We start from the raw sequence: 57,468 nt of genomic DNA on the forward strand, positions 1-57,468 counted from the left end.
TTCCACAAGGCCACCGTGGATGCGCACTTCTACCGCAGCTACCTGGCCGACAACGAACAGATCTGCGCCGCGCTGGAAGCCGGCGAACCGGACCGCGCCGCGGACCTCCTGCTGGCCTACCTCGACCGCTCGGAACAGAAGCAGAGCGCCGTTCACGGGGAGTGAGCCGGCGGCCTGGTCCCCCGATGCGCCTTACGCCCTGCGACGCTCGAAATTCCCGGCGCCGCCGGATTCCCGCGTCGATCGGCATTTTCCGCATCGTCCGGAACACGCGGCGTCATGGCGGCTTCCGGCAGCCCTAGTACGCTGGATGGATGAAACGCACCCTCGCCGCCGCGTCCCTTGCCGTCCTTGCGATCACCCTGGCGGGCTGCGGCCAGCTGCAGCAGGCCACCGACAAGGCGGTCAGCGACGGCGCCTCCCAGGTTGCCAGCGCGGCCGGCAACGAGCTCAAGAAGCAGGCGTGTTCCCTGGTTGCCGACGGCCTGGTCAGCGCATCGGACAAGAAGGCTCTGGGCGGCCTCGTCGCGGGTGCCCAGGCGGCCGGACTACCCGCGGAGATCGCCGCCCCGCTCAAGCAGATCGCGGACTCGGGCGACCAGGCGCCGGCCGATTCGGTCAAGGCCCTTCAGGACGCCTGCGCAAAGTAGCTGACATTAGTTGTCGTTCTGAGCCCGCATAACGACAACAACTGCGAGCCAGTTGCGGAAAACGGCTAGCGCTTGCCCTTTTTCCGGGAGCCCTTGCCGCGGCCCTTGTCCGGGTTCGGCGCGTAGCGCTGCGCCACCTTGGGTTTCTTGACCGCGGGGCCGCGCCGGTCCGGTTTCGGTTCGCGTTTGGGCTTCTCCTGCTGCGCGGACGGCTGCCGGGAACTCGCCGCGGTGCGGCCGCGGACAATCCCGATGAACTCCTCGATCACCTCGTCGGTGGACTCGCTCGGCCAGGCCAGGGCAATTTCGGTGGTCGGCGCGCCGGTGAGCTTCCGGGCCACCGTGTCCTTGACGTTGAAGTGGCGCGCCACGGACATCGGCAGGACCACCAGGCCCGCGCCGCTGGCAACCACCTGCAGGGCCTGTTCCGGTCCGCCCAAGGCAGCAACATCCAGGAACGTCTCGGTAGCCAGGTCCGCCAGCGCCACCTCCTCGAACACAGAAATCTCGTGGCCCTTGGGCGCCACCACCACGGGCTGCTCCTCGTAGAGCGGGATGACGCTGAGGCCCTCTCGCTCCACCGGCAGCCGGACGAAGCTCAGGTCCGCGGAGCCGTCGCGCAGCACGGTGAGCTGGGCGCCGTCGTCGGACATAAAGGACCGCAGCGGAACGTCGGGCATCCGCTCTTCCCAGCGGCGGATCCACTTGCCGGGCGTCACTCCGGCCACGTAGGCGAAGCTCAGCTCCCGCGTCTCGGGGGCCGGTTCGTCGTGGGACTGGGCGATTTCTTCTTCTGCGGACACATGTTCACAGTACCGTCCGCACCGCAGGAGGGCTCCGGTCCGGCGGTTGGATGGTGCCCTGCGGCCTGGCCGCCCGATACCCTTGGAGCATGACCTCTGCAAACTCCCAGTCCATGAAGCCGGCCACCGTTGCCAAGAAGCTTGGCATCTACCTGCCCGCAACACCCCAGGAGTTCCAGGATTCGGTTATCACCCGCGCTGATTTCGCCGAGCTCCAGGCCAACCCGCCGGAGTGGCTCGCCGAGCTTCGCCGCACCGGCCCGCACCCGCGCCCCGTTGTCGCGCAGAAGCTCAACGTCTCCATCAGCGGCCTGGCCCGCGGCGGTGTCGAGGAGGCGCTGACGACGGCGGAAATCACCGCCCTGCTGCAGGCTCCCCCGGCGTGGCTGGTCGCCGAGCGCGCCACCCACGCCGCCGTCCGCGCCGAAGCCCAGCGCGTCAAGGACGAGGCCGCGAAGAAGGACGCCAAGAAGGCCCGCGCCAAAGCCGAGTAGCAGCCGGACGCCGTTTCGACGGTTACGCGCCCGCTCGACGCTGCGAACCGCCCTGTCGGCAGGGAATCATCGGAACGGCGGGGAACGCTAGCCCACGCGGGCGCTGCTTTCGATCGCTCTGAGCGTGCTGATGAGCCGGACCGCGCGCTCCTCGCCGAAGAGTTCGTCCGGCCCACTGGGGGCCAGCTCGCTGTAGGGCGATTTGAAGAGCGCATCGGGCTTGACCACGCCGTTCTCGGTGAGCTGGTTGACCAGGAGTTGGAGGAAGTCCAGCTGTGACGCGGTGAGAGCGGTGTCAGAAATGAACTCCGCGAGGGCCTCTTCCACGGCGTCGCGGTCAAGGCCCACGAGGGAGCGCACGAACAGTCCCAGCCCCTCCGTGCCCGCCCGCTCCAGGTCCACGGGGGTGCCCACGCCGCTTTCGGCCAAAATGCGGCCCAGCTCCTCAAGATCTTGGTCTGTCAGCTGCCTGTTCCGCCTCAGCCGCTGGATGGTGGTGTGGTCCTGATAGTCGGCCAGGTACAGCCGCGTCTTCTCCCGGTACCGGCTGAAGTCCATGAAGCCGGTGCTGGCCCCGGCGAGTTCGATCTCTTCAAGTTCTCCGAGCTCGTCCTGGAAGTTGGTGTACACGACGTTGCGCTTGCGCTTCTCGATCAGGTGCACGAGGTCCCGCAGCTGGGATCGGATGGACTCGAGCCATTCCGGCGACACGGACTCCCACTCGCCGTCGTCGAGAACGGTCTCAAGCAGGACCATCTTTGCGGCGATGGCCGGAACGTTGGGCTGGTCGTGGAGGGCTGCTGCCACGGACTGGATCTTCCGCCGGAAGCCGACAAGACCCGCAGGGTCCGTCAGTGCCGCCAGTTGCGCCTGGTACATGGTGCAGTCGAAGCGCTTTGCTTCCTCGGTGTCGGGAAGGGCGCCGATGCTGGCCAGCCGGGCCAGATCGTGTTCCAGGGCGTCAAAGTCTTCACCGGCGAGGGCGGTCCAGGTCTGGTCTTCGGCGAACCGGTCCACCCATTGCCGGGCCGGTTTCACCAGGAAGTTCTCACGCGGAAGCCTGTCAATGGTGTGCCGGAGCGCTGATCGCAGCCCTTCCACATAACCGTCGGCGGGAGCCCAGGACAGATCCGTGGCCGCGCGCAGAATTTTGGCCCTGGTAGCAAACGTAATTTCGGCCAGCGACTTTGCCACGGTGCCTTCGTTCCCGGGCATTCCGGCGTTGAAGTACTCGGCGTTGCGGCACAGGTCGAAGATCAGAAAGTCTTGCTTGTCCTGGCCCGGACCAAACAGGTCGGGGCACAATCGGGTGCCGCGGCCAACCATTTGCCAGAACTTGGTCTTGGACCGGACCATCTTGAAGAACACCAGGTTGACGGCCTCGGGGACGTCGACGCCCGTATCCAGCATGTCCACGGAGATCGCGACATGCGGGTTGCTGTCGCTCTTGGAGAAGTCGTCGATCAAGGTCTGGGCGTAGTTGACCTGGTAGGTGACCACGCGGGCAAAGTGGCCTTTGTACTGCGGATAGTGGTGGTCGAACCGCTTGGCGATGAACTCGGCGTGCCGGCTGTTTTTGGCGAAGATGATGGTCTTGCCCAGCCGGTCCCCGCCGGCCACCTTGTGTCCGTGTGTCATGAGCACTTCCAGTGCCTTGTCCACGGTATCGGTGTTGAACAGCCAGGAGTTCACGACGGCGGGATCAATTTCGTCGGGTATCTCGCCGTCCTCGTTCCACTCCAGTTCGTCCCATTGTTCCTTTTCGGCGTCGCTGAGGTCGTCGTAGCGGATGCCCTCGTAGGGGAACTTGAGCGGTACGGGCACCACGCGTGGCGGTACCAGGAATCCGGCGTCGATGGCGTCGTTCAGCCCGTAAGCGAAGGTGGGGACGTTGTCCTCGATGTCGAAGAGGCTGTAGGTGTTGCGGTCCACCTCCGACTGCGGCGTGGCGGTCAGGCCGATCAGCAGGGAGTCGAAGTACTCGAAGATCGCCCGGTACTTCTGGTAGACCGATCGGTGTGCCTCGTCGATGACGATCAGGTCGTAGTGGCCGATGCCGAACCGCCGCTGGCCCAGCGTTCCCGTGGTCTTGTTGATGAGGTTCATCATGGTCGGGTAGGTGGCCACGTGGATGCGGCTGTCAGCTTCCTCGCCCGATCCGAGGACGACGGGTCCGGAACCGGGCAGGTGCGTCTTGAACGCGTTGGCCGCCTGCCTGACGAGGGCGGTGCGGTCGGCCAGGAACAGCACCCGCTTGGCCCAGTTGGCTTCCTGCAGCAGTTTGGCCAGCGCGACGACGGTGCGCGTCTTGCCGGTACCGGTCGCCATCACAACCAAGGCTTTGCGCTGGTGCTGGCTTTCGTAGGCTTCCGTGACGGCGCGGATGGCGGTGTGCTGATAGGCGCGCTCGACGATCGTGTTGTCGATGGGCTGTTCCGCCAGAGGATTCCGGCTGGTCCGGCGGTCTACCAGAAGCTGGAGCTGGTCCTTCGTGTGGAATCCCTGGATCCTGCGTTCGGGATACATCGAGTCGTCCCAGATCCACGTCTCATAACCGGAGGTGTAGTAGATGACCGGGCGGCGTCCGTAGCGGCGTTCCAGACAGTCGGCGTACAGCTTGGCCTGCTGCTTGCCGACGTGCGGGTCCTTGGTGGTGCGCTTGGCCTCAACCACGGCTAGCGGCAAACCGTCGTCGCCCCACAGAACGTAGTCAATGAACCCCGTGCCGGTAAGTGTCCCCGAAGCGGTGGGCATAGTGTCCACCGGGAACTCGCGGTCTTCGGGGTTGCTGAGTGGCCAGCCGGCCTCGTTGAGATCCAGATCGATGAGGTGCTTGCGGGTCAGCGCTTCGTCGTAGTCGTGGTCGTCCGGGACGGCCTGGTTCTGCTTCTTGGCCGCGGCTATCTGGGCCTGGATCTGCTGCAGTTGTGCTGCGAGATCCTCGTTCGCCGCAGCAGCTTCCGCCAGGGCCTCATCCTTGGCCTTGAGGTCCGCTTCCAGTTGCTGCAACTGCGCCGGGGACTGCTGTGGGGCCGCCGCTTTGGGTGCCGGGGCCAGGAGGCCGGCGTCAAACGCTAACGACGGCGGCAGCTGGCTGCCGTTCTTGCCGTAGTTCCGGGCAAGCCAGTAGCAAACGTGGTGCAGCTCTTTGAGGACCAGCTCCGCGCCCATGATTGTGGGGTTGACCGGGTTGTGGACCGCGTTATTACCGGCCTTGCGGATGATGGTGAACTTGTTGCCAATCACCCCGCCGACGAGGTTTTTGAACGCCGGTTCGTTGAGGAGCGCGTTGAGATCCTCCTTGTACGGCAGGGCAAGGGACGGCTCCACCTTGTAGATCCATTCCACCAGGCGCTCGGCGGTGTACCGCGCGTAGAACATGGAGGCGCGGGGATCGATCCGGGCGAACTGCTCAGCGCGCCGGGGGTGCTGTGCCAGCTCCGGCCAGTCGGCCAGCATGAACCCGAAATTGCTGTTACCTGCCCCCATGCAGTGTTCTCCGCTCCTCCATCACGATCTTCTGTCAATCAGTCAACCATGCCGGCCGGACAGTTGCGGTCTAGTCCGCGCCCGTGGCCAGCACCAGGGGCAGCCTCCGGATGTTGGCCGCCGTATCCTCGGCGACCTTCGGCAAGGAATCCATCCAGCCGGAGAGATCGTCCCGGGCTGAGTCGAAGGCCTCCACCATGTGCTGCCTGAAATGGTTCACAATCGCGTCCGCGCGGTCCTCCGCGACGCCGAACGGAGCACCGGCGGCGACCAGCATCGTGCTGCTGATGCGCTGCAGCCGGTACTCACCCTTCACGCTCATTGCCAGGTCGATGCCGGATTCCCCGTCCCAATAGGGCGCATAGCTTGCGAGGTCGTACAGGGGGGCAAGCCGCGCCCGCCGGCCACTCAGCAGCAGGGAATAATTCTTGGCGTGGGCGTCGGTACCGGCCACCACGGTATTGAAGACCAACGCCCTGTAAAGGGCCTCCCCGGTGTCCCGTCGGTCGGCCTCTTCGGGCAGGGACCGCACCAGGGCCGCCATGTCCGACATGCCTGGCCCGCCGTCCCGGTGCTGGTACTTCTTGGCCGGCGACACACTCAATGACTGGCAGAGGTCTTCCTGGTGGAGCCGGCGCCATGTTCCGTCTCCGGCCACCTCGCGGTCATAACGCTCCGTGACGAACACGTCCCAGTCGCCGATCTTTGCGAGCTCGGATTTCGCCACATTGAGCCCCAGGAACTGAGCGGCGCGCATGGTCAGCTGTTCGACGACGTCGAGCCTGCTGAAGTTCCCCGCAGCCGGCTTCAGGATGTGGGTGGTGGGTAGGGCATCCGTGGGCACTCCCCAACTGCCGTCCGGAAGCCGGTGCAGGGCAATCTTGGGCTGCGCACCCGCAAGGCTGAAGCGTCCGGCCGCATCGTTGTACGGTGTTCCGTCCTCATACTCGGCGACAACGCGGTCCAACATCTCGGCAACTTCGGAAGTGGTGACGGGCCGGACGCCACGCCGGGAAATAGTCGCGTCGGAAGACTCATGGCCTGGCGCAGCAAATTGGAGGGCGCCGGCGACATCCGTACCGATGTGCTCGAGGATGGCAAACGGATTGGACGGCGATACGCCAAAGCGCCGCGCAATCGTGCGCATCGCCCCGTCGCTGTCCGGCAGGAGACCCTGCAGGAAAGGCAGGACTGCCCGCTTCTTGTGCAGGGCGGCGGCCAACGGCATCGACAGCGAGAGTGGGGTGGCATCCGGCATGGCCTGGTACTCGGGCCGGTAGCGGAACGTCAGATTGCCTGACGGCGTCTGCTCGACCCGCCCGCACAGGGTTCCGTCCATAAAGACGTCGAGGGCCCGGGTCACCATCGCACCTTCCCCGTCTCGCGGTCGCGGATGGCCATCTCGTAGCCCAGGGCCTGGAAGACATCCATAAATTTAGACGTCTCCACGGTGGACTTGCCCGACTCGAGGTCGATCACGAAGGTCCGCGAAACGTTCGCACGGCGCCCCAGTTCCGCCTGCGACCAGCCCCGCTCCTCGCGGAGTTCGCGGACCAGCGGCCCGGCCTCACGGACTGTGTACATTGCGGCTCCTGTCGGCGTACGGCGACTTTAGCATTTGTTGCCGTACGGCGACTTTAGCAGTTGTTGCCGTACGGCGACAAGAGTCCGCGCTATTAGAAGAAGTCTTCGTCGAGTTCCACCACGTCGTAGCTTTGTTTCACCTGAACGCCCACGCGGTACTTGATCATGAGGTTCACCAGCCGTGTGCCGTCGATCAGGATCGTCCGGGTGGGGATGTTGGCGGCATAGTCCTTGGCACCTTGCGAAAATCGGCTGGTGGTAATGAACACGCCCTTGGACGCGGAGACACCATGAAGAGCCCCAACGAAGGCCTGAATGGCTTCCCGGCCAACGGTGTTCTCCGCGCTGTACCGCTTGGCTTGGATGTAGACGCGGTCAAGGCCAAGCGCATCCTGGTCAATGACGCCGTCGATCCCGCCGTCGCCGGAACCGCCAATGCGGCGGCCTCGCTGCTCGGCTCCCCCGTAACCCATCTTCAGGAGAAGATCCACGACCGCATGCTCAAAAAAATCAGGGGAGCTTGCCAGGATCCGACTTAACAGCGACGATCCAGTTTCGGCGTGAATTCGATCGATGGCGGCTTCAATAACGTCGGTAGGATCTGCGTCTTCGTCCAGGATTTCGATCTCCGGCGACGGAGATGTCTCTCGACGCGCGGCGCGCACTTCTGCCTGATGCCGACGGTAGGCCTCCACTTCGCGCAACTGAGCCTGCGCCAGCCCTTCGGGGTATCTCGTGAGGAGTTGCTGCCCGACATCCGTAATGACATAGAGAGCGTTATCCGGCCGGGCCAGGGCGGTGGCGGCGATCAGGTGGGAGATTGCCCAGCCGACGCGCCCCTTTGCCTTGAGGTCTCCGGAACCCAGGCGAACGGCGCGCAGTTCCTCGGGCAGGCCAAGAACGTCCATCGCCTGTTTGGTGAGCTCCGTCCGGGTACGAGCTTGTCCGTCTGACAGGACCCGGAGGATGGGGGTCATGAACCCGTGCCACTTGGGGATGCCGCCCTGCTCTGTGGTTTGGGTCATCACAGCTCTCCTTTGAACGCGCGATCCTGGAGGGAAGCGAACAGCGCGTCCAGTTCGGCAAGGTGCTTCCGGTGGGTTTCCTTCAGGCGTTCGACGGCAGCGACGCGGGTCGCAAAGGCCTGCTGGAGTTCGAGGGGAGGAACGGCGATTTCGAGATTTCCCACGATCTTCGTATTCAGATTCAGCATTGTCGCGCCTTGAGCTGCTCCCGTAAGTCTATTTCTGGCCTCTCGACCGGACAGAACCGCGCATAGATAGGTGGAAACAAGGTGCTTCGCAGAGGGTCGGATGATGAGAGATCCCGTTCCACACAACATAGGTCCATGGCTCTCAAGGACTTCGGCGCAACGCCCGATCTCACCGCGCCTGCCGAGAACGACATCTCCGGCCAAGAGCCGAAAGCTTTCGAGGTCAGTGAACTTGGCGACCGATACGGAAAAGGACGAGTCCGCGACGATCTTGCCGTCTCGTATATGCATTGGATTCACAAGAGGAACACCGCCATCCACGTAGTCTCCCTTGTGGAGGAGTGACCCGAATGGGCCGGTTTGGATACGGATGCAGACCTCAGCCAACTTCATGCGGGGAACCGAGCTGACTTCGCTTTCCATTCGCTGGAAGATCGACTGGGTGAGGGTGTCGAGGTGGGCGAGGGCTTGGCGGCGCTTGGTGCGGAGTTCGTCGGCATTGTCCAGGATCGCCGCGATCCGCCGCTGCTCGTCGAGAGGTGGAAGTGGAACCCGCCATGCCTTCAGCATTGAAAGATTGATATTGTTCTGAGCAATACCCCGACCGCTAGCCGACAACAAACCAACCGAGGCATCAAGAAAGTGGCGCAGATAGCTGGTATCGGCTTGTTTAGGGTCGACCTGCAACCCGGCAATCGCCTGGTTGCTGCTTGCGGGAATCCCGAGGACTGCGGTTCTGCCGATGGTGGCGAATATGGAAACTAAGAGCGTTCCAGCTGGCCAGAGCTTGGCTGTGCTTGTTGATAGCCCAGTTTCACTGATTGTCTCGGCTGTCCCAGTCACCTGGCCCTGCAGCATGTCGCCGATCTTCACCCATGGAATTTGTCCACCGAAATTTCCGGGATCTTTACGGCTCGGAGTCCCCCCCGATTCAATGCGACAGACTTCCCCCAGCGTTACGGTCCTCACTTCAGCAGCTCCCGCAGCTCCGACATCCCCTGAGTGATCTCACATTCGAGCTTGTCCAACGCAGCCAAGATATCCGCCGGCTCCGCATGGTCGACTACTTCGTGTTCGATCTCGCGGTACCGGTTCAGCGACAAGTCATAGTCCTTCGCCACGATCTCCGACAGCGGTACGCAGAACGACTGTTCCGTCCGCGCGCGGGTGAGTTCCGCCGTCGTGCGTTCCTTCCAGCGCGAAAGAACATCGGGGAGGTCGGACGCGCCGAGCGCTGTGCGCTTGTCGTCCAGCGAGAAGCCGTCCGCGCGGACGTCGTAGAACCAGACGTTATCGGTGCCGCCGGAGTTGGTCTTGGTGAAGAAGAGGATGGCGGTGGACACTCCGGCGTAGGGCTTGAACACGCCGGACGGGAGCTTGACCACGGCGTCGAGCTTGTGGCCCTCTACGATCAGCTTCCGCAGTTCCTTGTGGGCCTTGCTGGAGCCGAACAGAACACCGTCGGGCACTACGACCGCGGCGCGGCCGCCGTTCTTCAGCAACCGGATGAAGAGCGCCAGGAACAGCAGCTCGGTTTTCTTGGTCTTGACCAGGGCCAGCAGGTCCTTGGCCACATTGTCATAGTCCAGGCTGCCTGCGAACGGGGGGTTGGCGAGGATGACGTCGTATTTCTCCTCCTCGGTGCTATGCAGGTCCGCGAGGGAGTCCCGGTAGGCGATGTCCGGGTTCTCCACGCCGTGCAACAGCATGTTCATGGAGCCGATCCGGAGCATGGTGTTGTCAAAGTCGAAGCCGTGGAACTGCTCATTATGGAAGAACTTGTTCGACTCTGCATTGGTCAGCAGGTTCGGGTGGTTCTTCCGGAGGTGCTCCCCCGCCTGGACGAGGAACCCGCAGGTGCCGGATGCGGGATCGCAGATGGCTTCCATCGGCTTGGGTGCCGTCATGTCCACCATGAGGTCGATGATGTGCCGCGGTGTGCGGAACTGCCCGTTGGTACCGGCCGACGACAGCTTGGACAGCATGTACTCGTAGAGGTCGCCCTTGGTGTCCCGGCCGTCCATGTTGATGCCGTCAATGACATCCACCACCTGCTGCAGGACCCCAGCGTTCGGGATTTTGAACTGGGCGTCCCGCATGTGGTGGCTGTAGGTTGACTCCTCGCCGTTGGCCAGCTTGGGCAGCTCGTTGCGCAGGAACGGGAAGACGGACTCCGAGAACACGGTGAACATCTCGTCCTTGGCGAAGTTCTTGAACCGGCTCCAGCGCAGATCCGCGTACGGCCGGCCCTTGGGGTCGTTACCTGAAGGGAAGACGGCGTCCTCCATCGGCTGGCCCAGCAGGTTGGCTCTCTTTTCCTGCAGTGTGTGGCGCTCGTCCAGCCTCTTCAGGAAGAGCAGATAGGTGATCTGCTCGATGACCTCCAGCGGGTTGGAGATGCCACCGCTCCAGAACGTATTCCAGACCTTGTCGACTTGGGACTTAATTTCACCGGTAATCACAGATCGAGCTTAGTGGGCAGGGCCGACCATGTTCGCCGCAGCCCCGGCCCCTAGTCCTGGTGCAGTTGGACGTAGTTCCCGCAGCCGTCGTCGAGCACCACCGTGGTGCCGCCGGGTCCCTCCGAGGGTTCGCCCTGGAAAATCACGCCCTTCGCCGCCAGCCGCTCGTACTCAGCCCGCACATCCGGCACGCCAAAGACAATCGCCGGCAGGCCCGCGTCGTGGCAGGCGTTCATATAGGCCGCACCGATCGGGTTGTCGCTGGGTTCCAGCAGCAGCCCCACCGAGCCGCCTCCCGCGCCGGCCGGATCCTTGATGATGTAGAGGTTGTGTTCCGGCAGCGCCATGAGCGTTTCGAAGCCCAAAATGCCGGTGTAGAACTCGTGGGCGGACGCCGGGTCCTTGACGTGGATGGAGCACATTTTTAGTCGCATGCGCCCTAGGCTACGCCAGGCCGGTGCGCCCGGGAACGGGGCATTGACGGCCCGCCCGGGATGGATTCCAATGGAATCAGCGGAACAGTGTCCGCCCGGGACGGGTTCCGCAGGAGGTGCGCGATGCCGTCACTGCCAGGATCCGGTCCGCTGTGGGCCCTGCAGATCCTCTTCCTCGCCCTGATCGTCATCGCCGCCGCGGGCGGCTCGGTGTACCTCGCGCGGAAGCATCACGCGTCCGACGGCGCCCTGCCGGACGCCGTGTTCTGGGACGGTTTCGCGGGCCTCGCCATTGTGGCCCCCGCCGTTCTCCTGCCGTCCCTGGCCTCGCCGCCGGTCGGGCTGCTGCTCGGCACCCTTGCCGTCACAACGGCGGCGCTTAGTTACCGCTGGACCCCAGAGCTGTTCCGCCGGCAGGCGGCCCGGCGCGCCGCCCGGGACGCCGCGGCCGCCGATGCGGAGGCCGCCCTCCGGCACCAGGCGGCCCTGGCCCGCTGGCAGCGCTACGAACTTGATCCGGCCTGCTGCATCGACTTCCCGGCGATGAGCGACCCCCGCCGGCCGGAGACCTCGGCCATGCTCAAGGCCATGAAAGCGGCCGAGCAGCAGCGCAGCGGGGCCGGACGCGGCCCGGCCTCCGGCGGCTACACCACCGCCGTCGACCGGCTGGAACGGGCGCTGGCCGAGGCCGAACGCGCCGCCGGCGCGCGGCACACGTCCTCCGAGGCGGCACGATGACTGACATCACGATTATCGGCAGCGGCAACATGGCCCGGGCGATCGGCCTCCGCGCGGTGGCGGCGGGACGGTCCGTCCAGGTCCTGGACCGGAGCCCGGACAACGCCGCTAAACTCGCGGCGGAGCTGGGCCCCACGACGAGGTCCGGGGGCCTCGGCGACGTACCCGAGGGAGACATTGTGGTCCTGGCCCTCTACTTCGAACCGGCCAAGGAGGTCGCCACGCACTACGGCGACACACTCAGCGGCAAGACGGTGATCGAGATCAGCAACCCCGTCAACATGGAGACGGGCGACTCGCTGGTGGTCGACCCGGGAACATCCGCGGCGGAGGAAGTGGCCCGGCTCCTCCCCGGCGCCCGGGTTGTCAAGGCGTTCAACACCACGTTCGCCGGCACCCTCGCCGAGGGCTCAGCGCAAGGCATGCCGCTGGACGTCTTCATCGCCTCCGACTCGGAGGCGGCCCGGAACGAGGTGGCGGCCTTCGTCACCGCGGCAGGGCTCCGGCCCCTCCAGGTCGGGGCGCTTCGCCACGCCCGCGAGCTGGAGGGGATGCAGCTGCTGGTGATCGGCCTGCAGATGAATCCGGCGTACGAGACCTTTAACTGGGGCACGGCGCTGAAGATCCTCGACTGAGCAGCGCCGCGCCCGCCGGCCTAGAGGTCGACCGTGCCGCTTTCGCCGACGCTCATCCGGCTGTTGGTGACCTTCGACTTCACCCACTGCAGGACGGTCGCGGCCGTGCCGCCCGGGCTGGTCCAGTACTCGGCGGAATCCGAATCCACGTGCAGCAGGACCGCCTCCGGGGTTTCCGGGCCGTCCGGGAACCACGCCTCAACCGCCTGGTTCCACCGGTCGCGGATTTCCTGCCGGTCCGTGACCACCTCGGCCGTCCCGGCCACGGAAACCCACTCCGTGCGCCTCCCGAAGGAGACATTGACCGTGGGGTTGGCGCCGATGTGCGCGACCTGCGAGGTGCCGGACGACGTGAAGAACCACATGTCGCCGTCGGCCTCGACGTCCTGGACGGCCAGCGGCCGGCTGACGAGCGCGCCCTTTTCGTTGATGGTGGTGAACATCCCGATCCTCGAATCGTTAATGATCTCCGTCACCTTGCTGATGTCCTGTGCGTCCGACATGCGCTCACCTCGTCCTTGATCCAACGGGGAAGGTCCCCCTCCCGCAAGCCTATTGATAAGTGTGCTTACTTTTCAAGATGCACACGCACAGGCTGGCGCGAGGGGGACCTCGGCTGTAAGGGTTCCGGCGGTAGCGAACGCGGTCAGTTGCCCCGGGACAGCACCCGGCCCTTGAAGAACTCGGGGCGCAGCCTGGCCATGACCAGCATGAGCACCGCACCCAGCAGGATGACGCCCATCCCGAGGATGAAGACCAGGCCCAGTCCGCCGACGGAGGAACCGGAACCGTACGCGGGGTCCATGGAGTCGTAGGCGGTCTTGAAGAACATCACCAGCAGGATGATGCCGCCCAGCAGCGGGGCGAGGAACTTGAAGAAGAACGACTGTGCGCCGCTGAAGGCCTGGGCGCGGAAGAACCAGACGCAGGCCAGCGCGGTGATGCCGTAGTAGAAGCAGATCATCATGCCCAGGGCGGTAATCGTGTCGTACAGGGCGTTCTCGGACAGGGTCCGGGTGATGACGTAGAACGCGGCGGCGGCCACGGCCGAGGCGACGGTGGCGTAGCTCGGCGACTTGTAACTCGGGCTGATCTTGCCGAACTTGTGCGGCAGGGCCTTGTAGTGGCCCATGGACAGCAAGGTTCGTGCCGGGGACACGAAGGTGGACTGGAGGGATGCGGCCGAGCTGCTGAGGATGGCCAGCGACATCAGGATTGCGAACGGGCCCATCACGGGTCCGGCGAGGACGGCGAAAATGCTGCCCTGGTTCTCCGGGTTTCCGGCGCCGAGTCCTTCTTCGCCGATGCCGGCGTAGGCCAGCGTGGCCAGTGCGACGGTCATGTAGATGATCACGATGACCAGGACCGTGACGGTGGCCGCGCGGCCGGGCGTCTTCTCCGGGTTTTTGGTTTCCTCGTTCATGGTCAGCGTGACGTCCCAGCCCCAGTAGATGAAGATGGAGAGCGACACGCCGGCGGCGAAGGCGGAGAAGGATTCGACCGCGAACGGGTTGAACCAGTCCGGCGCGATGGCCGTGGCGTCAAAGGCCGTACCGTTCGCCACGTGGCTGAACGCGGCGACGGCGAACCAGCCCAGGACAAGCAGCTGGAACGCGACCAGGACGTACTGGACGGACTTGGTGGTCTCCATGCCGCGGTAGGAGACCCAGCAGGCGAGGGCAATGAAGACCAGGGTCGTGGCGATGTTCAGCGGCAGGTTGGTGGTCAGGCCCGCCAGGTCCGGGTTGCCGAAGAGCTGCGCCAGCATGAGGTAGAAGAAGTCGACGGCGACCGCCGCCAGGTTGGAGAGCACAATGATGGTCGCGGCGATCAATCCCCAGCCGCCCATCCAGCCGATCCACGGGCCGAACGCCCGCGAGGCCCAGGTGAACGAGGTGCCGGCGTCGGGCATGGCGTTGTTCAGCTCGCGGTAGCCGAAGGCCACCAGCAGCATGGGGAGGAAGCCGACCAGGAAGATCGCCGGCAGGTGCACACCGACCTCGGCGACGGTCGGGCCGAGGGCGGCCGTCAGGGTGTAGGCCGGGGCGATGCAGGACACGCCGATCACGACGGCCCCGATCAGGCCCACCGAGCCGGCCTTCAGGCCTTTCTCGCTCAGGCCGTGCTGCTGGTCCGCGGCGGCGGCCTTGGAAGTCACGTGTTCGGTGCTCATGCTCGTGCCTCTCGGGAGGTGTCATTCGACGGTGAAGGGGACAGGTTTTTAAGCTCGTAGTCGCTGGGGACCACGATCATCGGCACCGGCAGGGCGCGCAGGATGCGGTTCGCGGTGCTGCCGAGGAAAATGGAGCGGTGCCGGGCGAGGCGGCTCGAGCCGATCAGCAGGACCTCGCCGGACTCCCACTCGAGACGGTCCACCGCCTCCTCAACGCTGCGGCCCTGGGCCACCACGACGTCGGCCTTGGAAGCCAGCGCGCCTCCCGGGGCATCCGCCGGAAGGGCGGCCGCGAGGTGCTTGTTGGCGTAGGCGCGGGCGGCCTCTGCAGCCTCCGCCGAGTCTGCGTCGTCCAGTGTCAGCAGCGAGACGACCCGCAGCGGCACCTCCCGGTTCACCGCCATGGATACGGCAAAGTCCAGCAGCTTTTCCGCGCCCGGGCGGTCCCCGAGTCCGCAGCTGACGCGGGTGAGGGCCTCGCGGCGGTGGTAGCCGTGCGGGGCCAAGGCCACCGGGACGGTGGCGGCGTGCAGCAGGGCACTGGCCACGGACCCGACGGTGAAGCGCTTGAACAGCCCGTTGCTCGTGGCGCCGATGATCAGCATGTCGGCCAGGAACTCGTCACAGGCCTCGATCAGGGTCTGCGCATCGGATTCACCGCTGCGGATATGGGCTTTGGCGGGGACGTCCGCGGGCACCATGGCCAGCGCTTCGTCGAGCCATTCGCTGGCCTGCTGGTGAAGGTAGCTGTCGTAGCCGGCGGCGGGGGCGTGGGCCGCGTTGAAAACTCCGGCGTCCGGGATGGCCACCACCAGATCCAGGGCCGCACCGCGGCCGCGGGCCAGGGAGACGGCCAGGTTGATGGCATCACGGCCTCTGGCATTGGCTGAATACCCCACTACGTAACGCATCTGGCCGACCTCTCTGGTTGTTTGGGTTAGGGGTTCGTGGATAGGAATTTGGCGCTAGCGGGCGGCCGGGGTGCGGTCTGCGGCGGCGACGATCCGGGCCGCCGTCGCACGCCCCATCCGCACGGCCCCGTCCACATGCTGGTAGCCCTCGGCCGCGAGGTCGGAGCAGGCCCAGTAGATCGGTCCCACCGGGGTGTGCTGGTCCTTGCCGTAGCGGTGCAGGCCGCCGAGGTCGTAGCTGGCGGCGTACGCGCCGCGGGTCCATTCCTCGGAGCCCCAGTCGGACTCGTAGTAGACCTCCGGTTCGAGGGCCTTCTCACCCAGGAAGCCCGCGATGGATTCGAGGATGGCGCGGCGGCGTTCCCCGGCGCTGAGCTCGAACATGGCGTCCGCTTTTTCGTCCGAGACGAAGCCCACCAGGGTCCCGCGGGGATCCCCGTGGTTGGTGTTGTCGTAGACCTCCTGGACCAGGGCGTCGGCCCCGAAGCAGGTTCCGGACAGCCCGTCTTCGCGCCAGAACGGGGTGCTGTAGACGGCGTGCACCTTGATGACCAGGCCCAGGGACTGGTGCTGGTGCATCTGGTGCTGGCGGCGCGGCAGCGGCGGGTTGTAGGAGACCCGGGAGTAGAGGTTCGGCGGCACGGCCATGATCACGAAGCGGGCGTTCACGGTGGCGCGGTCCGAGACCACGGTCACGCGGTGGCCGGCCTCGCCGGCGCCGCCCTCCTCCCAGTTGATCGTGCGCACCGGGCTGGAGAGGACGACGTCGTCGCCCAGTTCCGCTGCCTGCAGCAGCGAGACCTGCTGCATGCCGCCGACAACGCGCTTGTCCAGGATGAAGTCTTCATCGGTGAGGTTGGTGAAGGACCCGGCCGATGCAGCCATCAGGACCGCCTGCAGGGCGGAGAAGGCGTGCGCGGGTTTGGTCAGCATGCCGCCTGCGATGAACAGGCCGATGTTGTTGCAGGCTTCCTCATCGGCGGAGTTCTGGCGCAGCCAGTGGTGGAAGGAGATGGTGTCCAGCTCACGGGCCTTGGGGTGGGCCCACGGTTCGGTGGCGCCGATTTCCGCGGCGAGCGAGTCCAGCAGCTGTGTCAGCTTGTCCATTTCGGCGGCGGTGGTGTCGCTGACCGGGAAGGTCTCCCCGGTGTAGAGCGTGCGCTTGCCGCCGGCGCCGATGTAGACCGACTGTCCCTCACGGTAGCGGTCGTACGTCTTCAGGCCGAGCTCTTCGAGGAGCCCAAGCAGCGCGGTCTGGTCCGGCGAGACCCATTGGCCGCCGATCTCCAGCATGGCGCCGTCGATGGTGTCCGTCCAGGTCCGGCCGCCCACGCGGTCGCGCGCTTCCAGCACAGCGACGCTCAGGCCTGCCTTGCGGAGCTCCCGGGCAGCGGTCAGGCCGGCGGGGCCGGCTCCAACGATGACGACGTCGCGGTCAAGTTCCAGCATGATGTCCTCTCTGTGGCCGCGGCGTGATGCGAACCACTAAATGAATGTCATTCATTTAGGACGACTATAGCGCTAACGTGGGAGAGAGGGAAGACCCCGGTGCAAAATCGCCTTCGGTGGAATAATCCGGTGGAATAGTCCAGAGGACACCAAGAGAAAGGCCCGGAATGCCGGCAGCCAGCAGCGCCACCGCGGAACCGCACCGCCCCGACGCCAAGCAACGCCGCCGCGTGGGCCGGCCCCCGGCGGCCGTCCTTGACCTGGACGGCATTACGGCCGCCGCTTTGCGGCTGGTCCGCAAGAGCGGCTATGACGGCTTCACCATGGCTGCCCTGGCCCGGTCACTGAACGTGGCGCCGTCGGCCATCTACAACCACGTGTCCTCCAAACGGGAAGTGCTGGTCCTCATCCAGGACCACCTGACGTCGTTTGTGGACGTCTCGGCTTTCGAAACCGAGCCGTGGGAGCAGGCCGTCCGGGAATGGGCCTGGAGCTACCGGGACGTTTTTTCCCGGCACACGCCGCTGATCCCTGTGATCGCGGTGCTTCCGGTGGCCGACGCGCCGAAGACCCTCGCCATGTACGAGGCTGTCAGTGCGGGGTTCCGCCGGGCCGGCTTCCCGCCGGAGCGCATCATTGCCGCCATTGTGGCCCTGGAATCCTTTATCTTCGGCTCCGCCTACGACGTGACGGCCCCGGCGGACATCTTCGACGCCGGCAGCCTGGCGGCCTCGACACCGAACTTCTCCGCCGCGGTGGCCAGCATGGGCGAGCAGGGTTACGCGAACCAGGCGGATGTGGCCTTCAGCCTGGGACTCGAGGCGCTGGTCGCCGGTTTCGGCGCGCTGCGCGCGTCAAGTCCCGCCTAGAACTTGCCGTAGCGTGCGCGGGCCATGGAGTAGAGGCCATAGGCGACCAGCCCCGCCGCGACGGCGGCGAGCAGGAACACGCCGTACGGCTGGGACCCGAGGGTTTTAAGGCCTCCGTCCAGGCCAGTGGATTTCGACGGATCCGCGGTGGCCGCGGCGACAATGATGAGGATTCCGACGAGGGCGAGCACTACCCCTTTGGCGGCATAGCCCACCGTTCCGATCCATTCGACCGCGGTGCGGGCGTTGCCCGGATCCTGCAAGTCCTTCATGAACTTCCTTGTAACCCCGCGGTAGGCGTAGTAGACGCCGCCGCCGATGATCGCCAGTCCCAGGGCGATCAGCAGCACCACACCGGCAGGCGCCGCCATGAGTTTGGCGGTGAAGTCGCTTGCCGACTGGCTGGAGATTTTGCTGCCGCCCGAGGCGAAGACGGCGAAGGTGAAGGACAGGACACCGAACACCACGGCCTTGCCCGCAGCCGATGCCGCATTCTGCAGCTTCTTCTTTGACTCGGTTTCGGACCGCGCTGCGAACACGGCCTCTCCCACCATCCAGAGCGCCAGCGCTGCGCAGGCCGCGAAGCCCGCCCAGAGCAGGACCGGGCCGCCCGGTTTCGAGGCCAGTGAGCCGATCGCCCCCGACTGGTCGGCCTGACCGCCCTGCCCCCGGTCGATTTGCAGGGCAATGGCGCCGACCAGGATGTGGACCAACCCTATAAACACGTAGCCGGCGCGTGCCAGCATTTGCAAGGCGGGGCTTCGACTCGCCGATGCCGCCTCGGATACCGCCCGATTAGCCTTCTGCGAGGCGTTGCCCATGGCCAGACCTTCCCGGTGAGAACGTGATGTCCTGTGGCCCGCTCGGCAGCGGCCAGTGTGCCGGCGTCGCGGAATGCTTCAGTGTAGATCCGTCCCGGGGCGTCCGGACAGACCCGGGACACCCGGCGAAGACATCCCCCGCCCGACGACGCCCCTTGCTGGCCTGCGGGAGCGGACCGGGCTAGGGTGGCGGCAATAATCAAGCCTTGGATTGGGGACCTGTGAGGTTTTGGCGCTCGGTGATGAGCCGAAGAAGAGTCGTCGTGGTGGCGCTGCTCGGGCTAGCCCTGGCCGGCTGCCAGCCGAACGCCGGGGCGCCCAGTGCCGGAGCGCCCGGTGCCGAGACTTCCAGTGCCGGGCCGTCCATGACGGCGGCCGCGGTGGCCACGCCCTCGTCAGCCGAGTTTGCGGCCATCATCCAGACGGCGGTCGAAGACCGCAACGGTGTGGTCCTGGATCTTCCGCCGGCCCCGCGGCTGCCAGAGGGGAAGACGACGGCGGCCTACCGGGCCAAGCGCGAACGGGACCTGCCGGTGGTCACCGAGGCGAAGACGCGCTTCAAATCATTCGGGTTCTGGTACACGTCCTTTTCCACCACCGTGACTGTGGAGTCGACAGAGTCGAGCGGCGCCGAAGCAACCGTCCGGTTCAAGGAATTGACGGAGCAGTATCAGGCCTCGGCGGCGAACGGACCCAACAACGTCCCGGAAGAATACTCCCTGCCGCAGATTGCGACGTTCAAGGCATCCGCACAGGGCTGGCAGCTCGACAGTATTACCCCTGTGGGGAACAACTTCGGCCTGCCGATGACCGTCGTTGCGCACTGAGGCAGCCGGGTCCGTCTCCGGCACGGGCCAACCCGGGCCGGGAGCCCGATCCAACGCTCCGGAAACAAGAAAGAACCCCGGTCCGAAGACCGGGGTTCTTTCATTTGCGTGCGCGAGGGGGGATTTGAACCCCCACGCCCTTTCGGACACTGGCACCTGAAGCCAGCGCGTCTGCCGTTCCGCCACTCGCGCGCAACTTCTTTCACCTAAGCCGGAGCCCGTATTCCGGACCATCAACCTCGTAAAAGCAGCGAGATCAAGCATAACGGACAACTGCTGGAAAACACCAATCGGCGCATCCGGGGCGACAAATGGCCCTGAAATCCGCAGCGGATCCGGGTTCCGGGGCGGCCTGCACGCCGGGGCTCCGCCCGGGCCCGGCGCACGCCGCAGTCCGGACATCGGCGCACGTCAGCGCAGGTCCGGGGCAAATTTTCGGCCCGGGGCGGCGGGGCTCATTAAGGCCATTCCCAGCCTTGCCCAGTAGTATCTGATGTAGGAGTGCCCGAATACGGCGGACTCCCGCGAATGTTGGAAACCGAGTTCCGGAACAAACGCTGCACCGCAGCCGTCAGGAAAGGAGAAGGACCATGGGCTTGCTGGACAAAGTCGAGCGCGGCATCGAAAAGGCCGTCCGTGGGGTCTTCTCCACCGGTTCTCGCGCCCAGGTTGAGCCGGTCGAGATCGCCAGCCACCTCCGCCGCGAAGTGGACAACAAGGCACTGACCATTGCGGCTGGACGCACCCTGGCTCCCAATGTCTTCGACGTCCTGCTCAGCGGTGACGATTTCCAGCGGGCCCAGGAATGGGGAACCCCGCTCGCCGAAGAACTCTGCGACGTTGTGATCAACCACGTCCGCAGCCAGGGCTACACCCTGCAAGGCCCGGTGCGGATCAGTTTCCGCCGCGACGAAGAGCGCCGCGCCGGGGATTTCGAGATCAAGTCCCGGACCGAGAAGGCAGGCGGCGCTCCGGCGCAGCCCGGTGCCCACGGTGCCATGCCTGCCGCACCTGCCCGCCAGCCCGGACGCCTCCAGCCGGTGCTGGACATCGACGGCCAGCGCTATTCGCTCAACGCGCCCTCCGTCGTGCTGGGCCGTTCCTCCGAAGCGGACATTCTGATCGATGACACCGGGGTTTCCCGCCGCCACCTGGAAATCCGCACCGGCCAGGGCACGGCACAGGCCATCGACCTGGGATCAACGAACGGCAGCTACGTGAACGGTCACAAAGTTGTGGGCAGTTCGGAACTTACCGACGGCGCCACGATCACGATGGGACGGACCAAAATCATCTTCCGCCTTCTGCCCGCCAACCCGGGCGGCCGCCCGTGAGTGAACTGACCATCACCGCCCTGCGCTTTGGTTTCCTGATTCTGCTCTGGGTGCTCATTTTCAGCATCGTCTCCGCCATGCGCCGCGACCTGATGATCGGCCGCAAGGCCGCCGCGGGCGCCCCGACGGCACGCCAGGTGCGCCGCAACCCGGCCCTGGCCGAGCCCGCCCCGGCCCCGGTGAAGCAGCAGGCCCGCCAGCTCGTTGTCACCGAAGGACCGCTCAAAGGCACCACCCTTCCGCTGGCCGCGAGCCCCATCCTGCTCGGCCGCGCCCAGGAAGCCACCCTGGTCCTGGAGGACGACTACGCCTCCGGCCGGCATGCCCGCCTGTTCCCGCAGGGCAGCCGCTGGTTCATCGAGGACCTCGGTTCCACCAATGGCACGTATCTGGCAGATCAACAGCTCACCCGGGCGCTTCCGGTTGAGCTGGGTGTCCCCGTGAGAATCGGCAAGACGGTCATTGAATTGAGGCCGTAGCCATGGCTGCCCCCGAGACTCCCGCAGACAAGGCAGCAACTGCCCCGAAGCGGCCGCTCATCATGCGTTATGCCGCACGTTCCGACGTCGGCCGTGTTCGATCGAAGAACGACGACTCCGCCTACGTGGGCCGCCACCTCGCCGTCGTCGCCGACGGCATGGGCGGGCACGCCGGCGGTGACGTGGCCTCGGCGGCCACGGTCCTGGACATGATCCATCTCGACCGCGACGACTACGACGGCGCGGCCGGCGAAGCCGACACGGTCCTGGCCGACGAGATCCAGACCGCCAACTCGCTGCTCTCCGAACTGGTCCATATCAACCCGAAACTGGCCGGGATGGGGACCACGGTCACGGCGCTGCTGCTGGCCGGGGGCAAGCTTCACTTCGCGCACATCGGCGATTCGCGTGCCTACCGGCTGCGCAACGGCACCTTTGAACAGGTCAGCGTGGACCACACCTTCGTCCAGCGGCTCATCGACGAGGGCCGGCTGCGCCCCGAAGAGGCGGAGACCCACCCGCACAAGAATGTCCTGATGCGCGTGCTCGGCGACGTCGACGCCAGCCCCGAACTCGACCTGGACGTCCTCGACGTCGAACCCGGCGAACGCTGGCTGTTGTGCTCCGACGGGCTGAACTACGTGGCCGGCCACGTAGTTGAACGCACCGTCCGGGAGACGAAGAGCCTGCGCGAGTGCGCCGAAAAGCTTGTTGACCTCACCCTGGAGGCCGGCTCCCCCGACAACGTGACGGTCGTGATGGTGGACATCGCGGAACAGACGCCCGACGACGTCAACACCGCCGCCGTCGACGTTGTCCCAGCCCCGGCCACCGTCACCGGCACGGCCCGGGCACCGCAGGCGCCCGCTGCCGCGAAAGCCCCGCCGGAGGGCAGCACGGGCAGCACCTTTGCCGGCAACGCCGCCGCAGGCGCCCTCGCGGGCAAGCCCGGCGACGCGGACGCGAAGACCCCGGACTCCGAGCGGGCCAAGGAACCCCAGCCCTCCACCGACCCGAACCTTGGCGAGCATCTCTCCGCCGAGGTCCTGCGCGAGGAGCTGTCCACCCGGCCGCACGAGCTGGTGGGCGCCGCAGCAACCGCCGCCGAATCCGGCTCGATTCCTTCGATCGCCGGCCGGACCGTGGCCCGCCGCGCGGCCACCGTGCTGACGCACAAGGCGGAACAGGACAAGGACGAGGTCGAAGAGTACAAGCCACCGGTCAAGCGCCGGCGCTGGCTCACCCTCTCCATCGCCGCGGCCATCGTCGCCGTCCTGGGCATCGGCCTCTGGCTCGGCTACGCGTGGACGCAGACCAGGTACTACATCGGTGAGCACGACCAGCGCGTTGCCATTTTCAACGGGGTCTCCCAGCGCCTCGGGCCCATTCCGCTTTCCACCCTCGAGACAGTGACTGAGATCCGGATGTCCGACCTGCCAGAGTTCTCCCAGCAGCGTGTACGCCAGACGGTTCCGGCACGGGACCTCTATGACGCCCAGCGGATCGTCAAGAACCTCGAACGCACCGGCACGACGGCGCCGGCCGACGAGTGCCTGACGCCCTCGCCCTCGCCGAGCACCGGCGGCCAAACCCCCACGCCTGCCGCCCCCTCGGGCTCGGCCGCGCCCCCCGCGCCCTCCGGCTCGGCCACACCGTCACCGGCCCCGACCAACTGTGAGGGGGCCAAGTGACGCCCATCGACCCCACCCCCCGGCCGCGCCGCAACGCCGAGCTGCTCCTGCTGATCCTCGCCCTCGCGGTGGGTATCGGCGCGAACGCCCTCGTCGGCGTCGACCGGCAGAAGGCCTTCGACACCGATTTCTGGTTCCAGTCCGGGCTGCTTACGGCCGCGGCGCTGGCCTTCCACGTGGTTCTGCGTCTCCGCGCTAAATATGCCGATCCGGTAATACTTCCGCTGGTCGTGGCCCTCAACGGCCTCGGCCTAGCCATGATCCACCGCCTGGACCGGGTCAACGAGGACACCGGGAACAACCAGCTGCGCTGGACCCTGGTGGCCATGGCCGTGGCCATTGCGGTGATCTTCTTCCTCAAGGACCACCGGCTCCTGCGCCGCTTCACGTATATTTCGCTTGCAGTCAGCGCCGTGCTGCTGATCCTCCCGCTGGTCCCGGGGATCTCCGCCGGCGAGGTCCTAGGCGCCAGCGTCTGGATCAAGCTGGGGTCCATGACCTTCCAGCCCGGCGAAATCGCGAAGATCACGCTCGCCATCTTCTTCGCGGGGTACCTGTCCTCCAACCGCGACCTGATCCTGCTCGCCGGCCGCAAGATCGGGCCCGTGCAGTTCCCCCGGTTCAAGGACATGGGCCCGATGATCACGGCCTGGCTGGTGAGCATCGGCGTGCTGATCTTCCAGCGCGACCTGGGAACGTCGATCCTCTTCTTCGGCCTGTTCCTGGTGATGATCTACGTTGCCACCAGCCGGATCAGCTGGGTCATCATCGGCGTCGTGCTGATGGCGGCCGGCGGCTTCGTCGCCTCCAAGGTCTTCTCCCACGTGGCATTGAGGATCGACGGCTGGGTGAACGCCTTTACCCCCGAGGTCTACGATCGGGAGTTCGGCGGCAGCCGGCAGATCGTCGAGGGCCTGTTCGGCATGGCCAACGGCGGCCTCGTGGGTACCGGCCTCGGCCAGGGCCGCCCCAACCTCGTCCCCTTCGCGAACAGCGACATGATCGTGGCCTCATTCGGCGAGGAACTGGGCCTGATCGGCGTCTTCGCCATCGTGCTGATGTACCTGCTGCTCTTCACCCGCGGCTTCCGGGCCGCGCTCGGCACCCGGGACGCCTTCGGCAAACTGCTCGCCACCGGGCTGTCCTTCGCGATCGCCCTGCAGTGCTTTGTGGTGATCGGCGGCGTCACCCGCCTGATCCCGCTGACCGGCCTGACCACGCCCTTCCTGGCCGCCGGCGGGTCCTCCCTGCTGGCGAACTGGATCATCGTCGGACTGCTGCTGATGATCTCGCACACCGCCCGCGGCCCGGTGGACACCACACCGCTCCCGCCCGGCCAGGACTCTGACGCGAAGAAGGACACCCCGTCCCTGCCGCCGAAGCCCGCGACGGCGCCTGCCCCCAGTGCCCGAACCAGTCCAGACGCTCCCACCGAGGCGGTGAAACACCTGTGAACCAGGCCATTCGCAACTCCTGGATCGCCGCGATCGCGATGTTCGCGCTGATCTTCGGCGCGCTCAGCTATGTCCAGGTGGTCGGAGCCGACGAGCTCAAGGCCAACGCCTGGAACAAGCGCACCTTGCTGCAGAATTACTGCAACGACCGCGGCGCGATCATCGTTGGCGGCACCCCCGTCGCGCAGTCCGCTCCAGGCAGCGAAAGCTGTGCTTTCCAGCGCCGCTACACCCAGCCGGAGCTGTACGCCGGGATCACCGGCTACTTTTCCAAGAACTACGGCCTGACCGGCATGGAACTGGCCATGAACGAACAGCTCTCCGGCAGCTCCGACCAGCTGTTCCTGGACCGGGTGGGCCAGCTGTTCCTCGGCAACCAGCCCAAGGGCGCCTCGGTCGAGCTCACGCTGGATCCAAAGATCCAGAAGCTCGCCTACGACCTGATTCCGGAGGGCCAGCGCGGGTCGATCGTGGTGACCAACCCAAAGACCGGCGCCATCCTGGCCATGGTTTCCAAGCCCTCGTATGACCCCAACCTGGTTGCCACCCAGGACGCCGACGCCGAGGCGGCCAACATCACCGCCCTGAACAAGATCCCCGGCATCAACCTCAACCAGTCCGTCAGCGGCCCCACCGGCGCGCTCCTGGCCCCCGGGTCCGTCTTCAAGATCATCGACACGGCCGCGGCGCTGAGCTCGGGCAAGTACAACAAGGACAGCGTGCTGCCCAACCCGGCCGAGATGCCGTTCCCCGGCATCCAGTACAAGCTGCCGAACTACGCTGGCGGCAACTGCTACACCCGGGACACGGCCACCTTCGCCTTCGCCCTGCAGCAGTCCTGCAACACGCCGTTCGCCCGGATCGCCCTCGACCTCGGGCAAAAGGCGATCGCGGACCAGGCCGCCAAGTTCGGATTCGGGCAGGACTTCGGCGACCGGCTCAAGCTGGAATCTGCCAAGAGCACCTTCCCGAGCGAGCCGCTGGATGAGGCCAGCCTCGCGCAGTCGGCAATCGGCCAGCGCGACGTGCGTGCCACACCGCTGCAGATCAACCTGATGACGTCCGCGATTGCCAACGGCGGTGTCCAGATGAAGCCCAGCCTGGTCAAGACCCTGCGCGCTCCAGACCTGCGGATCATCGACGAACCCAAGCCTGAGACGCTCCGGACCTCCACTACCCCGGAGATCTCCCGGCAGATCACCGAGTGGATGACCAGCGTCGTCAGCGAGGGCATCGGCCGCGGCGCCGCAGTGCCCGGCGTCCAGGTGGCCGGCAAGACCGGCACCGCCGAGCTCGGCACCGGCCTGAACAACTCATGGTTTACCGGGTTCGCCCCGGCCAACGACCCGCAGGTGGCTGTCACGATTGTTATGCAAGGCGTGGACATCACCACCGGCGCACAGCTAACCAGTCCGAACGCAAAGAAGATTTTTGAGGCGGTGTTGAATAAGTGAGGCCTACATCGGGAATCACCCTCGGCGGCAGATTCCAGCTGACCACACGCATTGCGATCGGCGGTATGGGTGAAGTCTGGAAGGCCAAGGACCTGATCCTTGGCCGGATCGTCGCGATCAAGGTCCTCAAGGAGGAGTACACCGGTGACCCCGGCTTCCTCCAGCGCTTCCGGGCCGAAGCGCGGCACACCGCCCTGCTCAACCATGTCGGCATCGCCAACGTCTTCGATTACGGCGAGGAGGAGGGTTCCGCCTACCTCGTGATGGAGCTCGTCCCGGGCCAGCCGCTGAGCAGCATCATCGAGCATGAGCAGGTGCTCTCACCGGACCGCACCCTGTCGATGATCTCCCAGACGGCTCGGGCCTTGTCCGTCGCACACGCCCAGGGCCTGGTGCACCGCGACATCAAGCCCGGCAACCTGCTGATCACCCCGGACGGGCGGGTCAAGGTCACCGACTTCGGCATCGCGCGGCTCGCGGACCAGGTGCCGCTGACCCAGACCGGCCAGGTCATGGGCACCGCCCAGTACCTCGCCCCGGAGCAGGCCACCGGGCAGACCGCTACGGGCGCCTCCGACATCTACTCCCTCGGCGTCATCGGCTATGAGTGCCTCACCGGGCACCGCCCGTTCTCCGGCGAATCACAGATTGCGATCGCGCTGGCCCAGGTCAACGACGCGCCGCCGCCGCTGCCGGACACGCTGCCCCGGCCGGTCCGTGCCCTGCTGATGTCGATGCTGGCCAAGGACCCGAAGAACCGGCCGGCGGACGCGATCAAACTGGCCGAAGCGGCCGATGCCATCCGCAACGGCGACATTGCGGCCGCGCACGCGGCCGTGCCGGGCATGCTGCTCTTCGAAGCGGCCACCGGTCCCATCACGGCGCCGGTGAACGTCCCCACCGCCGCCACGGGTGTCATTGCCGCCAGCGCGGCAGAGGACAAGTCGACGTCGGCGCTTCCGGTGGTCGGTGCAGCCGGCGCCGGCGCAGCGGCCGGGCTGGCTGCGGGAGCTGCCGCGGCCAGCGGCTACGGCGCCCGCAACGCCCTGTCCCGAGCGGATGCGCTGGCTGCCGAGCGCAACTGGGCCCAGGAGGAGGAAGAGGACTACGACGGCTACGAGCCGGAGGAGGAACCCCGCCGCCGGGGTCGCAGCCCGTGGACCTGGCCGTTGATCGCACTGATCCTGCTGGTGCTGTTTGCCCTGATGGGCATCGTCCTGTCCCAGGCCGGGATCCTGTTCCCGACGTCGTCCCCTGCCGCCACCAGTTCCAAAGCCACCACCACAAGCGCCGCACCCACCTCCAAGAGCCCCAGCCCCACGTCCAGCTCGGCCACGCCCACGCAGTCGACGCCGGCGGCGATCAACCTGTTCCCGGACGCCTACAAGGGCCGGCCTTACAACGACGTCCGGACCGAACTGAACAGTATGGGCCTGCAGGTCAAGGGCGCGCCGGTCTTCGACCCCGCGGCACCGAACACGGTGCTGGATATCGATCCCTCAGGTCCCGTCCAGCGCGGAGACGTCATCACGGTCAGCTACTCCAAGGGACCCGAAATGGTCACCGTCCCCTCCCTCGAGCAGGGCGCCACCGAGGCGGCCGTCCAGCGGGCAATCGAGTCCGCCGGACTGCGCTGGCAGAAGGGTGACCCGGTCGACGGCAAGAAGAACCAGCAGGAGGGCACCTTTGTGAGTTCCGAGCCCGCCTCCGGCAAGCAGGTAGCTGCCGGCTCCGTGGTGATCTACCACCTCGCCGCCGCCCCGGCCTCCCCCTCGCCGAGCGTCAGCGCAACGAAGTAGGCGCCGTGTCCACTTCACCCCGCACTCCATCGCACCGGGAGGACAGCAGCCCGGTGACAAGCCAGCGCGTCCTCAGCGGGCGCTATGAGCTGGGTGAGCTGATCGGCCGCGGCGGTATGGCCGACGTTTTCCGCGGGGTCGACACCAGGCTGGGACGGACGGTGGCGATCAAGCTGCTCCGCCCGGATCTTGCCCGGGACCCGCAGTTCCAGGCCCGGTTCAAGCGGGAGGCCCAGGCCGTGGCCGCGCTGAACCACCCCTCGATCGTCGCCGTCTTTGACACCGGGGACCATGCCGTCCCCGGTGGCCATGACGACACCGTGCGCGTGCCGTACATCGTGATGGAGTATGTGGCCGGAAAGACCATCCGCGACCTGATCAGGGCCAAGGAAGTCACCATCGACCAGGCCATCGACTACAGCCTGGGCGTGCTCGCGGCCCTGGATTACAGCCACAAAGCCGGCATCGTGCACCGGGACATCAAGCCCGCCAACGTGATGTTCTGCCCGGACTCCAACAGCGTGAAAGTGATGGACTTCGGGATTGCCCGCGCTATGGCGGACTCCTCGGCCACCATGACCCAGACGCAGGCCGTGGTGGGGACCGCCCAATATCTGTCCCCCGAGCAGGCCCGCGGCGAAACAGTCGACGCGCGGAGCGATCTGTATTCGGCAGGCTGTCTGCTCTACGAGATGCTGACCGGGCGCCCGCCCTTCATCGGCGACAGCCCTGTTTCAGTGGCGTACCAGCACGTCCGCGAGATCCCGGACCCCGCCAGTAGCCTCAACCCCGATGTTTCCGAAGCCCTGGACAGCGTACTGGCCAAGGCACTGCAAAAGAACCGAGCCGACCGCTTCCAGGACGCCGCGGCCTTCCGGCGTGCCCTCCGGGCCGCGCGCAGCGGCGTCGCCGTGGCAACACTGCCGCGCAGCGAGAGCCCCACGGACCCGAACAACACAGTTGCTTCCCCGCACCAGGCGCCGCCCACCGCCGCTTTCCCCCTGACCGGCGCCGCTTTCCTCGACGACACCGCCGCGGGGATCCCGCCGGCGCACCTCGCGGAAGACGACGAGCCGCTCACCGCGGTGTCCGCCGGCCACGTGCCGCCGGACATCGGGAGCCTGCCGCTGAGCCTCCCGGCCGAGCGCGAAGCGACCGTCCAGCAGAAGTCCCGTCGCCGGACGTGGATTGCGACGCTTGTGGTGTTCACGCTGCTGGTGCTTGCCGGTGGCGGATTGTGGCTCTACAACATGGTCAACCAGCAGCCGCCGCCGGTCGCCAAGGTGGACGTCCCCCCGGTGGCGTCCCTGACGGAATCCGAGGCCCTGCAGAAGCTTTACAACGCCGGGCTCAAACCGCAGCTGAGCCGTGTCCAGCACGAGACGGTTCCGAAGGGAACCGCCGTCGGAACGGTGCCCACGGCCGGCAGCTCCCTGGACCGCAATTCGGACGTCACGCTCAAGATCTCCGAGGGCCCCAGCGTCATCACGATTCCCGGGGACCTGCCCGGCCGGACCGAGGCGGACGCCAGGGATGTGCTGCGCCGGACCGGCCTGACCGGAGCGCCGAAAACGACGCTGAACAACAGCCCCAACGTGGCGGCCGGCGTCGTGATCACCACCAAGCCCGCGCCGGGGCAGAACGTCGCCGTGGGGAGCACGGTGGAAATCATTGTCTCCACCGGCAAGGTGGCCGTGCCGCAGCTGGTCGGGCTCCCGCAGGCTGAGGCGGAGGCGGCCCTGAAGAACGTGGGGCTGGTGCCCAGTATCAAGGAAGTCGAAAACACCCAGGTCGAACCGGGCAAGGTGACCGCGCAGAGCGATCCCGCGGACGCCGCGGTGGAACAAGGCAAAACGATCACCGTCACCGTGGCCAAGGCTCCGCCGCCGCCCCCGCCGCCGCCGACGCCGACGCCGTCCCCGTCAGCGACCAAGACGAACACCAAGGACAGCGTCGACAACCTGCTCGGCGGCTTCACCGCGCCCTAGGTGTCAGCCCCGGACGCTGACGCTGGGGGTCAGTGCTGGATAAGCGGGCTCAAGGCCGCGGCCCGCGCTGCGGCACCTGCCATTCCGAGGGACTCAAGCCAGTTGCCCAGCATGAGGTAACCGCCTTCGGTCAGCACCGATTCCGGGTGGAACTGGACCCCGCACAACGGTGCCGTGCGGTGCTGCAGCCCCATCACGACGCCGGTTCCCGTCTCGGCGGTGATCTCCAGGACGTCGGGGATGCTTTCGCGCACGGCCGCGAGGGAGTGGTAGCGCGTCGCGGTGAAGGGCGACGGGAGACCGGCGAACACGCTCGTCCCGTGGTGTTCCACGAGCGAGGTCTTGCCATGCATGAGCTCGGGCGCGTGGGTAACGCGGCCGCCGTAAGCCTCGGCCAGCGCCTGGTGCCCAAGGCAGACCCCCAGCATCGGCTTGTTGTGGCTGCCGCACCACTGGATCAGCTCAATGCACACCCCGGCCTCTGCCGGCGCACCAGGCCCGGGCGAGATCAGCACACCATCGCGCGCTTCGGCCATCTCAATCGCCTCGGCCAGCGTCACGTCGTCGTTGCGTACCACCGTGGTCTCCGCGCCGAGCTCCTGCAGGTAGCCGACCAGGGTGTAGACAAAGCTGTCGTAGTTGTCTACGACCAGGATCTTCGTTGTGCTCATGGGTGCCTTGTTATGCCAATCGTCGAGACAGTGAACGGGCTGGAGTGCGCCATCCAGGGGAACGGGACCTAAACCATCAATACCAGTTCCCCGGCCAGCAAGACCAGCGCCGATGCAACCCGCAGCCGCAGCAGGTCGCAGCGGGCGCCGGCGTGGTTCCCGGTACGACGCGGGTGCAGCCTCAACTACAGCTAGAATTGGCTGCGATTAGGATTCCAAACCTGACCAAGAGCGTAATGGCTGCCGGTTATTCCTCCCTGCAGGATATCAAGCAGAGCCATCCGCTTTTCGTCCAGCCCGCCAAGGAGGACCCGTGCCAGAGTCGAAGCCGCGTAAGAGGACTGCCCGCGTGGCGCAGCAGACTTCTGCGACGCAGGCCTACAAGCCGAACCCCGTATGGTTCAAGCCGGTTATGTTCGGCCTGATGATTATCGGCCTGCTGTGGATCATCACGTACTACATCAGTGAAGGCACCTTCCCGGTCAAGGACTGGGCCTCATGGAACATCGTTGCCGGCTTCGGCATCGCCATCGTGGGCTTCCTGATGACCACGCGCTGGCGCTCCTGACCCATCCCACCCTCTTCGCAGCGGGCCGGCACACCGGGTGTGCCGGCCCGCAGCGTTAAGCCCGCCGCACGTCATTGGGGGTGGCACGGGCGATAATGCTGGAAGGCAACATTTCCCAGCAAAGGATGACGTATGACCCCGGACGCTACCGGCTGCATCATCGGCGAAGACGGCTTGGCCCGGCCGGCTTGGGCGGCTGCCGACCCCCTGTTGCGCGACTACTACGACAGCGAATGGGGCCTTCCTGTGCGCGACGAACAGGGGCTGTACGAACGGATCAGCCTCGAGGCCTTCCAGGCGGGACTGTCATGGGCAACGATCCTGCGCAAGCGGCCGGCCTTCCGGGCCGCCTTCGCGGATTTTCACCCGGAGACCGTGGCAGCGTTCACCGACGACGACGTCGAGCGGCTGCTGCAGGACACCGGCATTGTGCGCAACCGGCTCAAGATCCGGGCCGCGATCACCAATGCCCGGGCCACCCTCGAACTCAGAGACGACGGCGGACTCGTTGACTTTGTCTGGGCTCACCGGCCGGACTCCACCCCGGAGCCCACGGCGTTGGACCAGATCCCTACCAGCTCACCGGAATCCACCGCGCTGTCCAAGGCATTACGGAAGCGAGGCTTCGTGTTTGTCGGGCCTACCACCATGTATGCCCTGATGGAGGCCATCGGAATGGTCGACACCCACCTCCTGGGCAGCCACCGCAGAGGCACTTCGGGCGTCTGGGAGCGGTAGGCCGCGGCTGGCGGACTGGTCCACAGATGTGCACAAGATTCCAGAAGTTATCCACAACCTGTGGGTAGACGGGCCGTTCTAAGGCTGCCGGCACGCGCAGAGCGGCGGCGTTGGGCCCCACGAGCCGGACTGCGGACCGTGTCTCTCACCGAATGACAGCTCTGTAAGTTATTAACAATGTGGATTGCCTGTGGATAACGTCTTCCAGCACCCCCGGGACCTGCGGGTCCGCAGGATCCGGGCCTCCCGATGAGACCGCAGCCAACGAGTTCCCAGCCAGGGCGCCGCTCCCGCTGACAGCTGCCCCCTAGCGCGGAGTTATCCACACGAAGACGGAGTTGTGCCCACAAGTTATCCACAGCTGGGGACAACTGTGCACCGGAGCGGCTAGGCCGGTTACCGGGAACCCTGCAATGTCAGGGATTTTCGGCAGTAGTTAGAGGATCAAGTTATTAACACTGTGAAAAAGGCTGTGTATAACTCCGTTGAAATCAGATAAAAGGATCCGCGTACTGTGGCTGCAGGACGGTGCAAGAGGCCCGTCCGGGGCCGCGCGGAGGTAGCGGCGGCCGCCGGATCTACCTGGGGCGGCGAATGACGTGCCGAGCACCCGCTGCGCTTACCTGGGGACCGAGAGACTTATATGCGTTCCTGGATTTCCCCCGGTCCCAGCGTTCCCGAGGCCCCGTCAGTGCACCGCGAAGTTGTCCACTTAACCACAGGGCCGAGCAGGAAAGTTATCCACAGATGTGGAGAGACCCGCGGCGTCATTCAGCGAATTTGCCAGCTGTGGCCCTCAGATCCTTCCTCCCCGACTGAACTACAGGCGTGTAAGTTACCAACAATGTGGATAACCCCTGTGGAAAAGCGTCAGCAGAGCCCAGAACCGAGTGCGCGCCGGATCCCGAAAAACGCTGCGGTTTCGGACCAGCGCACCCCGGTCCCAGGCCGCGACGGTCCGAATCCGTCGCGGAAACTGACGGGTGGGAGTGGGGATCGGCGAAGGAAGCGGGTGAGCGGGGCGCGGGAGGCGAGCCCGGCCGGGGGTGGTTAGGCCGGGAGGGCGGTGGCGGCGACCCGCAGGGCGGTGGCCGCAATGAGCAGGCACACCACCAGGGCCAGTCCGGCGGCCTGCAGCAGTCCCTGGCGGGGGCCGCGAGGTGTGTAGGCGAGCACGGCAGCACACAGGGCCCCGGTGACCAGGCCGCCAAGATGGGCCTGCCAGGCGATCTGCGGGACCACAAAGCCAATGACTCCGTTGATGGCGATGAGTACCCAGAGTTGCCTGGTGTCGCCGCCGCGGTGGCGCTGGACCACCAGCATGGCGCCGAAGAGACCGAAGATGGCTCCGGAAGCGCCCACAACACCGGTCAGGGGCTGGCCCGGGACGTAGCCCGGCGTCAGCAGCAGATAGCCGACGGAGCCGCCGACGGCGGATAGCAAATACAGGGCCAGGAAGCGGATGCGCCCGAGGAGGGGTTCCAGCGCCTGGCCGAACATCCACAGCATGTACATGTTTAGCACGATGTGGAGGATGAAGCCCTGGGAATGGAGGAAAGCCGACGTCAGCATGCGCCAGGGCTCGAACCCTCCGTACTCCGGGGAAGCGTACACGGTGGCGAATGCGAAGTTCTGGTAAATCCCGTCGTTCGGAACCACCCACTGCAGCACGTACAGCAACGCACAGGCCGCGATGATCCCCAAGGTGACCAGGGGCCTCCCTACGGCGGCGGCGCCGCCGTAAACCGAGCGCGGCGTCGGCGTCGTACGTTTTGTTTCGTTGACACAGTCAACGCACTGGAATCCGACGGCGGCCGCCCGCTGGCAATCGGGGCACGCCGGGCGCCCGCACCGCTGGCACCGCACATAGGCGGGGCGGTCCGGGTGCCGGGGGCATACCGGGATCTCCGCGGACGGCTCTGCCGCCGGAATTCCGTAGCTCATGGCCTGGGCTAGAGCTTTTCTACGTCAATGCTGTTGATAACAACGTCCTCGACCGGGCGGTCGCCCATTCCGGTGCGGACGCCCTCGATGGCGTCGACGACCTTCTTGGACTCCTCGTCCGCCACCTCGCCGAAGATGCTGTGCTTGCCCTGCAGCCAGCCGGTGGGGATGGTGGTGATGAAGAACTGGGATCCGTTGGTGCCCCGGCCCATCTGGATGCCGGCGTTGGCCATGGCCAGCTTGTAGGGCTCGTTGAAGGTGAGCTCCGGGTGGATTTCGTCATCGAACTTGTAGCCCGGTCCACCGATGCCGCGGCCCAGCGGGTCGCCGGCCTGGATCATAAAGTCCTTGATGATGCGGTGGAAGATGGTGCCGTTGTAGAGCGGCGTGCCGGTCTTGTCCTCGCCGGATTCCGGGTGGGTCCAGGCCTTTTCACCGGTCGCCAGGCCGACGAAGTTGTCGACGGTCTTCGGCGCGTGGTTGCCGAAGAGGTTCACGACGATGTCGCCGAGGCTCGTGTGGATAGTGGCTTTTGCGGTTGCGTTGGCAGTCATAGGCCCTATTCTTCCACGGCATGTCCGCACGTACAGGGCCGGGCAGTCAGTTCCGCGCTGGGTGAAATCGGGGCCAAATCAGGCCGAATAATGGCCGGTGGGGTCCCGGACACGTAGGCTAACAGCAGAACCGTCACATTAATCGGGAGGTAGTTGTGAAGAAAACGGATCGTATTGCCCGTGAGCTGGAGCAGTCAGTCAGCACCGCAGTAGAGAACGCCAAGGACTGGGCAGCCCCGCGGGTTGAAGCAGCAGTCGACTGGGCCGTCCCCCGTCTGCAGCAGGGTCTGGACACCGCTTCTCCCAAGATCCAGGAGGGCCTGAAGTCGGCGGCCCACAACCTGGCCGGCGGCGTTGCCACCGTCACCCCGCGGATCCAGGACGGCCTGGCCCAGCTGGCGCCCAAGATCCACGACGCCGTCGAGAGCGCCACCCCGCGGCTGCACGAGGCCCTGGACAAGGCCACCCCGGTGATCGCCAACGCCCGCGACCGCGTCGTCGTCGAGTACCTGCCCAAGCTCTCGGACCAGATCGGCCACGCCTCCGAGGCCGTGCACCGCACCCTTGAGGGCGCCCCGGCGCACGTGGACGCCGTGGCACAGCGGCTCGTTGACTCCGGTGTTGTCCACAACATCCAGGAGCAGGCGCAGACCGCCGGGCAGCAGCTCAAGGCCGCCGCCGCTGAAGCCAGCCGTGCTGTTACGGGCGAGGTTGCCAAGCAGCAGAAGCCGAAGCACCGCGGTTTCCTCATCTTCGGCGTCATCGCCGCCGCCGTGGCCGCCGGCGTCGCAGCCTGGAAGGCCTCCAAGCCGATCGAGGACCCGTGGAAGACCCCGGCCCCCGTCACGCCAGCAACTCCGGCACCGGTCCCGGCCACCACGGTTACCGACGTGAAGGAAGCTGTGAAGGACACGGCCGACGACGCCGCTGACGCCACCGTCAAGGCCGCCGACAAGGCTGCCGAGGCCTCGGCGGACGCCGCCGACGAGGTGGCTGCCACGTCCGGCGACACCTCCACAAAGGTTGCCACCGACGCCAAAACCGCGGTACGGAACATCGCCTCGAGCCTGAACGGCGAGAACAAGGCGAAGTAGCCGCCGCACAGCACCAACCATCAGGGAGGGATTCCGCCACCGGCGGGATCCCTCCCTTTGGTCTAACCGCATTCGCTTCTGCCCTCCCCGGCCCCGCCCTTCCCGCGGTGCGGGCCCCGCCAACAGCCTCCGTCGGCGGGTCAGGTGCTAAATTTGGGGGGATGTCACCCGAAAAATCCTCTGCGGATACCCTGCGCGATGCTGAACTGCCTCCGGCCGTCTCCATCGTCATTCCGGCATACAACGAGGAAAGTGTTATCCGGCAGTGCTTGATTGCCGCCGTCTACCAGTCCGTCCCCGCCCACGAGATCATCGTGGTGGACAACATGTCCAAGGACCGCACGGCGGAGATCGTTCGGCAGATGCAGTTGGAATACCCGGAGAGCCCGATCATCCTGCTCAGCCAGGACAAGGACCAGGGCCTCATCCCAACGCGCAATTTCGGCCTGGACCACGCCACCGGGGACATCCTCGGCAGGATCGACGCTGACTCCGTGCTGGAGCCGGACTGGGTGGAACAGGTCCAGAAAGCCTTCGCGGACCCGGCCGTGCACGCGGCCACCGGTCCCGTCGTCTACTACGACATGCCGATGCGTCGTTTTGGCCTTAAGGCGGACGACAAGATGCGTCAGCTTATGCTCAAGCTGGCAAAGCACCAGTACCACTTTCTCTTCGGCTCCAACATGGCCCTGCGCCGTTCAGCCTGGGAGACGATCCGGCTGGAGACGTGCCGGGACGAGAAGGACGAGATGCACGAGGACATCGACCTCTCGCTGCACCTCGCGGACCACGAGCTCCGAATCCAGTACTGGCCGCAGATGGTGTCCGGCATGTCGGCTCGCCGGCTCGAGGACTCACCACGCGACTACCGCTACTACGTGACGCGGTTCGACCGGACGTACAAGGCGCACAACGTCAAGAAGATGGCGCTGAAGGCACCAATGGTCGTCTTCTTCTCGGTCTACTTCCCGGCCAAGCTGCTGCGCGCCATCCACACCGTCAACACGGCCCAGCCGGCCCGGCGCGGCGGCCAGTAGGGCCCCGGCGGCGCCCGCCGCCGTCGTCGTCAGTCCGTTCCCAGCTCCGCGAGCCGGGCGGCGCTGCGCCGCACCGCACGGGAGCGCCGCTGGCCCATCACCACGACGGCGAGTCCCACCAGGATCATGCCCAGCCCGGCGTACGTGCCCGCGGGGAGGGTCTCGCCCAGGAACGCCGCCGCCAGCAGCGCCGCGCCCGGGATCTCCAGCAGAATGATCATCGAGACCAGCAGCGGACTCATCGTGGCGAGCAGGTGGTTGAACGCCGTGTGGCCCACCAGCTGGGCGCAGACCGTGATGGCGAGGATTCCCAGCCAGCCGGACGCCTCGAAGCCCGCCAGCGGCTGCCCGGCGGCGAGGGCCATCACAGCGACGACGGCCGCGCACATGCCGTAGCAGAGTGTGGTGTAGACCCCGGTGCCCATGCTCTGCCGGGCCTTGCCGCCGGCCAGCGTGTAGATGCCGGCCAGCACGCCGCCGGCGACGGCGAGGAGGTCCCCGACCAGGGCCTCCGGGGAGCTACCCATGTCGAAGCCGGTGATGGCCACAACGCCGCCGAATGCGAGGCTGAGGCCGGCGAGGACCTGCCAGCGGTGCCGGACGCCGCGGAAGAGCTGGAAAACGGCAATCCAGCCCGACTGGAGGCACACGAGGGCGGTGGCCGCGGCCACCGAGGTCAGTTGCAGGGAAGTGATGAAGCAGGCGAAGTGCAATGCCAGCGCGACCGCTGCGGCGAGGGACCAGCGGAACTCGCTGCCGGTGACCCGGCCGAACTGGCGGGGCTGCCGGACCAACACCGGCCCGGCCATGACCACCGCTCCGATCGCGTTGCGCCAGAACGCGATCGCGAGGGCGCTGACGGAGGTGGCGCCCAGGGTGGCGGCGATCAGCGGCCCGGACGAGGCAACGCCCAGCACCCCCAGCGCGGCGAGGAAGAAGTTCACGCTTCAACAGTAGTGGGCAGAAGGCCCTGTCATTGTCCCAAGCGGTCCCATGACGAGGGGATCCTTCCGGGTACAACGCAAAAGGTCCCGGGCAACGTTTCCGCTGGCCGGGACCTTTTCCTATGGTGGAGGCACGGGGACTCGAACCCCGAACCCCCTGCTTGCAAAGCAGGTGCGCTACCAATTGCGCCATGCCCCCATAAGAAGCAACCCGTCAATCATACCCCCGTGCCGGAGCGCCGTTTCCAGCTTTCCTGCCGGGGATCCGGGCTAATCAACCGTGTCGGTCGATTCGCTCCAGACTGCCTTCCGGGCTTCGGATTCCTGCACTTTCCTGTAGAGCAGGACGCCTGCGATCGTAGCTGCGACTACCAGCAACTTCTTCACATGCACCCCGTTCCGGTCCAGTTTCACGTGGACCTTTACAGAAACCAGTACAGGTTCCGTGGGCGTACCAGGACTTGAACCTGGGACCTCTTCGTTATCAGCGAAGCGCTCTAACCGCCTGAGCTATACGCCCCGATGCCTCATCGGGCCGAGATATGACTTTACAGCACATCCCGACCCGATCTCAAATCGAGGCATTTCCCCGGGGATTCCCGGGGAAAAGTAGGGGGTTTAGTCGTCCGTGAGGGTGACACCGATGCCGCCCACGAGGGTGGCCGCGATGTTGTAGAGCACAGCCGAGAGCATCGACAGAGCGGTCAGCAGCACCACGTTGATCACCGCGATGATCACGGCGAAGGAGGCCACCTGGCCGAGGGAGGCAACCTTCTTCAGCTCAAAGCCGCCGCTCTCGGAGCCGGCCAGGGTTCCGAGCAGGCCGTCGACTTGGTCGAAGATGCCGGTCAGGTCCAGGACGGTCCAGAGCACGATCGCAGCGACGACGGTGACGATGCCGAGCGCAACGGACAGCAGGAAGGCCATCTTGAGCACGGACCAGGGGTCCACCTTGCTGACCAGCAGGCGCGCGCGGCGGACTTTGGCCTTCGGAGCCGGCTTGACGAGGTTCGGCTGGCCGGGCCGCTGGCCCGGGGCCTCGGGGCGCTGTCCCGGCACTGCCGGCCGCTGGCCGGGTGCCGCGGGACGCTGGCCGGGCGCTGAGGGGCGCTGAGCGGATCCGACGACGCCCGGGCGCTGTTGCGGACGCGACGGGGCGTTCACCCGCGGGGCGGCAGCGGGCGGGCGCGTGCCGCCAGGACCGCTGCTCGACTTGGGATATGAGTCGGAATTACTCACGCGTTACCTCCGGTGTTGTCTTCGTCCAGCTCGGCATGGCCTGATGACTCATCTGACTCCGGGGCCGGTACTGATTCTGTCTCTGCGGACCCCTCGCGTGATCCGGTTTCTCCAGCCAACGTTACGTCATCCTGCTCCGTGGCCGGACTTTCAGCGCCGCTTTCGAGGTCAGTTTCCTCGGTCTCGAGGCCGCGCTCACTGTTCCGGGCCACCGCGATGATGCGGTCGTTCTTGTCCGGCTTGGCGAAGATCACGCCCATGGTGTCGCGGCCCTTGGCCGGAACGCCGGCCACCGAGGACCGGACCACCTTGCCGCCTTCCATGACCACCAGAACCTCGTCCTCTTCCTGGACGATCAGGGCACCAACGAGGTGGCCGCGTTCTTCCTGGTACTTGCCGACCTTGATGCCAAGGCCGCCGCGGCCCTGGAGACGGTACTCCTCCACGGCGGTCCGTTTGGCGAAGCCACCTTCGGTGACAATGAAGACGAATGAGCCGTCCTGCACGACGTCGGCCGCCAGCAGTTCGTCATCCTCGCGGAACTTCATGCCGGTCACACCCGACGTTGCCCGTCCCATCGGGCGCAAGGCCTCGTCCGTCGCCGTGAACCGGATCGACTGGCCCTTGCGGGATACCAGCATCAGGTCATCGGTCTCGGACACTAGCTGGGCGGAAACAAGTTCGTCGCCGTCGCGCAGGTTGATGGCGATCACGCCCGCGGACCGGTTGGTGTCGTAGTCCTCCAGGCGCGTCTTTTTCACCAGGCCGCGCTTGGTGGCCAGCACCAGGTACGGCGACTGCTGGTAATCCCGCAGGTCCAGCACCTGGGCGATGTGCTCGTCCGGCTGGAAGGCCATCAGGTTCGCCACGTGCTGGCCCTTGGCGTCGCGTCCGGCTTCCACGAGCTCGTACGCCTTGGCCCGGTACACCCGCCCGAGGTTGGTAAAGAACAGGAGCCAGTGGTGGGTGGTGGTCACAAAGAAATGCTCGACGACGTCGTCGCCGCGCAGCTGGGCGCCCTTGATGCCCTTGCCGCCGCGCTGCTGCGAGCGGTAGTTGTCGCTGCGGGTGCGCTTGACGTAGCCGCCGCGGGTAATGGTGACGACCATTTCCTCTTCGGGGATCAGGTCCTCGATTGACATGTCGCCGTCGAAGCCCAGCAGGACCTTGGTGCGGCGGTCATCGCCGTGCTTGGCCACGATCTCGCCGAGTTCGGTGCTGATGATCTCGCGCTGCCGCTCTTCGGAGGCCAGGATCGCGTTGTACTCGGCGATCAGTGCCTCCAGTTCGGCATGGCGGTCCTGGATCTTCTGGCGTTCCAGGGCGGCGAGCCGGCGCAGCTGCATGTCCAGGATGGCCTTGGCCTGGAGGTCATCGATCTCCAGCAGCTCCATCAGGCCCTCGCGGGCGGCGTCGGTGGTGCTCGAGGCCCGGATCAGGGCGATGACCTCATCGAGGGCATCGAGGGCCTTGAGCAGGGCGCGCAGGATGTGCGCCTCCTCCTCGGCCTTGCGGAGGCGGTAGCGGGTCCGGCGCGCAATGACGTCCATCTGGTGCGTGACCCAGTGCCGGATGAAGGCATCGAGGCTCAGCGTGCGCGGCACACCGTCCACAATGGCCAGCATGTTCGCAGCGAAGTTGTCCTGCAGCTGGGTGTGCTTGTAGAGGTTGTTCAGCACCACCTTGGCGACGGCATCGCGCTTGAGCACAATGACCAGGCGCTGGCCGGTGCGGCCGGAGGTCTCATCGCGGAGGTCGGCGATGCCGGAGATCTTGCCGTCCTTGACGAGTTCGGCAATCTTGATCGCCAGGTTGTCCGGGTTGGCCTGGTACGGCAGTTCGGTGACCACCAGGCAGGTGCGGCCCTGGAGCTCCTCGACGTTGACGACGGCGCGCATGGTGATGGAGCCGCGGCCGGTCCGGTAGGCGTCTTCGATGCCCTTGTGGCCCAGGATCGTGGCGCCGGTAGGGAAGTCGGGTCCCTTGATGCGCTGGATCAGCTCTTCGAGCAGTTCTTCGCGGCTGGCGGTCGGGTTGGCCAGGTACCACTGCACACCGTCGGCGACTTCGCGGAGGTTGTGCGGCGGGATGTTGGTGGCCATGCCGACGGCGATGCCGGAGGAGCCGTTGACCAAAAGGTTCGGGAACCGCGCCGGCAGGATGGTGGGTTCCTGGTTCTTGCCGTCGTAGTTGTCCTGGAAGTCGACGGTTTCCTCGTCGATGTCGCGGACCATTTCCATGGCCAGCGGCGCCATCTTGGTTTCGGTGTACCGCGGTGCGGCGGCGCCGTCGTTGCCGGGCGAGCCGAAGTTGCCCTGTCCCAGCGCCAACGGGTAGCGCATGGTCCAGTCCTGGATCAGGCGGACCAGGGCGTCGTAGATCGCGGTGTCACCGTGCGGGTGGTACTGGCCCATGACTTCGCCGACCACGCGGGCGCACTTGTTGAAGGAGCGCTCCGGGCGGTAGCCGCCGTCGAACATCGCGTAGAGAACGCGGCGGTGAACGGGCTTAAGACCGTCCCGGACGTCAGGCAGGGCGCGGCCCACGATCACGGCCATGGCGTAGTCGAGGTAGGAGCGCTGCATTTCGGTCTGCAGGTCTACCTGCTCGACGCGGTCCGTCAGCACATCGGTGTCAAGAACGTTGCCTTCAAGTACGGGCTCCGCACCGGATGCGTCGGGGACTTCAGGTGTTTCGTCACTCATCGTCTATGTTTTCCGTTTCAGGTATATATCGGTTCAGGAATGTTCAGGGCCGAGGCGCTAAATATCCAGGAACCGAACGTCCTTGGCGTTCTGCTGAATGAAGTTTCGTCGCGATTCAACGTCCTCGCCCATCAGGGTGGAGAAGGTCTGGTCGGCGGCCAGGGCGTCGTCCATGGTGACCTGAAGCAGGGTGCGGTGTTCCGGATCCATGGTGGTGTCCCACAGCTCCGTGTAATCCATCTCGCCGAGGCCCTTGTAGCGCTGGATGCCGTTGTCCTTGGGGATACGGCGCCCGGCGGCCTGGCCGGAGACCAGCTTCGCGTCGCGTTCCCGGTCGCTGTAGACGTAATCGTGCGGCGCGTTCGACCACTTGATCCGGTACAGCGGGGGCTGCGCGAGGTAGACGTAGCCATTCTCGATCAGCGGGCGCATGTAGCGGAACAGCAGGGTCATCAGCAGCGTGGTGATGTGCTGGCCGTCAACGTCGGCATCGGCCATCAGGACGATCTTGTGGTAGCGCAGCTTGGCAAGGTCGAAGTCCTCGCCAATGCCGGTGCCGAAGGCGGTGATCATGGACTGGACTTCGGCGTTGCCGAGCGCCTTGTCCAGGCGGGCGCGTTCGACGTTCAGTATCTTGCCGCGCAGCGGCAGGATGGCCTGGGTTTCGGGATTGCGTCCGCGCTTGGCCGAACCGCCGGCCGAGTCACCCTCCACGATGTAGACCTCGCACTTCTGCGGATCCTTGGAGGAGCAATCGGAGAGCTTGCCGGGCATGCCAAAGGATTCCAGCGGGCTCTTGCGGCGCGCATTGTCGCGGGCCTTCCGGGCGGCCATCCGGGCCTGGGCAGCGGAGATGGCCTTGCGAATGACGTCGCGGGCCGGGCCGGGGTTGCGTTCCAGCCAGTCGCCGAGGCCGTCGGTGACCACCCGCTGGACAAAGCCCTTGACCTCGGAGTTTCCGAGTTTGGTCTTGGTCTGACCCTCGAACTGCGGCTCGGAGAGCTTGACCGAGATGACCGCGGTCAGGCCTTCGCGGATGTCGTCACCGGTGAGGTTGTCGTCTTTTTCCTTGATGATGCTCTTCTCCCGCGCATAGCGGTTGATGAGTGAGGTCATCGCGGCGCGGAAACCCTCTTCGTGGGTGCCGCCCTCGTGGGTGTTGATGGTGTTGGCGTAGGTGTGGACGCTCTCGGAGTACGCGTTGGTCCACTGCATCGCCATCTCCAGGGCGATATGCCGTTCCGTGTCCTCGGTTTCGAAGGCAATGACGTCCTCGTGGACGACGTCGACCTTCTTGCCCGAGTTCAGGTGCTTCACATAGTCCAGCAGGCCGTCGTTGTACTGGTAGACCACCGTGTGGAACTCGGCAGGAACTTCGCCCTCGGTCTCGACGACGTCAAGGTCCAGGTCGCCGTCGGCGGACGGTTCAGCGGAGGCCTGGCGCTCGTCAGTCAGCGTGATGCGCAGGCCCTTGTTCAGGAAGGCCATCTGCTGGAAGCGGGCCCGCAGCGTTTCGAAATCGAATTCCGTGGTCTCGAAGATGGTGGGGTCCGGGTAGAACGTCTGGGTGGTCCCGGTCTCGGAGGTCTCCTCGCCCTTGACCAGGCCGCCCTGCGGCTTGCCGCCGTCGGCGAAGGACATCCGCCAGACGTGCCCCTGCCGGCGGACCTCGGTGTCAACGCGGCTGGAGAGGGCGTTGACCACGGAAATGCCAACGCCGTGCAGGCCGCCGGAGACGGCGTACCCGCCGCCGCCGAACTTTCCGCCGGCGTGCAGGATGGTCATGACGACTTCAACGGTCGGCTTGTGCTCGGTGGGGTGCATGTCCACCGGGATGCCGCGGCCGTTGTCGACCACCCGGACGCCGCCGTCGGCCGTCAGGACAATCTCGATGTGCGTGCAGTAGCCGGCCAGCGCCTCATCGACCGAGTTGTCCACGACTTCGTACACGAGGTGGTGCAGACCGCGCGGTCCAGTGGAACCGATGTACATGCCCGGGCGTTTCCGGACGGCTTCCAGGCCCTCGAGCACCGTGATGTCGCTGGCACCGTATTCGCGCGGCGTGGCCGCCTCCGCGGGCAAGTCCGCCGTGGCGCCTCCCGCTGCTGGGTCCGTTGCCGGGAAATCTGTATTGTCGTTAGCCACAGGCGCTTTCGACTCCTCTATGTTCGTTGAAGGCCGGCCGTCGCCGTGTCCGGAGAGGAACGGCTACCGCCAACAGGCACGTCACTGATGGCGCCGGCAGCATCGCCTGCGAGGACCCGCCTCCGCACACAAAAAGTGCGTCGGAAACGGACTCAGTCGACGTTTCACCGGCGCCCAGTTATCTACCACGATTCTATCGTGTTATAGAGCGGAATCCCGCATTCTGGGGGCCCAAACGGCGGGTAAAGTGCCGCTGAGAGGCCGCTGACTCCACCTGCAAGGCCCCAGGGGTGCTCCCGCTGGGTTCCAGTACGCATCCGGGGCGTTAAAGCGCCCTACACGGCGTTTTCGGTTTTTTCAAGAGTTTTGGAAGAAGTGCTTCATACCCCGGCGGTAGTGGCGGGGTAACTAGCCGTAGGTGTCGCGCGGGCCGCGCCCGTTGACCGTCCGGGCACCCTTGCGCCAGCTCGGCGCTGCGGGCCCCAGCACCTGGATGCTGGTCACGACGCCGTCGCCGAGTTCCACGCGGAATTTCTCCAGCAGGCTCAGACTCAGCAGGCGCAACTGGGTGGCCCACGCCGTCGAATCGCAGCGCACATGCAGGGTGGTGTCGGTGAAACTCTCCGGCGTGCAGTGCGCGGAAATTTCCGGGCCAACGAGGGCCGGCCACTGGGCCATGACCGATCCGACTGCCACGGGTGAACTCCAGCCGCGTTCGGCCACCAGCCTGCCCACCACCTTGCCGAGCCCCAGCGGATCACGTCCGGTGCCGTGGAACTGGCTAAAACCGCGGGTCCCCGCACTGCGCGCCGGCTTTTGTGTGCTCCCCGGCCGTGGCGGGGCCTTCCGCCGGATTTCCCCGCGGGCCGCGGCGGCGTCGCGCATCCGGTTCAGCGCGGCCTGTGCGGCGTCGATGTCGTCAGGATCGCGGCCCGGCTGCAGGCCGCCGTCGGTATCCTTATTCATCGTTTGTCCGGCTCATCAATTCCTCCCGGAATGACCTTCACCCGCCGTCCGGCCAGTTCGGCCGGGATATCGTCCTCGACGGCGGCGGTTACCAGGACCTGCTCCGCGCCGGAGACTATTGAAGCCAGTTTACGCCGCCGCTGGACGTCGAGCTCGGCAAACACATCGTCCAGGATCAGGATCGGTGCCGACCCGCCTGTACGTGCATCGTCGAGCATCACGTAGTACGAGGCCAGGCGTAACGCCAGGCACATGGACCAGGTTTCCCCGTGCGAGGCGTACCCCTTGGCCGGGGCCTGGCCCAGGACCAGTTCCAGTTCGTCGCGGTGCGGGCCCACGAGGGAAATGCCGCGTTCGAGTTCCTTGCGGCGGGAGGCCGCGAAGGCCCGGACATAACGTTCGGTGAGCTCCTCGATACTCAGCGGGCGGAGGTCTTCGAGCCCGTCTGCCGGGACCGCACCCGGAACGGCGCCAGCGGCGGCGCCGGAGGATTCGCCGTCATCGTCAAGCGCCCCCTGCAGGGTGGAGCGGTAGACGGCGCCGGCCGCCTTGGACCCGTCGGTGAGCTGGGCGTAGGCGTTGTTAAGGTGGGGCTGCAGCCGTTCGACCAGTTCGAGCCGTGCGTGCAGGAGCTCGGCGCCGGCCCTGGCCATGTGTTGGTCCCAGACATCGAGGGTTGCCTCATGGCCGGCGGTGAATTTGCCGGCCCGGCCCGATTTCAGCAGGGCATTGCGTTGCTTCAGCACCCGGTCGTAGTCGCTGCGGGTGGCGGCGTGCCGCGGAACAAGGCTGACCAGCAGCTCATCCAGGAAACGGCGCCGGTTGGACGGATCGCCCTTGACCAGGGCGAGGTCTTCCGGCGCGAAGAGCACGGTCTGGCAGATTCCCAGGATGTCCCGTGCACGCACCGGGTTGCTGCGGTTGATCCGCGCGCGGTTCGCGCGGCCGGCATTGATTTCCAGTTCCAGCACCGTGGACTGTTCACCGCGGACCAGCTTGGCCCGGATCATGGCCCGTTCGGTGCCAAATCGCAGCAGCGGGGCGTCGGTGCTGACGCGGTGTGAGCTGAGGGTGGCGAGGTACCCGATCGCTTCCATCAGGTTGGTCTTGCCGATGCCGTTGGAACCGACGAGCACGGTGACCCCCGGTTTCAGGCTGAGGTCCACCTGGGCGTAACTGCGGAAATCCGTCAGCGAAAGTTGTTCTAGGTACACGCCGGTGTCAGGACTCCAGGGACTACTTGGCCGGCCGGGTGGCGTGGCCGCCGAACTGGTGGCGCAGCGCGGACACCATCTTCATCGCCGGCGAGCTGTCTTCGCGGGAGGAAAAGCGCGCGAACAGGGCTGCGGTGATGGCCGGGGCCGGGACCGCGTTGGCGATCGCTTCCTCCACGGTCCAGCGACCCTCGCCGGAATCCTCGACGTAGTCGTCGATCGATTCCAGCCCCGGATCCTCATCGAGGGCCTTGACCATCAGGTCCAGCAGCCAGGACCGGACGACGGTGCCCTTCTGCCAGGCCCGGAAAGTGCCCGGGAGATCGGTGACGATGTCTTTCGCCGCGAGGAGTTCGTAGCCTTCCGCGTAGGCCTGCATCAGTCCGTATTCGATGCCGTTGTGCACCATCTTGGCGTAGTGGCCGGCGCCAACGCCGCCCACGTGGACGAAGCTGTCTGCACGCTCACCTTCCGGCCGGAGTGCGTCAAAGACCGGGAGTGCCCGTTCGATGTCGGCAGCGTCGCCGCCGGCCATCAGTCCGTAGCCGTTCTGAAGGCCCCAAACGCCACCGGACACACCACAGTCAGCGAAGCGGATACCTAGTTCAGCCAGCGTGGCGGCGTGCTTCTGGTCTTCGGTGAAGCGCGAGTTTCCACCGTCAATCACGAGGTCGCCGGCGTCGAGCTTGCTGCCGAGTTCGGTGATCACGGCGTCGGTGACCTCGCCTGCCGGGACCATGACCCAGATGAGCCGGGGCGCAGGCACGGCGGCGATCAGCTCGTCAACACTGGCGACGTCGCTGACATCCGGGTTGCGGTCGTAGCCGGTGACTTCGATTCCACCCTTGCGCAGCCGCTCGCGCATGTTGAAACCCATTTTTCCGAGGCCGATCAGTCCGATGTGCACGGTGTGAACTCTTTTCTGCGCTGGGATTTCGGTTGTCGTTTGGGGCCCAGAACGACAACAGCCTGGGCCCACGCCGCCAGGGTTCCCTGGCCGTGGAGCCCCATCAGCGAGGGCCCCTGCCTGAGCTTGCGAAGGCTGGGAGCCGATGGGGACTTGCGAGGCGAGGGTGGCGGTGGGGACTAGTTGGGCAGGCGGACCGGCATAACAAGGTAACGGTAGTCGCCCTGGTCTTCGCCGTCTGCGTCCTGCTGGGCGGTGATCATCGCCGGCTTCGGGGCCGTGGTGAACGAGAACCGGACGAACTTGGTCTCGATGACGCTGAGGCCCTCGATGAGGTAGTGCGGGTTGAAGGCAACGGTGATGTCCTCGCCGGTCAGTTGCGCTTCAAGCTCTTCCGAGGCCTGGGCATCCTCGCCGGTTCCGGCGTCGAGGTGCAGTTGACCCTGCGTGAACGCGAGGCGCACCGGGGTGTTCCGTTCGGCCACGAGGGAGACGCGGCGAACGGCCTCGACCAGTTCCTGGGTCTGCACGGTGGCGTGGATCGGCGTGGAATCGGGGAACAGCGAGCGGATCTTCGGGTAGTCGCCGTCGACGAGCAACGACGTCGTGGTGCGGCCACCGCTCTCGAAACCGATCAGCCTGCTGTCGTCATCGGCAAGGGCGAGGTTGATGTCGCCACTGCCACCGAGGGTCTTGGCTACTTCGTTCAGGGTCTTCGCCTTGACCAGAGCGCTGGTGGAAATGCCGGGGGTGGCGGGCTTCCATGGAACTTCGCGCATGGCCAGACGGTAGCGGTCCGTCGCGAGCAGCGTGATGAGGTCGTCCTCGATTTCCATCCGGACGCCGGTGAGGATGGGCAGCGTGTCGTCCTTGCTGGCCGCGATGATCACCTGCGATACGGCCTGGGCGAAGGAATCACCCGGCACCGTTCCGCTGATTGGGGGCAGCGCGGGCAGCGGCGGGTATTCAGCTTCCGGCATGGTGGCCAGGTGGAAGCTGCTTCGGCGGCAGCTCAGCGTGACTTTGTTGCCGTCGGTCTCAATGTCGACGGGCGCTGAGGGCAGGCTGCGGCAAATGTCGGCCAAGAGGCGTCCGGAAACCAGGATGGTGCCTTCGGTGCTGATGTCGGCGGGGATTTCCAAGCGGGCAGAGGTCTCGTAGTCAAAGCTCGAGAGGCTCACGGTGCCGGCCTCGGCCTTGAGGAGCAGGCCCGAAAGCACGGGAACGGGCGGCCGCGGAGACAACGACCGGGCGGCCCAGGTCACGGCTTCGGCCAGGACGTCCCGCTCGACTCTGAACTTCACGGAAGGGTGCCGCCTTTCATTGCTGCTGACATCGCTAAGAATCATCACTAAAAATCACACTGCTTTGGCGGTTCCGGACGTGGTGCCAGTTGCGCCAAAAAGGTAAGTGCATGCATCCCGGGCCGGCCCACCCGTCCCCGGTTCATCGGATCGAATGACAAGAGCGTGTCCGGGACGGACGCACTGCAGACAGCTTAGCCCCAAGAACCGAGTTCTCCCATCCCCGGGTTACACCAGTGTGGTTCAGGGCCGGGGTTCTGCACGGCCCCTGGGCCGGCCGGTGGAGAGTCGAGAAGAAACTGTTGTTTGAGGGAATTTCATTTTCTTGGGATTAGTAGTGTTAATAACTGCTGTGGAAACTGTGGATAACTCGATCTCGCAGTGCAGTTCCGCGGTTAAGCCCTGTTCATGGACTGTGGGTGGAGCAGGTTTTAAACAGGGTGTGGATGGGGACAACATTTTGGGCCGTCTCGCCGATCCACAGGCGCCTTAAGGGTTTTAAGCCCATTAACCGCGGTTGTCCCCTTAACTATCCACAGGGTTGTCCACAGTGCACTGTTAATAAGGTAAGAGTGCGCGGTGCGGGAGCTCAGGAATTGCGCTGCTGCTGCTTGATCCGGTTGGTCAGCTCGGTGACCTGGTTGTAGATCACGCGGCGCTCCGCCATTAGTTCGCGGATCTTCCGGTCTGCGTGGATCACCGTGGTGTGGTCCCGGCCGCCGAGCTCCTGGCCGATCTTGGGCAGCGACATGTCGGTGAGCTCCCGGCACAGGTACATGGCGATCTGCCGCGCGGTCACCAGCGTCCGGGTCCGGGACTTGCTGCAGAGCTCCTCCATGCTGAGCTTGAAGTAGTCGGCAGTCTGGGTGAGGATCTGCGCTGAAGTGATCTCCTGGGCGCCGTCGTCGGTGATCAGGTCCTTGAGCACCATCTCGGCCAGGGCCACATCCACGGGCTGCCGGTTCAGGCTGGCGAAGGCCGTGACACGGATCAGCGCACCCTCAAGCTCGCGGATGTTGCTGGAGATCTTCGAAGCGATGTACTCCAGGGCATCGTCAGGCGCGGAGAGGCCCTCGCTCAGCGCTTTCTTCCGGAGGATCGCGATGCGGGTTTCCAGTTCCGGCGGCTGAATATCGGTCAGCAGACCCCACTCGAAGCGGGACTTCATGCGGTCCTCGAAGCCGGCCAGCAGCTTGGGCGGCTGGTCGGAGGTGATGACCACCTGCTTGTTGTTGTTGTGCAGGGCGTTGAAGGTGTGGAAGAACTCCTCCAGCGTCCGGTCTTTGCCGGCGAGGAACTGGATGTCATCGATCAGTAGTACGTCGACGTTGCGGTACGTGGTTTTGAAGCTTGTACCCTCGTCGTCGCGGATGGAGTTGATGAAGTCGTTGGTGAACTCCTCGGAGTTCACGTAGCGGACCCGGATCCCGCTGTAGAGCCGGCGGGCGTAGTGGCCGATCGCGTGCAGCAGGTGGGTCTTGCCCAGGCCGGAGTCGCCGTAGATGAACAGCGGGTTGTAGGCCTTGGCCGGTGCCTCGGCGACGGCGACGGCGGCCGCGTGCGCGAAACGGTTGGAGGAACCGATCACGAAGGTGTCGAACACGTACTTCGGGTTGAGCCGGCCGAATTCGTGGGACGTGCTCGGCAGCATCGGCTGCGGTTTCAGTTCAACCAGGGGGTCGGCCACGAGGGACAGTTCGTCCGTGGGCTCGGGTTCGATGTGCAGCGGCACCAGATCGGTGTCGACGTCGATCGCGCAGCGGATCTCGTCGGAAAAGACATCGCGCAGGGCGTCGTCGAGGGCTTCCTTGACCTGGGTCTGCAGGACCTCGCGGGTGAGTTCGTTGGGGACGGCCACCAGCAGGGTGGACCCGATCAGGCCCTGGGCCTGGGCGAGGATCACGAAGCCACGCTGCCGGGGGGTAACCCGGTGGTCGTTCTCCAGGAGGCTGACCACCCGCCGCCAGGAACTTCCGACGGTATTGGCGTGGTTGGCTTCGTCTACCGTCATCAATCAGTTCCTCAAACCTTGCTTGTCTGCGTTGCCTGCAGCCACAGGACCCGGACCAGACTGCTGGTCCCGGGGTTAATCCACAGGGTTGTGCACAGTCCGTGGATAATCGGCTACTGGGACACTCTAGGGGATGAAAAGCCTAGAAGATAGCTGGGGTTAGCCCTGTGGATAATCACAACCGTGTAGTTCGAAATCGGGGCACGTGACGCACTTCATCCACAGGCTGACGGGCAGGTTAACCACAGCTGGGGACGGGCAGCTACGCAGCTCCCGGTTTGACTCGGGAGGCGTTTTTCCCCTAACGTTGTGAAGTCCTTTGTGTCCGCTTTTCGCCTCATTTGAATCTCTCCCCGACGCCTGCGTCTTGCGAGTCGAGGGTGGCGGCACATACAAAACTTAGCGTCGGCCAGTTCTTCCCCTTTTTTGATCGGGTGGGCGCACCTTTGATCCACTGGAGTAACTAACGTGAGCAAGCGGACTTTTCAGCCGAATAACCGCCGTCGAGCCAAGAAGCACGGCTTCCGCCTTCGTATGCGTACCCGTGCCGGCCGTGCCATCCTGGCAGCCCGTCGTGGCAAGGGCCGCACCGAGCTGTCGGCCTAAATAACTGACTCGTCGGTCACCATCCCTATGCGAGTTGAACGGTGCTAGCCACCCGGAACCGTCTGAGGACCCCTACCGATTTTTCAACAACTGTACGTTCCGGCGTCCGCAATGGACGCCGGAACTTAGTGTTATATACGGCAGCTCTCGCTGCCGATGAACCAAGCCGGATCGGTTTCATCGTTTCCAAGAGTGTAGGGAACGCTGTTGTCAGGAACCTCGTTAAGAGGAGACTAAGAGAAGCCGGCGCCTTGTCGCTGCAGAAGTATCCCAGCGGGTTCGCTATCGTGGTCCGGGCACTGCCCGCCTCGGCGGCAGCCGGCTGGGATGATCTGCTGGGCGACTATGACGCCGCTTTGCAGACAACCATGAAACGGTTGGGCAGCCGCCTTCCACAGGCCGCTTCTACAGTTTCTTACGAGACAACACAGGAAGGGACCCCGCGTGCGTAACTCAACTGCCGCCGTCGTCCCCGTTCCTGGATCTCGTCTCAAATCCGCGGCAGCATGGCTCGGCCGGGCCCTCTGGAATCTGCCCCGCAACATCCTGATCCTGTTGCTGATGGCCTACCGTAAGGTGGTCTCTCCGCTGTATGGCCAGGTGTGCCGCTTTTTCCCCAGCTGTTCGGCGTACGCGCTCGAGGCCGTCACGGTGCACGGCGCCGTAAAGGGCAGCTGGCTTGCGGCCCGGCGCCTCTCGCGCTGCCACCCATGGAATTCCGGCGGTGTGGACCATGTCCCCGCCGGGCACCGGGAGTGGCCCGAGGGCCACACCCCCAGAATTGTTGTGCTCAACAACCCGGACAAGTACCTGGCTGTTGAGCCTGATGGAGAAGGCCGCTCGGCGGCCTGACGAATAGGGATATCGTATGGACTTCTTTGAAACAATCATGTTTCCGTTCAAGTGGCTGGTTTCCATCATCATGGTGGGCTTCCACGACGGACTGAGCGCCATCGGCCTCCCGGCCGCCAACGGCTGGACCTGGACGCTGTCCATCATCGGGCTGGTGCTGGTCATCCGTGCCGCCCTGATTCCCGTGTTCGTCAAGCAGATCAAGGCACAGCGCGGCATGCAGCTGCTGCAGCCGGATTTGAAGAAGCTCCAGGACAAGTACAAGGGCAAGACCGATCAGCTCTCCCGCCAGGCCATGGCGCAGGAGCAGATGGCCATGTACAAGAAGCACGGCACCAACCCGTTCTCGGCCTGCCTGCCCATGCTGATCCAGATGCCGTTCTTCTTCGCCCTCTTCCAGGTGCTTTCGGGGATCAGTAACGCCAAGACCACCGGTAAGGGCATCGGCGCCCTGAGCCACGACCAGGTGGTGCAGTTCGACGAGTCCAGCATCTTCGGTGCTCCGCTGTCGGCCTCCCTGCTGCACGGCGGTGCCGGCGGCAATGACGTTGCTGTCTGGGTGCTCTCGATCGTGATGATCCTGGCCATGACGGCCTCGCAGTTCATCACCCAGAAGCAGATCATGGCGAAGAACATGTCCGAAGAGGCCATGGCCAGCCCGTTCATGCGCCAGCAGAAGATGATGCTGTACATCCTGCCGCTCGTCTTCGGCATCGGCGGCATCAACTTCCCCATCGGTGTCCTGATCTACTGGACCACGACGAACCTCTGGACCATGGGCCAGCAGTTCTTCGTCATCCGCCGCATGCCCACGCCGGGATCCCCCGCCGCCAAGGCCCTGGCCGAGCGCCGGGCCGCCAAGGGCCTCCCGTCCCTGCCCCTGATGGGTGCCAAGAAGGCCGACGCCGAGGCCGAAGCGGCAGCTGCTGCCGCCGCCGTTGCCGCCAAGAGCCAGCGGGTACAGCCGCAGCGCAAGAACAGGAAGAGGAAGTAATGTCCGCCGAGAGCACCGAACACGCCATTTCCGCCGAAGCCGCTTCCCAGCCCGAACTCCAGGACGATGTCCTGGCCGACGGCAGCACGGCGCAGAATGACACCGACGACGACGACGCCCGTGGCGCCGGTAAGGGCTCCTCGGCGAGCCGTCTCGAGGAAGAGGGCGACGTCGCCGCGGACTACCTCGAAGAGCTGCTCGACATCGCCGACATCGACGGCGACATCGACATCGAGGTCCGCAACGGACGCACCTACATCTCGATCGTCGCCGAGGAGGAGGGGTCCGGCCTCGAGAACCTGGTTGGTCGCGACGGCGAGGTACTCGAAGCCCTCCAGGAACTGACGCGCCTTGCGGTGCTGTCGGCGACGGAGAACCGATCACGCCTCGTGCTGGACATCAACGGTTACCGCGCAGACCGCGCCGGCGACCTGCAGCAGATCGCTGAAGACGCCATCGCCTCGGTCAAGGACACGGGCAAGGCCGTCGCACTGGCCCCGATGAGCGCTTACGAACGCAAGATCGTGCACGACGCAGTGGCTGATCTTGGCTATGTCAGCGAGTCCGAAGGCGAAGGTGCCGACCGGCACATCGTTGTCTCCGCAGACTGAACCCGCGGAACAGCTTGATGGTTGAAATTACTGCGGCCGAATTGAAGGCCGCCGAAGCTATTTTTGGTGACCGGCTGGATCTGGCCAAGCGCTACGTCGAGCACCTGGCCACGTCCGGGACCGAGCGCGGCCTGATCGGGCCCCGCGAAGTACCGCGGCTGTGGAGCCGGCATGTCCTCAACTGTGCCGTGATCGAGCGGGAAATCGCCCACGGAAGCCATGTGGCCGACGTCGGAAGCGGCGCCGGCCTCCCGGGACTTTGCCTCGCGATTGCGCGTCCGGACCTCGAACTCACCCTGATTGAACCCTTGGAGCGCCGGGTGATCTGGCTCCAGGAAGTGGTCGATGACCTCGGACTGGACAACGTCACCGTCATGCGGACCAGGGCGGAACTGGCCGTTGGCCAGGTAACAGCCGACGTCGTCACGGCCCGCGCCGTCTCGGCGCTCTCCAACCTTGCCGGGCTGACCATTCCGCTGCTCGCCGGCAAGGGCGAAGTCGTCGCTATCAAGGGTCGAAGCGCTGGGGAGGAAATCGAGAAGGCGGCCAAAGTCATCCGCAAACTCGGTGGGGTGGAGACGTCGGTGGTGGTGGTTGGTGAGGATCTCCTCGAGGAACCAACAACCGTTGTTCGAATCGTTGTGAACAAGCCCCGAAAGATTGCGTAGCACCAGCCCGGTGCCGCCGGTCTTATTAGGGAAGAGGTTAGGCTAGTGATCGGCAGTAAACGCCGAATGAGAGTGAGAGTGTCAGAGTGAGCAGTAGCGAAGCCTCCACACAACGGATTCCCCCGTTCGTGTCCCTGGGGTCAGCACGTGCCTTCGGGGTGCCGGCTGTCGCTCACAACGTCCCCTCAAAGCAAACACTTTCGGTTGCCGAATCGGGGTTTGCCAGCGTTTCACGTGAAACTTCCGTTCCCTCTATCGGCAATGTGCTTGATTCCATCGATGATTCCAGCCCCATTGCCCGCGAACTGGCCCACGAGAACAAGCGCCGCGAGCGGCTGCTGGGACGTGAACTGCCCAAGCCTGAGAAGACCCGGATCTTCACCGTCTCCAACCAGAAGGGTGGGGTGGGCAAGACCACCACCACCGTCAACATCGCGGCTGCCCTGGCCGCCGCCGGGCTCAACGTCCTGGTCATCGACATTGACCCGCAGGGCAATGCTTCCACCGCGCTGGGCATTGAACACCACGCCGACGTTGACAGCATCTACGACGTCCTGATCAACGATGTTCCGCTGCAGGATGTTGTGGCTCCCTGCCCCGACATCGCCAAGCTGATCTGCGCCCCCGCCACGATCCACCTCGCCGGCGCCGAGATCGAACTCGTCAGCCTGGTGGCCCGCGAGCAGCGTCTGCGGCGCGCAATCGATGTCTATGCCAAGGAACGTGCTAAGAACGGCGAAGAGCGGCTGGACTACATCTTCATCGACTGCCCGCCGAGCCTGGGCCTCCTGACGGTCAACGCTTTCTGCGCGGCCAGCGAGGTCCTGATCCCCATCCAGTGCGAGTACTACGCATTGGAGGGTCTGAGCCAGCTGCTGAAGAACATCGAAATGATCCAGAAGCACCTCAATGCGGACCTGGTGGTCTCCACTATTCTGCTCACGATGTATGACGGGCGCACCAACCTCGCCGCCCAGGTGGCAGCCGAGGTACGCGAGCACTTCCCGGAGCAAGTACTTGGCGCTGTGGTTCCGCGCTCGGTACGCATTTCGGAGGCACCGAGCTACCAGCAGACCGTGATGACCTACGACCCTTCCTCCAGCGGCGCCCTATCCTATTTGGAAGCCGCAGCGGAAATTGCTGAACGTTAGAATCTTCTCAACAATTGCACTAGCCAGAGCCGGAGTATACCGGGCTCTTCCACCGGAGGGATTTATCCATGAGCGATAAGCGACGCGGCCTTGGCCGTGGACTTGGCGCGCTGATTCCAAGTTCCGCCTCGGCGAACGCCTCCGGGAACGGTTCCGCCCCGTCCCGGCCCGTGGATCTGTTCTTCCCCGAAGCCAAGAAGCGGACCCCGGACACTGCGGTAGAGGAGACCGCTGCAGTGGAAGCATTGGATGCGAAGACGACGGCGTCTTCCGCAGCTAGTGATTCAGTAGGGTCTGACCCCCAGGCGAAGGCAACGGCGTCAAAGCCGGCGGCGAAGGACGCCGTAGCCGCGGGCCCCACGTCGGAGGAAGCTGCGCGTCCTGCCGTCAAGAAGGCACCGGCACGGAAGCCTGCTGCGTCCAAGACTGATGCCCCGGTCGCTGCACACGAGACCACGGAACCGGCCGCCCCGGCCGCCAGCGACAGTGAGGATAACGGCGTGGACCTGGTGGAGGTCCCCGGCGTCCGTTTCGCTGAGATCCCCGTCTCGCACATTCACCCGAACCGCAAACAGCCCCGTTCAGTCTTCGATGAGGACGACATGGCGGAGCTCGTGCACTCCGTTCGTGAAATCGGCGTCCTCCAGCCAATTGTGGTGCGTACCTCAACCGAAGAAGGTGGCGAGCCCTACGAGCTCGTCATGGGTGAGCGGCGCTGGCGGGCAGTTCAGGCCGCCGGACTGGACACCATCCCGGCAATCGTCCGCGACACGACCGACGACGACCTGCTGCGCGATGCTTTGCTGGAGAACCTCCACCGCAGCCAGCTGAACCCGCTCGAAGAAGCCGCGGCTTACCAGCAGCTGCTGGAAGACTTCGGTACCACCCACGAACAGCTCGCCGACCGGATTGGCCGATCCAGGCCCCAGGTCTCCAACACTCTTCGACTGCTGAAGCTGCCGCCGCTGGTACAGCGTCGGGTTGGTGCCGGCGTTATTTCGGCAGGACATGCCCGGGCCCTCCTTGCGCTTCCTGACGCTGCCGCCATGGAGCGCCTTGCCCAGAAGATCGTGGCCGAGGGTATGTCGGTCCGGGCGACTGAGGAAGCGGTAACGCTGTACCAGAGCCCGGCCGCCGCGACGAAGAACAATATTCCGCGCCCCGGGGCACGGCACGAACGCCTCGACTACCTGGCTTCCTCGCTTTCGGACCGCCTGGATACCAACGTCAAGATCTCCCTCGGTGCCCGCAAGGGTCGCGTCAGTATCGAATTCGCAAGCGTTGAGGACCTCAACCGGATTATGGACGTACTAACTCCCGGCAACCAGGGCTGAATCGCTGGTTCGACTCAAAGCAGGCCCCGTTTCACGTGAAACGGGGCCTGCTTTTTTGTTATGCCTGACTTCTAGGCGGCAATCGAAGCTTTTAGAAGCCGATGTTCCGTGTTCTTACGCCACTCTGGGAGCTCCAAAGGGCAGCAAATCTGGGTGTAAAACCTACTACGGTAAGGCCTTCATCGCATCGATCTTCCGGAGAAGGGTCTTCCCTAAGCGCCCACGAGGCTCTATTTGGCTCGAACCGCGCTCAAGTCCTACCCACGGAAGGCGCAGAGGGCGCGTGCATGGCCCGCAGGAGCTCCGGTCCGGGTACATCGCCAACCCTGCGCTTGCGTGCGTTTTTGAACCCTAACCAGGCGCTTAGGCCGCGGTTGGAAGTGCGCGGAGGATGCTGGTGGCGCATAGAGGCGGCGCTCACGGCCATCGGATGGCCGGATCCTTTAGTTCTACTCAGCGCAGATGTCGAGCGCGCAGAATGGTTCCACGGCTATTTGTGGCACAAGCTAACGTCCGGAGCCTGCATCTTGGGTGAGTTTCACGTGAAACATCGTCCCTTCACAGCCCCTGAAACCTCATCCGTGCATTTTGCACCTCAACTGCAGGGCCGGCACACCTGACTTAGTGGGCCGGAAACACTCGTCGGGCGGCGTATCCCACTCCAATGCCTGGCCTGCGCACAAGGATGCGATCAGGCAGAAACGAGCATTGGGAAGCACATGGGCGCACACAGTCTTTCCGTGAGTCTTAGGGATCTCTCAGGTGGGGGGTAGGTTCCGCTGAGCCCGCCCAAAGGCATCACGGTCCGTGAAGTCGGGAGTTGGCGTGTGGTTCTTGTCCGTGGTGAGGAACCAGTCGTGTTCCACCTAGGGGCTGCCCATCCAAGTATCGGAACCTTCGATATGCGGAGATGGCGTCTATTCATGACGGGCACGGTGACTGTTTCACGTGAAACTGCAGAGACGTGATCTGGAATTCGTGACGCCCCGTTCTTCAGCGAGGGCCGACTCGCAGCACGGTGGGCTGTAGCTCCTGGCCCACTTTGGGGGAACAACCTCGACGTCGCCTGTCGGGCGGCCAGAGTTGGCGTGTGGGGCCCGAGGCAGCCCCTCCCCTGTGGACGCCTTCGCCATCGCGAGCCAACAGTCTGGAGACGCCACCCACGGCGTCGCAGAGCGCCGACACAAGGCCAGTGCGGCCGCAGTCTCTTCGCGCTCAGCCCAACGCTCCCGGGTCAGGCGACTGGCGGCCCACGAGAACTCGGGCGCGGCTATGCCGATTGTTGCCGACTCGAACAGCCGCTGACGGGACAGCCTAGTGCTGCGGGAGAGGATCTCCCTACCGTCCCCCAGCAGCGGGACAGATCGCGGAACAGACCAGGCTTCATATTTCGGGACCGCTAGGCCGGGAGTCTCCGCAATTGGTTTACGGCGGTGAACGGAGAGCACGGCTTCGGGAGT

Annotated in this window: 52 protein-coding genes and 3 tRNA genes (1 of these 55 only partly in view); 26 read left to right on the forward strand and 29 right to left on the reverse strand. The window is 65.4% G+C overall.

Annotated elements, in window-relative coordinates; all coding sequences use genetic code 11:
- Both E7Y32_RS05110 and E7Y32_RS05115 read left to right on the forward strand, forming a co-directional pair.
- Positions 1-165: the end of a GntR family transcriptional regulator gene (locus tag E7Y32_RS05110; protein WP_146336178.1), read on the forward strand. Its footprint begins 522 nt before the window's first position; the window shows 165 of its 687 coding nt (coding positions 523-687); the start codon falls outside the window, past its left edge; its stop codon occupies positions 163-165.
- Positions 166-314: 149 nt separating this feature from the next.
- On the forward strand, positions 315-650 hold the full coding sequence (locus E7Y32_RS05115) for a hypothetical protein (protein ID WP_146336179.1): 336 nt from the start codon (positions 315-317) through the stop codon (positions 648-650).
- Positions 651-715: 65 nt separating this feature from the next.
- Here the strand turns inward: E7Y32_RS05115 and E7Y32_RS05120 are convergent, their stop codons facing one another.
- On the reverse strand, positions 716-1,453 hold the full coding sequence (locus tag E7Y32_RS05120) for a LysR family substrate-binding domain-containing protein (RefSeq protein WP_146336180.1): 738 nt from the start codon (positions 1,451-1,453) through the stop codon (positions 716-718).
- 89 nt (positions 1,454-1,542) lie between these two features.
- Between E7Y32_RS05120 and E7Y32_RS05125 the strand changes: the two genes are divergently transcribed.
- Positions 1,543-1,947, forward strand: coding sequence for a DUF5997 family protein (locus E7Y32_RS05125; RefSeq protein WP_138767873.1), 405 nt, complete (start codon positions 1,543-1,545; stop codon positions 1,945-1,947).
- 87 nt (positions 1,948-2,034) lie between these two features.
- Here E7Y32_RS05125 and E7Y32_RS05130 read toward each other — a convergent pair whose 3' ends face one another.
- The 7 genes from E7Y32_RS05130 to E7Y32_RS05160 form a co-directional block, all read right to left on the reverse strand.
- A complete protein-coding gene (locus tag E7Y32_RS05130; RefSeq protein WP_146336181.1) occupies positions 2,035-5,436 on the reverse strand; it encodes a DEAD/DEAH box helicase family protein in 3,402 nt (1,133 codons plus the stop codon).
- 70 nt (positions 5,437-5,506) lie between these two features.
- Positions 5,507-6,802, reverse strand: a complete 1,296-nt coding sequence (locus E7Y32_RS05135) for a type II toxin-antitoxin system HipA family toxin (RefSeq protein ID WP_146336182.1) — start codon at positions 6,800-6,802, stop codon at positions 5,507-5,509.
- Positions 6,796-7,020 (reverse strand): helix-turn-helix domain-containing protein, encoded by a 225-nt coding sequence (locus tag E7Y32_RS05140; protein WP_146336183.1) that lies wholly within the window; start codon positions 7,018-7,020, stop codon positions 6,796-6,798. Before E7Y32_RS05140 ends, E7Y32_RS05135 begins: the two co-directional genes overlap by 7 nt.
- A 92-nt stretch (positions 7,021-7,112) precedes the next feature.
- Positions 7,113-8,045 carry a restriction endonuclease gene (locus tag E7Y32_RS05145; RefSeq protein WP_261382544.1) on the reverse strand — a complete coding sequence of 311 codons (933 nt, stop codon included), beginning with the start codon at positions 8,043-8,045 and terminating at the stop codon, positions 7,113-7,115.
- A complete protein-coding gene (locus tag E7Y32_RS05150; protein WP_146336184.1) occupies positions 8,045-9,202 on the reverse strand; it encodes a restriction endonuclease subunit S in 1,158 nt (385 codons plus the stop codon). Before E7Y32_RS05150 ends, E7Y32_RS05145 begins: the two co-directional genes overlap by 1 nt.
- Positions 9,199-10,695 (reverse strand): class I SAM-dependent DNA methyltransferase, encoded by a 1,497-nt coding sequence (locus E7Y32_RS05155; protein ID WP_146336185.1) that lies wholly within the window; start codon positions 10,693-10,695, stop codon positions 9,199-9,201. Before E7Y32_RS05155 ends, E7Y32_RS05150 begins: the two co-directional genes overlap by 4 nt.
- 50 nt (positions 10,696-10,745) lie before the next feature.
- Positions 10,746-11,129 carry a VOC family protein gene (locus E7Y32_RS05160; protein ID WP_146336186.1) on the reverse strand — a complete coding sequence of 128 codons (384 nt, stop codon included), beginning with the start codon at positions 11,127-11,129 and terminating at the stop codon, positions 10,746-10,748.
- A gap of 123 nt (positions 11,130-11,252) precedes the next feature.
- Between E7Y32_RS05160 and E7Y32_RS05165 the strand changes: the two genes are divergently transcribed.
- Both E7Y32_RS05165 and E7Y32_RS05170 read left to right on the forward strand, forming a co-directional pair.
- A complete protein-coding gene (locus E7Y32_RS05165; RefSeq protein WP_146336187.1) occupies positions 11,253-11,867 on the forward strand; it encodes a hypothetical protein in 615 nt (204 codons plus the stop codon).
- The gene (locus E7Y32_RS05170) at positions 11,864-12,502 is read left to right on the forward strand and encodes an NADPH-dependent F420 reductase (RefSeq protein ID WP_146336188.1); all 639 of its coding nucleotides are present in this window, start codon (positions 11,864-11,866) and stop codon (positions 12,500-12,502) included. The genes E7Y32_RS05165 and E7Y32_RS05170 overlap by 4 nt, the downstream gene beginning before the upstream one ends.
- A 20-nt stretch (positions 12,503-12,522) precedes the next feature.
- Here the strand turns inward: E7Y32_RS05170 and E7Y32_RS05175 are convergent, their stop codons facing one another.
- From E7Y32_RS05175 to E7Y32_RS05190, 4 genes are all read right to left on the reverse strand, one after another.
- Positions 12,523-13,005 (reverse strand): pyridoxamine 5'-phosphate oxidase family protein, encoded by a 483-nt coding sequence (locus E7Y32_RS05175; protein WP_146336189.1) that lies wholly within the window; start codon positions 13,003-13,005, stop codon positions 12,523-12,525.
- Positions 13,006-13,148: 143 nt separating this feature from the next.
- Positions 13,149-14,675 carry an APC family permease gene (locus E7Y32_RS05180; protein WP_146336190.1) on the reverse strand — a complete coding sequence of 509 codons (1,527 nt, stop codon included), beginning with the start codon at positions 14,673-14,675 and terminating at the stop codon, positions 13,149-13,151.
- On the reverse strand, positions 14,672-15,586 hold the full coding sequence (locus E7Y32_RS05185) for a universal stress protein (RefSeq protein ID WP_146336191.1): 915 nt from the start codon (positions 15,584-15,586) through the stop codon (positions 14,672-14,674). The genes E7Y32_RS05180 and E7Y32_RS05185 overlap by 4 nt, the downstream gene beginning before the upstream one ends.
- A gap of 54 nt (positions 15,587-15,640) precedes the next feature.
- Positions 15,641-17,035, reverse strand: a complete 1,395-nt coding sequence (locus tag E7Y32_RS05190; protein ID WP_146336192.1) for an NAD(P)/FAD-dependent oxidoreductase — start codon at positions 17,033-17,035, stop codon at positions 15,641-15,643.
- Positions 17,036-17,202: 167 nt separating this feature from the next.
- Between E7Y32_RS05190 and E7Y32_RS05195 the strand changes: the two genes are divergently transcribed.
- Positions 17,203-17,904: a TetR/AcrR family transcriptional regulator gene (locus E7Y32_RS05195; RefSeq protein ID WP_146336193.1), complete on the forward strand. Its 702-nt coding sequence runs from the start codon at positions 17,203-17,205 to the stop codon at positions 17,902-17,904.
- Here E7Y32_RS05195 and E7Y32_RS05200 read toward each other — a convergent pair.
- Positions 17,901-18,650, reverse strand: a complete 750-nt coding sequence (locus tag E7Y32_RS05200; RefSeq protein WP_395940439.1) for a DUF1206 domain-containing protein — start codon at positions 18,648-18,650, stop codon at positions 17,901-17,903. The genes E7Y32_RS05195 and E7Y32_RS05200 overlap by 4 nt on opposite strands.
- A gap of 317 nt (positions 18,651-18,967) precedes the next feature.
- Between E7Y32_RS05200 and E7Y32_RS05205 the strand changes: the two genes are divergently transcribed.
- Positions 18,968-19,552, forward strand: coding sequence for a hypothetical protein (locus tag E7Y32_RS05205; RefSeq protein ID WP_146336195.1), 585 nt, complete (start codon positions 18,968-18,970; stop codon positions 19,550-19,552).
- Positions 19,553-19,661: 109 nt separating this feature from the next.
- Here E7Y32_RS05205 and E7Y32_RS05210 read toward each other — a convergent pair.
- Positions 19,662-19,744, reverse strand: a tRNA-Leu gene (locus tag E7Y32_RS05210).
- A 398-nt stretch (positions 19,745-20,142) separates the two neighbouring features.
- On the opposite strand from E7Y32_RS05210, the gene E7Y32_RS05215 reads away from it, so the two are divergent.
- From E7Y32_RS05215 to pknB, 7 genes are read left to right on the forward strand one after another with little or no spacing between them, the layout of a single operon-like run.
- Positions 20,143-20,886, forward strand: a complete 744-nt coding sequence (locus E7Y32_RS05215) for a DUF3662 and FHA domain-containing protein (protein ID WP_146336196.1) — start codon at positions 20,143-20,145, stop codon at positions 20,884-20,886.
- The gene (locus tag E7Y32_RS05220) at positions 20,883-21,365 is read left to right on the forward strand and encodes an FHA domain-containing protein (RefSeq protein ID WP_056736728.1); all 483 of its coding nucleotides are present in this window, start codon (positions 20,883-20,885) and stop codon (positions 21,363-21,365) included. Before E7Y32_RS05215 ends, E7Y32_RS05220 begins: the two co-directional genes overlap by 4 nt.
- Before the next feature lie 2 nt (positions 21,366-21,367).
- Positions 21,368-23,056 (forward strand): PP2C family serine/threonine-protein phosphatase, encoded by a 1,689-nt coding sequence (locus tag E7Y32_RS05225; RefSeq protein WP_146336197.1) that lies wholly within the window; start codon positions 21,368-21,370, stop codon positions 23,054-23,056.
- Complete coding sequence (locus E7Y32_RS05230) at positions 23,053-24,510, forward strand: FtsW/RodA/SpoVE family cell cycle protein (RefSeq protein ID WP_146336198.1); 1,458 nt, start codon at positions 23,053-23,055, stop codon at positions 24,508-24,510. Before E7Y32_RS05225 ends, E7Y32_RS05230 begins: the two co-directional genes overlap by 4 nt.
- Positions 24,507-25,964, forward strand: a complete 1,458-nt coding sequence (locus tag E7Y32_RS05235; RefSeq protein ID WP_146336199.1) for a penicillin-binding protein 2 — start codon at positions 24,507-24,509, stop codon at positions 25,962-25,964. Before E7Y32_RS05230 ends, E7Y32_RS05235 begins: the two co-directional genes overlap by 4 nt.
- Positions 25,961-27,763 (forward strand): protein kinase domain-containing protein, encoded by a 1,803-nt coding sequence (locus tag E7Y32_RS05240; RefSeq protein WP_146336200.1) that lies wholly within the window; start codon positions 25,961-25,963, stop codon positions 27,761-27,763. The genes E7Y32_RS05235 and E7Y32_RS05240 overlap by 4 nt, the downstream gene beginning before the upstream one ends.
- A 5-nt stretch (positions 27,764-27,768) precedes the next feature.
- Entirely contained in the window at positions 27,769-29,751 is a 1,983-nt protein-coding gene (gene pknB, locus E7Y32_RS05245) for a Stk1 family PASTA domain-containing Ser/Thr kinase (RefSeq protein WP_146336201.1), read from the forward strand.
- A 29-nt stretch (positions 29,752-29,780) separates the two neighbouring features.
- Here pknB and E7Y32_RS05250 read toward each other — a convergent pair whose 3' ends face one another.
- Positions 29,781-30,422, reverse strand: a complete 642-nt coding sequence (locus tag E7Y32_RS05250) for an aminodeoxychorismate/anthranilate synthase component II (protein ID WP_146336202.1) — start codon at positions 30,420-30,422, stop codon at positions 29,781-29,783.
- Between the two features lie 313 nt (positions 30,423-30,735).
- Here E7Y32_RS05250 and E7Y32_RS05255 point away from each other — a divergent pair, with 313 nt between their 5' ends.
- Together E7Y32_RS05255 and E7Y32_RS05260 are read left to right on the forward strand one after the other, a co-directional pair.
- Entirely contained in the window at positions 30,736-30,990 is a 255-nt protein-coding gene (locus tag E7Y32_RS05255; RefSeq protein WP_146336203.1) for a cell division protein CrgA, read from the forward strand.
- A 132-nt stretch (positions 30,991-31,122) separates the two neighbouring features.
- Positions 31,123-31,728 carry a DNA-3-methyladenine glycosylase I gene (locus E7Y32_RS05260; protein WP_146336204.1) on the forward strand — a complete coding sequence of 202 codons (606 nt, stop codon included), beginning with the start codon at positions 31,123-31,125 and terminating at the stop codon, positions 31,726-31,728.
- Between the two features lie 1,050 nt (positions 31,729-32,778).
- On the opposite strand, the gene E7Y32_RS05265 is transcribed toward E7Y32_RS05260, so the two are convergent.
- Together E7Y32_RS05265 and E7Y32_RS05270 are read right to left on the reverse strand one after the other, a co-directional pair.
- Complete coding sequence (locus E7Y32_RS05265) at positions 32,779-33,672, reverse strand: rhomboid family intramembrane serine protease (RefSeq protein ID WP_146336205.1); 894 nt, start codon at positions 33,670-33,672, stop codon at positions 32,779-32,781.
- Between the two features lie 8 nt (positions 33,673-33,680).
- The gene (locus E7Y32_RS05270; protein ID WP_146336206.1) at positions 33,681-34,226 is read right to left on the reverse strand and encodes a peptidylprolyl isomerase; all 546 of its coding nucleotides are present in this window, start codon (positions 34,224-34,226) and stop codon (positions 33,681-33,683) included.
- A 155-nt stretch (positions 34,227-34,381) separates the two neighbouring features.
- Between E7Y32_RS05270 and E7Y32_RS05275 the strand changes: the two genes are divergently transcribed.
- Both E7Y32_RS05275 and E7Y32_RS05280 read left to right on the forward strand, forming a co-directional pair.
- Positions 34,382-35,320: a hypothetical protein gene (locus E7Y32_RS05275; protein ID WP_146336207.1), complete on the forward strand. Its 939-nt coding sequence runs from the start codon at positions 34,382-34,384 to the stop codon at positions 35,318-35,320.
- Positions 35,321-35,481: 161 nt separating this feature from the next.
- A complete protein-coding gene (locus E7Y32_RS05280) occupies positions 35,482-36,357 on the forward strand; it encodes a glycosyltransferase family 2 protein (protein WP_146336208.1) in 876 nt (291 codons plus the stop codon).
- 29 nt (positions 36,358-36,386) lie between these two features.
- On the opposite strand, the gene E7Y32_RS05285 is transcribed toward E7Y32_RS05280, so the two are convergent.
- From E7Y32_RS05285 to dnaA, 12 genes are all read right to left on the reverse strand, one after another.
- The gene (locus tag E7Y32_RS05285; protein ID WP_146336209.1) at positions 36,387-37,301 is read right to left on the reverse strand and encodes a DMT family transporter; all 915 of its coding nucleotides are present in this window, start codon (positions 37,299-37,301) and stop codon (positions 36,387-36,389) included.
- Between the two features lie 123 nt (positions 37,302-37,424).
- A tRNA-Ala gene (locus E7Y32_RS05290) sits at positions 37,425-37,500 on the reverse strand.
- A 71-nt stretch (positions 37,501-37,571) separates the two neighbouring features.
- A complete protein-coding gene (locus E7Y32_RS16330) occupies positions 37,572-37,715 on the reverse strand; it encodes a DLW-39 family protein (protein WP_175322972.1) in 144 nt (47 codons plus the stop codon).
- 32 nt (positions 37,716-37,747) lie between these two features.
- Positions 37,748-37,821 (reverse strand) — tRNA-Ile (locus E7Y32_RS05295).
- 98 nt (positions 37,822-37,919) lie between these two features.
- Positions 37,920-38,540 (reverse strand): DUF3566 domain-containing protein, encoded by a 621-nt coding sequence (locus E7Y32_RS05300; RefSeq protein ID WP_146336210.1) that lies wholly within the window; start codon positions 38,538-38,540, stop codon positions 37,920-37,922.
- On the reverse strand, positions 38,537-41,245 hold the full coding sequence (gyrA, locus tag E7Y32_RS05305) for a DNA gyrase subunit A (protein WP_146336211.1): 2,709 nt from the start codon (positions 41,243-41,245) through the stop codon (positions 38,537-38,539). The genes E7Y32_RS05300 and gyrA overlap by 4 nt, the downstream gene beginning before the upstream one ends.
- Before the next feature lie 57 nt (positions 41,246-41,302).
- Positions 41,303-43,390, reverse strand: coding sequence for a DNA topoisomerase (ATP-hydrolyzing) subunit B (gene gyrB, locus E7Y32_RS05310; protein WP_146336212.1), 2,088 nt, complete (start codon positions 43,388-43,390; stop codon positions 41,303-41,305).
- A gap of 408 nt (positions 43,391-43,798) precedes the next feature.
- Entirely contained in the window at positions 43,799-44,356 is a 558-nt protein-coding gene (locus tag E7Y32_RS05315) for a DUF721 domain-containing protein (protein ID WP_146336213.1), read from the reverse strand.
- Positions 44,353-45,570 (reverse strand): DNA replication/repair protein RecF, encoded by a 1,218-nt coding sequence (gene recF, locus E7Y32_RS05320; RefSeq protein WP_146336214.1) that lies wholly within the window; start codon positions 45,568-45,570, stop codon positions 44,353-44,355. Before recF ends, E7Y32_RS05315 begins: the two co-directional genes overlap by 4 nt.
- Positions 45,571-45,592: 22 nt before the next feature.
- Positions 45,593-46,477, reverse strand: a complete 885-nt coding sequence (gene gnd, locus E7Y32_RS05325; RefSeq protein ID WP_146336215.1) for a phosphogluconate dehydrogenase (NAD(+)-dependent, decarboxylating) — start codon at positions 46,475-46,477, stop codon at positions 45,593-45,595.
- A gap of 179 nt (positions 46,478-46,656) precedes the next feature.
- On the reverse strand, positions 46,657-47,781 hold the full coding sequence (gene dnaN / locus E7Y32_RS05330) for a DNA polymerase III subunit beta (protein ID WP_138767905.1): 1,125 nt from the start codon (positions 47,779-47,781) through the stop codon (positions 46,657-46,659).
- A gap of 589 nt (positions 47,782-48,370) precedes the next feature.
- The gene (gene dnaA / locus E7Y32_RS05335; RefSeq protein WP_146336216.1) at positions 48,371-49,792 is read right to left on the reverse strand and encodes a chromosomal replication initiator protein DnaA; all 1,422 of its coding nucleotides are present in this window, start codon (positions 49,790-49,792) and stop codon (positions 48,371-48,373) included.
- A 468-nt stretch (positions 49,793-50,260) separates the two neighbouring features.
- Between dnaA and rpmH the strand changes: the two genes are divergently transcribed.
- From rpmH to E7Y32_RS05375, 8 genes are all read left to right on the forward strand, one after another.
- Positions 50,261-50,398 (forward strand): 50S ribosomal protein L34, encoded by a 138-nt coding sequence (gene rpmH / locus E7Y32_RS05340; RefSeq protein WP_003800212.1) that lies wholly within the window; start codon positions 50,261-50,263, stop codon positions 50,396-50,398.
- A gap of 41 nt (positions 50,399-50,439) precedes the next feature.
- The gene (gene rnpA / locus E7Y32_RS05345; RefSeq protein WP_146336217.1) at positions 50,440-50,850 is read left to right on the forward strand and encodes a ribonuclease P protein component; all 411 of its coding nucleotides are present in this window, start codon (positions 50,440-50,442) and stop codon (positions 50,848-50,850) included.
- Complete coding sequence (gene yidD, locus E7Y32_RS05350; RefSeq protein WP_146336218.1) at positions 50,843-51,250, forward strand: membrane protein insertion efficiency factor YidD; 408 nt, start codon at positions 50,843-50,845, stop codon at positions 51,248-51,250. Before rnpA ends, yidD begins: the two co-directional genes overlap by 8 nt.
- Positions 51,251-51,266: 16 nt before the next feature.
- A complete protein-coding gene (gene yidC / locus E7Y32_RS05355) occupies positions 51,267-52,244 on the forward strand; it encodes a membrane protein insertase YidC (RefSeq protein ID WP_146336219.1) in 978 nt (325 codons plus the stop codon).
- Positions 52,244-52,855 (forward strand): R3H domain-containing nucleic acid-binding protein, encoded by a 612-nt coding sequence (locus E7Y32_RS05360; protein ID WP_146336220.1) that lies wholly within the window; start codon positions 52,244-52,246, stop codon positions 52,853-52,855. Before yidC ends, E7Y32_RS05360 begins: the two co-directional genes overlap by 1 nt.
- 17 nt (positions 52,856-52,872) lie before the next feature.
- Positions 52,873-53,523, forward strand: coding sequence for a 16S rRNA (guanine(527)-N(7))-methyltransferase RsmG (gene rsmG, locus E7Y32_RS05365; protein ID WP_146336221.1), 651 nt, complete (start codon positions 52,873-52,875; stop codon positions 53,521-53,523).
- Positions 53,524-53,609: 86 nt separating this feature from the next.
- Positions 53,610-54,674 carry a ParA family protein gene (locus E7Y32_RS05370; protein WP_315897989.1) on the forward strand — a complete coding sequence of 355 codons (1,065 nt, stop codon included), beginning with the start codon at positions 53,610-53,612 and terminating at the stop codon, positions 54,672-54,674.
- A gap of 68 nt (positions 54,675-54,742) precedes the next feature.
- A complete protein-coding gene (locus E7Y32_RS05375; RefSeq protein WP_146336222.1) occupies positions 54,743-56,008 on the forward strand; it encodes a ParB/RepB/Spo0J family partition protein in 1,266 nt (421 codons plus the stop codon).
- The last annotated feature ends 1,460 nt before the right edge of the window (positions 56,009-57,468 follow it).

It is taken from the genome of Arthrobacter sp. UKPF54-2, from assembly GCF_007858535.1.
Classification (GTDB): domain Bacteria; phylum Actinomycetota; class Actinomycetes; order Actinomycetales; family Micrococcaceae; genus Arthrobacter.

Coding starts and splice junctions, on each gene's coding strand:
- E7Y32_RS05115 (WP_146336179.1), top strand. CDS start 315: ATGAAACGCACCCTCGCCGCCGCGTCCCTTGCCGTCCTTGCGATCACC.
- E7Y32_RS05125 (WP_138767873.1), top strand. CDS start 1,543: ATGACCTCTGCAAACTCCCAGTCCATGAAGCCGGCCACCGTTGCCAAG.
- E7Y32_RS05130 (WP_146336181.1), bottom strand. CDS start 5,436: ATGGGGGCAGGTAACAGCAATTTCGGGTTCATGCTGGCCGACTGGCCG.
- E7Y32_RS05135 (WP_146336182.1), bottom strand. CDS start 6,802: ATGGTGACCCGGGCCCTCGACGTCTTTATGGACGGAACCCTGTGCGGG.
- E7Y32_RS05140 (WP_146336183.1), bottom strand. CDS start 7,020: ATGTACACAGTCCGTGAGGCCGGGCCGCTGGTCCGCGAACTCCGCGAG.
- E7Y32_RS05145 (WP_261382544.1), bottom strand. CDS start 8,045: ATGACCCAAACCACAGAGCAGGGCGGCATCCCCAAGTGGCACGGGTTC.
- E7Y32_RS05160 (WP_146336186.1), bottom strand. CDS start 11,129: ATGCGACTAAAAATGTGCTCCATCCACGTCAAGGACCCGGCGTCCGCC.
- E7Y32_RS05165 (WP_146336187.1), top strand. CDS start 11,253: ATGCCGTCACTGCCAGGATCCGGTCCGCTGTGGGCCCTGCAGATCCTC.
- E7Y32_RS05170 (WP_146336188.1), top strand. CDS start 11,864: ATGACTGACATCACGATTATCGGCAGCGGCAACATGGCCCGGGCGATC.
- E7Y32_RS05175 (WP_146336189.1), bottom strand. CDS start 13,005: ATGTCGGACGCACAGGACATCAGCAAGGTGACGGAGATCATTAACGAT.
- E7Y32_RS05180 (WP_146336190.1), bottom strand. CDS start 14,675: ATGAGCACCGAACACGTGACTTCCAAGGCCGCCGCCGCGGACCAGCAG.
- E7Y32_RS05185 (WP_146336191.1), bottom strand. CDS start 15,586: ATGCGTTACGTAGTGGGGTATTCAGCCAATGCCAGAGGCCGTGATGCC.
- E7Y32_RS05190 (WP_146336192.1), bottom strand. CDS start 17,035: ATGCTGGAACTTGACCGCGACGTCGTCATCGTTGGAGCCGGCCCCGCC.
- E7Y32_RS05195 (WP_146336193.1), top strand. CDS start 17,203: ATGCCGGCAGCCAGCAGCGCCACCGCGGAACCGCACCGCCCCGACGCC.
- E7Y32_RS05200 (WP_395940439.1), bottom strand. CDS start 18,650: ATGCTGGCACGCGCCGGCTACGTGTTTATAGGGTTGGTCCACATCCTG.
- E7Y32_RS05205 (WP_146336195.1), top strand. CDS start 18,968: ATGAGCCGAAGAAGAGTCGTCGTGGTGGCGCTGCTCGGGCTAGCCCTG.
- E7Y32_RS05215 (WP_146336196.1), top strand. CDS start 20,143: ATGGGCTTGCTGGACAAAGTCGAGCGCGGCATCGAAAAGGCCGTCCGT.
- E7Y32_RS05225 (WP_146336197.1), top strand. CDS start 21,368: ATGGCTGCCCCCGAGACTCCCGCAGACAAGGCAGCAACTGCCCCGAAG.
- E7Y32_RS05250 (WP_146336202.1), bottom strand. CDS start 30,422: ATGAGCACAACGAAGATCCTGGTCGTAGACAACTACGACAGCTTTGTC.
- E7Y32_RS05260 (WP_146336204.1), top strand. CDS start 31,123: ATGACCCCGGACGCTACCGGCTGCATCATCGGCGAAGACGGCTTGGCC.
- E7Y32_RS05265 (WP_146336205.1), bottom strand. CDS start 33,672: ATGAGCTACGGAATTCCGGCGGCAGAGCCGTCCGCGGAGATCCCGGTA.
- E7Y32_RS05270 (WP_146336206.1), bottom strand. CDS start 34,226: ATGACTGCCAACGCAACCGCAAAAGCCACTATCCACACGAGCCTCGGC.
- E7Y32_RS05280 (WP_146336208.1), top strand. CDS start 35,482: ATGTCACCCGAAAAATCCTCTGCGGATACCCTGCGCGATGCTGAACTG.
- gyrA (WP_146336211.1), bottom strand. CDS start 41,245: ATGAGTGACGAAACACCTGAAGTCCCCGACGCATCCGGTGCGGAGCCC.
- E7Y32_RS05315 (WP_146336213.1), bottom strand. CDS start 44,356: ATGAATAAGGATACCGACGGCGGCCTGCAGCCGGGCCGCGATCCTGAC.
- dnaA (WP_146336216.1), bottom strand. CDS start 49,792: ATGACGGTAGACGAAGCCAACCACGCCAATACCGTCGGAAGTTCCTGG.
- yidC (WP_146336219.1), top strand. CDS start 51,267: ATGGACTTCTTTGAAACAATCATGTTTCCGTTCAAGTGGCTGGTTTCC.
- E7Y32_RS05360 (WP_146336220.1), top strand. CDS start 52,244: ATGTCCGCCGAGAGCACCGAACACGCCATTTCCGCCGAAGCCGCTTCC.
- rsmG (WP_146336221.1), top strand. CDS start 52,873: ATGGTTGAAATTACTGCGGCCGAATTGAAGGCCGCCGAAGCTATTTTT.
- E7Y32_RS05375 (WP_146336222.1), top strand. CDS start 54,743: ATGAGCGATAAGCGACGCGGCCTTGGCCGTGGACTTGGCGCGCTGATT.